Origin of the sequence: Synechococcus sp. 65AY6A5 (assembly GCF_002760415.1) — a bacterium.
Classification (GTDB): Bacteria; Cyanobacteriota; Cyanobacteriia; order Thermostichales; family Thermostichaceae; genus Thermostichus.
In genome coordinates, this window is record NZ_AXUW01000001.1 from 164,185 (window position 1) to 206,705 (window position 42,521).

The 42,521-nt window shown below is 60.8% G+C and carries 36 protein-coding genes (1 of these 36 running past the window's edge); 25 read left to right on the plus strand and 11 right to left on the minus strand.

Annotation, left to right across the window (positions count from 1 at the left end):
- The 3 genes from murI to arsJ all read left to right on the plus strand — a co-directional run.
- A protein-coding gene (gene murI / locus SYN65AY6A5_RS00770) for a glutamate racemase (RefSeq protein ID WP_099883718.1) crosses the window boundary here: on the plus strand, positions 1 to 684 show its 3' portion. It extends 195 nt beyond the left edge of the window; the window shows 684 of its 879 coding nt (coding positions 196-879); its start codon lies beyond the left edge, outside the window; it ends in the stop codon at positions 682 to 684.
- 245 nt (positions 685 to 929) lie between these two features.
- Entirely contained in the window at positions 930 to 1,943 is a 1,014-nt protein-coding gene (locus tag SYN65AY6A5_RS00775) for an ArsJ-associated glyceraldehyde-3-phosphate dehydrogenase (RefSeq protein WP_099883720.1), read from the plus strand.
- 37 nt (positions 1,944 to 1,980) lie between these two features.
- On the plus strand, positions 1,981 to 3,267 hold the full coding sequence (gene arsJ, locus SYN65AY6A5_RS00780; RefSeq protein ID WP_011430992.1) for an organoarsenical effux MFS transporter ArsJ: 1,287 nt from the start codon (positions 1,981 to 1,983) through the stop codon (positions 3,265 to 3,267).
- Between the two features lie 4 nt (positions 3,268 to 3,271).
- On the opposite strand, the gene proB is transcribed toward arsJ, so the two are convergent.
- Entirely contained in the window at positions 3,272 to 4,387 is a 1,116-nt protein-coding gene (gene proB, locus SYN65AY6A5_RS00785; protein WP_099883722.1) for a glutamate 5-kinase, read from the minus strand.
- A gap of 152 nt (positions 4,388 to 4,539) precedes the next feature.
- Here proB and psb29 point away from each other — a divergent pair, with 152 nt between their 5' ends.
- A complete protein-coding gene (gene psb29 / locus SYN65AY6A5_RS00790) occupies positions 4,540 to 5,259 on the plus strand; it encodes a photosystem II biogenesis protein Psp29 (RefSeq protein WP_011430990.1) in 720 nt (239 codons plus the stop codon).
- A gap of 6 nt (positions 5,260 to 5,265) precedes the next feature.
- Here the strand turns inward: psb29 and SYN65AY6A5_RS00795 are convergent, their stop codons facing one another.
- Entirely contained in the window at positions 5,266 to 5,976 is a 711-nt protein-coding gene (locus SYN65AY6A5_RS00795; RefSeq protein WP_011430989.1) for a hypothetical protein, read from the minus strand.
- Positions 5,977 to 5,979: 3 nt separating this feature from the next.
- A complete protein-coding gene (locus SYN65AY6A5_RS00800; protein WP_099812932.1) occupies positions 5,980 to 6,504 on the minus strand; it encodes a GNAT family N-acetyltransferase in 525 nt (174 codons plus the stop codon).
- A 174-nt stretch (positions 6,505 to 6,678) separates the two neighbouring features.
- Here SYN65AY6A5_RS00800 and SYN65AY6A5_RS00805 point away from each other — a divergent pair, with 174 nt between their 5' ends.
- Complete coding sequence (locus SYN65AY6A5_RS00805; protein WP_011430987.1) at positions 6,679 to 7,398, plus strand: DUF554 domain-containing protein; 720 nt, start codon at positions 6,679 to 6,681, stop codon at positions 7,396 to 7,398.
- A 229-nt stretch (positions 7,399 to 7,627) separates the two neighbouring features.
- Here the strand turns inward: SYN65AY6A5_RS00805 and SYN65AY6A5_RS00810 are convergent, their stop codons facing one another.
- From SYN65AY6A5_RS00810 to SYN65AY6A5_RS00820, 3 genes are all read right to left on the minus strand, one after another.
- Entirely contained in the window at positions 7,628 to 8,941 is a 1,314-nt protein-coding gene (locus SYN65AY6A5_RS00810; protein WP_011430986.1) for a pitrilysin family protein, read from the minus strand.
- Entirely contained in the window at positions 8,941 to 10,248 is a 1,308-nt protein-coding gene (locus SYN65AY6A5_RS00815; protein WP_011430985.1) for a pitrilysin family protein, read from the minus strand. Before SYN65AY6A5_RS00815 ends, SYN65AY6A5_RS00810 begins: the two co-directional genes overlap by 1 nt.
- Before the next feature lie 114 nt (positions 10,249 to 10,362).
- The gene (locus SYN65AY6A5_RS00820; RefSeq protein WP_011430984.1) at positions 10,363 to 11,553 is read right to left on the minus strand and encodes a site-2 protease family protein; all 1,191 of its coding nucleotides are present in this window, start codon (positions 11,551 to 11,553) and stop codon (positions 10,363 to 10,365) included.
- Positions 11,554 to 11,933: 380 nt separating this feature from the next.
- Here SYN65AY6A5_RS00820 and nrdJ point away from each other — a divergent pair, with 380 nt between their 5' ends.
- From nrdJ to SYN65AY6A5_RS00885, 13 genes are all read left to right on the plus strand, one after another.
- Positions 11,934 to 15,353 (plus strand): ribonucleoside-triphosphate reductase, adenosylcobalamin-dependent, encoded by a 3,420-nt coding sequence (gene nrdJ / locus SYN65AY6A5_RS00825; protein ID WP_240530956.1) that lies wholly within the window; start codon positions 11,934 to 11,936, stop codon positions 15,351 to 15,353.
- A gap of 156 nt (positions 15,354 to 15,509) precedes the next feature.
- Positions 15,510 to 16,610: an aspartyl protease family protein gene (locus tag SYN65AY6A5_RS00830; RefSeq protein ID WP_099812937.1), complete on the plus strand. Its 1,101-nt coding sequence runs from the start codon at positions 15,510 to 15,512 to the stop codon at positions 16,608 to 16,610.
- A gap of 58 nt (positions 16,611 to 16,668) precedes the next feature.
- On the plus strand, positions 16,669 to 17,145 hold the full coding sequence (locus tag SYN65AY6A5_RS00835) for a hypothetical protein (protein ID WP_099812939.1): 477 nt from the start codon (positions 16,669 to 16,671) through the stop codon (positions 17,143 to 17,145).
- Positions 17,146 to 17,209: 64 nt separating this feature from the next.
- Positions 17,210 to 19,384, plus strand: coding sequence for an argonaute PAZ domain-containing protein (locus SYN65AY6A5_RS00840; RefSeq protein ID WP_099812941.1), 2,175 nt, complete (start codon positions 17,210 to 17,212; stop codon positions 19,382 to 19,384).
- A 70-nt stretch (positions 19,385 to 19,454) separates the two neighbouring features.
- Entirely contained in the window at positions 19,455 to 19,637 is a 183-nt protein-coding gene (locus SYN65AY6A5_RS00845; RefSeq protein ID WP_240527838.1) for a hypothetical protein, read from the plus strand.
- Positions 19,638 to 19,691: 54 nt separating this feature from the next.
- A complete protein-coding gene (locus SYN65AY6A5_RS00850) occupies positions 19,692 to 20,924 on the plus strand; it encodes a hypothetical protein (RefSeq protein ID WP_099883726.1) in 1,233 nt (410 codons plus the stop codon).
- A 6-nt stretch (positions 20,925 to 20,930) separates the two neighbouring features.
- Positions 20,931 to 21,410 carry an NUDIX domain-containing protein gene (locus tag SYN65AY6A5_RS00855; protein ID WP_099812945.1) on the plus strand — a complete coding sequence of 160 codons (480 nt, stop codon included), beginning with the start codon at positions 20,931 to 20,933 and terminating at the stop codon, positions 21,408 to 21,410.
- Between the two features lie 385 nt (positions 21,411 to 21,795).
- Positions 21,796 to 23,040 (plus strand): response regulator, encoded by a 1,245-nt coding sequence (locus SYN65AY6A5_RS00860; RefSeq protein WP_011434290.1) that lies wholly within the window; start codon positions 21,796 to 21,798, stop codon positions 23,038 to 23,040.
- Positions 23,041 to 23,087: 47 nt separating this feature from the next.
- Positions 23,088 to 23,462 carry a response regulator gene (locus tag SYN65AY6A5_RS00865; RefSeq protein WP_011434291.1) on the plus strand — a complete coding sequence of 125 codons (375 nt, stop codon included), beginning with the start codon at positions 23,088 to 23,090 and terminating at the stop codon, positions 23,460 to 23,462.
- Positions 23,463 to 23,569: 107 nt separating this feature from the next.
- On the plus strand, positions 23,570 to 24,118 hold the full coding sequence (locus SYN65AY6A5_RS00870; protein ID WP_011430974.1) for a chemotaxis protein CheW: 549 nt from the start codon (positions 23,570 to 23,572) through the stop codon (positions 24,116 to 24,118).
- Positions 24,119 to 24,166: 48 nt separating this feature from the next.
- Positions 24,167 to 26,404: a methyl-accepting chemotaxis protein gene (locus SYN65AY6A5_RS00875; protein ID WP_099883728.1), complete on the plus strand. Its 2,238-nt coding sequence runs from the start codon at positions 24,167 to 24,169 to the stop codon at positions 26,402 to 26,404.
- A gap of 1 nt (position 26,405) precedes the next feature.
- Entirely contained in the window at positions 26,406 to 29,177 is a 2,772-nt protein-coding gene (locus SYN65AY6A5_RS00880) for a hybrid sensor histidine kinase/response regulator (RefSeq protein ID WP_011434294.1), read from the plus strand.
- Between the two features lie 3 nt (positions 29,178 to 29,180).
- Positions 29,181 to 29,663 carry a hypothetical protein gene (locus tag SYN65AY6A5_RS00885; protein ID WP_099835800.1) on the plus strand — a complete coding sequence of 161 codons (483 nt, stop codon included), beginning with the start codon at positions 29,181 to 29,183 and terminating at the stop codon, positions 29,661 to 29,663.
- Here SYN65AY6A5_RS00885 and SYN65AY6A5_RS00890 read toward each other — a convergent pair.
- A complete protein-coding gene (locus SYN65AY6A5_RS00890; protein WP_099883730.1) occupies positions 29,639 to 30,190 on the minus strand; it encodes a hypothetical protein in 552 nt (183 codons plus the stop codon). The genes SYN65AY6A5_RS00885 and SYN65AY6A5_RS00890 overlap by 25 nt on opposite strands.
- 136 nt (positions 30,191 to 30,326) lie before the next feature.
- Here SYN65AY6A5_RS00890 and SYN65AY6A5_RS00895 point away from each other — a divergent pair, with 136 nt between their 5' ends.
- Positions 30,327 to 31,310 (plus strand): acetyl-CoA carboxylase carboxyltransferase subunit alpha, encoded by a 984-nt coding sequence (locus SYN65AY6A5_RS00895; RefSeq protein WP_099812954.1) that lies wholly within the window; start codon positions 30,327 to 30,329, stop codon positions 31,308 to 31,310.
- Positions 31,311 to 31,319: 9 nt separating this feature from the next.
- Here SYN65AY6A5_RS00895 and SYN65AY6A5_RS00900 read toward each other — a convergent pair whose 3' ends face one another.
- Positions 31,320 to 33,083, minus strand: coding sequence for a phospholipase D-like domain-containing protein (locus SYN65AY6A5_RS00900; RefSeq protein WP_099835804.1), 1,764 nt, complete (start codon positions 33,081 to 33,083; stop codon positions 31,320 to 31,322).
- 157 nt (positions 33,084 to 33,240) lie between these two features.
- Between SYN65AY6A5_RS00900 and SYN65AY6A5_RS00905 the strand changes: the two genes are divergently transcribed.
- The 3 genes from SYN65AY6A5_RS00905 (at position 33,241) to SYN65AY6A5_RS00915 (ending at position 35,815) form a co-directional block, all read left to right on the plus strand.
- The gene (locus SYN65AY6A5_RS00905) at positions 33,241 to 33,792 is read left to right on the plus strand and encodes a fasciclin domain-containing protein (protein ID WP_099812957.1); all 552 of its coding nucleotides are present in this window, start codon (positions 33,241 to 33,243) and stop codon (positions 33,790 to 33,792) included.
- 57 nt (positions 33,793 to 33,849) lie between these two features.
- Positions 33,850 to 34,026 carry a hypothetical protein gene (locus SYN65AY6A5_RS00910; RefSeq protein WP_099812959.1) on the plus strand — a complete coding sequence of 59 codons (177 nt, stop codon included), beginning with the start codon at positions 33,850 to 33,852 and terminating at the stop codon, positions 34,024 to 34,026.
- Positions 34,027 to 34,255: 229 nt separating this feature from the next.
- Positions 34,256 to 35,815 carry a GTP-binding protein gene (locus tag SYN65AY6A5_RS00915; RefSeq protein ID WP_240527342.1) on the plus strand — a complete coding sequence of 520 codons (1,560 nt, stop codon included), beginning with the start codon at positions 34,256 to 34,258 and terminating at the stop codon, positions 35,813 to 35,815.
- Between the two features lie 51 nt (positions 35,816 to 35,866).
- Here the strand turns inward: SYN65AY6A5_RS00915 and SYN65AY6A5_RS00920 are convergent, their stop codons facing one another.
- The 3 genes from SYN65AY6A5_RS00920 to infC all read right to left on the minus strand — a co-directional run bounded on the left by SYN65AY6A5_RS00920 (position 35,867) and on the right by infC (position 38,962).
- Positions 35,867 to 37,798, minus strand: a complete 1,932-nt coding sequence (locus tag SYN65AY6A5_RS00920; RefSeq protein ID WP_011430960.1) for a serine/threonine-protein kinase — start codon at positions 37,796 to 37,798, stop codon at positions 35,867 to 35,869.
- Positions 37,799 to 37,924: 126 nt separating this feature from the next.
- Positions 37,925 to 38,389 carry a thioredoxin-dependent thiol peroxidase gene (gene bcp / locus SYN65AY6A5_RS00925; RefSeq protein ID WP_011430959.1) on the minus strand — a complete coding sequence of 155 codons (465 nt, stop codon included), beginning with the start codon at positions 38,387 to 38,389 and terminating at the stop codon, positions 37,925 to 37,927.
- A gap of 15 nt (positions 38,390 to 38,404) precedes the next feature.
- Positions 38,405 to 38,962, minus strand: a complete 558-nt coding sequence (gene infC / locus SYN65AY6A5_RS00930) for a translation initiation factor IF-3 (RefSeq protein WP_011430958.1) — start codon at positions 38,960 to 38,962, stop codon at positions 38,405 to 38,407.
- 296 nt (positions 38,963 to 39,258) lie between these two features.
- Here infC and SYN65AY6A5_RS00935 point away from each other — a divergent pair, with 296 nt between their 5' ends.
- From SYN65AY6A5_RS00935 to SYN65AY6A5_RS00945, 3 genes are all read left to right on the plus strand, one after another.
- Positions 39,259 to 39,525, plus strand: coding sequence for a hypothetical protein (locus SYN65AY6A5_RS00935; protein WP_011430957.1), 267 nt, complete (start codon positions 39,259 to 39,261; stop codon positions 39,523 to 39,525).
- Positions 39,526 to 39,534: 9 nt separating this feature from the next.
- Positions 39,535 to 40,947: an aspartate ammonia-lyase gene (locus tag SYN65AY6A5_RS00940; protein WP_041438484.1), complete on the plus strand. Its 1,413-nt coding sequence runs from the start codon at positions 39,535 to 39,537 to the stop codon at positions 40,945 to 40,947.
- A gap of 83 nt (positions 40,948 to 41,030) precedes the next feature.
- Positions 41,031 to 42,395, plus strand: coding sequence for an MFS transporter (locus SYN65AY6A5_RS00945; protein WP_099812961.1), 1,365 nt, complete (start codon positions 41,031 to 41,033; stop codon positions 42,393 to 42,395).
- The last annotated feature ends 126 nt before the right edge of the window (positions 42,396 to 42,521 follow it).

Sequence of the window (42,521 nt, forward strand, 5' to 3'; positions counted from 1 at the left end):
ATCCTCCGCTGGATGCAGGCGCAGCCGGTGAAGGTGGTGGTGATGGCCTGCAACACCAGCTCGGCGCTGGCCCTGGAGCAGGTGCAGCAGGAGTTTGCCCTGCCCATTCTGGGGCTGATCCTGCTCGGCGCCCAGGCGGCCCTGGCCCAGGGATCCCGCATTGGGGTCATTGCCACGGCAGCCACGGTCAAAAGCCGCGCCTACTCCAAGGCCATTCAAGAGTACAGCGCCCTGGATCCCCGGCGCTTTCCCCAACCTGTCCAGTGCTGGGAGCAGGCCTGCCCGGAGTTCGTCCCCCTCATCGAAGCCGGCCAGTTGGACGGCCCCGAGCTGCGCCAAGCGGCTGAACGCTATTTGCAGCCGCTCCTGCAACAGGGGATCGACACCCTCGTCTACGGCTGCACCCACTACCCGCTGCTGGATCCTCTCCTGAAGTCCTTGCTGCCCTCTTCGGTCAGACGGGTGGATCCCGGCGTGGCGCTGGTGGGATCCCTGGCCCGGGAACTCAGCCTCTGGGGCCTGCGCCGACCCTCAACTGCTAGCCAGGCAGAACCTCACCGCTTCTATGTGAGTGGGGATCCGGAGCGGTTTGCCCAGTTGGCCACTCCTTGGCTGGGCTTTCGACCCCAGGTGGAACGGGTGGAATGGCCGGCCTTGGACGTCAACAACTCCCGCCGGCCCTAGGCGAGAGCAGCAGGCCAGCCCAGGCAAATTGGCCCTACTTGCCCCCCTGTTGCTGCAGCGATCCCACAGGTTCCCTGCCTGCAGCCAGGTCGACACGGAGCAAGGGACAGGGAAAGGCCCTTTGGGTGGCTTTGGAATTGGAAGAGTGCAAGGTTGCCCAGGGCCTGGCCGATTCTCCTTAACTTGATAACCCCGAGTTAGCTCTGGTAGGCTTTAGGCGAGATTCGGCTGGGGGGAGGGGATCTATGGCGGCACGGGTGGGTATCAACGGTTTTGGCCGCATTGGGCGTTTGGTGCTGCGGGCGGCTTGGGGTTGGCCGGAGCTGGAGTTTGCCCACATCAACGAGATCAAAGGTGGGCCTGCTACTGCGGCTCACCTGCTCAAGTTCGACTCAGTGCAGGGCCGCTGGAACACCGACATCGAGGCATCTGAGCAACGGCTGCGCATCCAAGACAAAACCCTTACCTTCAGCGAGTTCAAATCTCCCGGCGAAGTCCCTTGGGCGGATCTGGGGATCGACCTGGTGCTGGAGTGCTCGGGCAAATTCGTCAAGGCGGCAGAGCTGGATGCCTACTTCAAAGCAGGGGTGCGCAAAGTCATTGTGGCTGCCCCCGTCCAGGATGAAGAGGCCCTCAACATCGTCATGGGCGTCAACGACCACCTCTACGACCCCGCTCGCCACCATTTGCTCACAGCCGCCTCCTGCACCACCAACTGCCTGGCCCCCTTGGTAAAGGTCATCCACGAGGGGATCGGCATCCTGCACGGGGTGATCACCACCGTCCACGACGTCACCAATACCCAAAGTATGGTGGATGCCCCCCACAAAGACCTGCGGCGGGCCCGCTCGGCTCTGCTGTCTTTGGTGCCCACCACCACCGGCTCGGCCAAGGCCATCGGCCTCATCTACCCTGAGCTGAAGGGAAAGCTCAACGGCCTTGCCGTGCGCGTGCCCCTGCTCAATGCCTCTTTGACCGACGCGGTGTTCGAGGTAAAGCGGCCCACCACGGTGGAAGAGGTGAATCATCTCTTAAAAACGGCAGCCGAGGGGGAACTCAAGGGCATCCTTGGCTATGAGGAGCTGCCGCTGGTCTCGGTGGATTTCAAGGGGGATCCCCGCTCCAGCATTGTGGATGCCCCTTCCACCATGGTGGTAGATGGCACGCAGGTGAAGATCCTGGCCTGGTACGACAACGAATGGGGCTACGCCAACCGCATGGCGGAATTGGCCCGCAAGGTGGCCCTCAGTTTTTTATAGAAGCGTTTTTTGAAGCATCCCCCTTGGAGGCCTGCCCATGACTGCTGTCTCGAGCGCCCAAGCTGCCGCCGTGCGCAACTATGCCCTGGTAACGGCTGCCTACTGGGGCTTTACCCTCACCGACGGCGCCATCCGCATGTTGGTGCTGCTCCACTTCCACAAGTTGGGCTTCACCCCGATTCAGATTGCCATGCTGTTTCTCTTCTACGAGATCTTTGGGGTGATCACCAACTTTCTGGGCGGCTGGATTGGATCCCTGTTTGGCCTGCGGCTGACGCTGTACGGGGGCATCGCCATCCAGATCTTCGGCTTGGTGATGCTGGGGGTGATCAACCTGCAATGGCCGGTCTGGGGCCAGGTGGCCTATGTGATGACGGCCCAAGCCCTGGCCGGGATCGCCAAAGATCTCACCAAGATGAGCTCCAAAAGCGCCATCCGCCTGGTGGTGCCCAAGGAGGCCGAGTCCCGCCTCTTCCGCTGGGTGGCCATGCTGACGGGATCCAAAAACGCCCTCAAGGGGGTAGGGTTTTTCGTCGGGGCGGCCCTGCTGCAGATCTTCACTGAGATCTACGGGGATCCCATGGGCTTCCGCATGGCCAATTTCGTCCAGGCGGGGGCGCTGGCTTTGATCTTCTGTTCCGGGATCCTGCTGCCGGCGGACATGGGCAAGGTCAAGGCCAAGATCCCCTTCAAGCGGCTGTTTTCCAAAAGCCGCGAGATCAACCTCCTCTCAGCCGCCCGCTTTTTCCTCTTTGGGTCGCGCGATGTGTGGTTTGTGGTGGCCCTGCCGGTGTTCCTCTACGACAGCCTAGGCTGGAGCTTTATGCAGGTGGGCAGCTACATGGCCCTCTGGGTCATTGGCTATGGGATCATCCAGTTCCTAGCGCCCCAGCTCCTGGGAGGAGGTCGCCCGGGTCGCGCCCCCAAGGCCCGCACCATCCAGATCTGGACGTTCACCTTGACGGCGGTGCCGGCACTCATTGCTACCGCTTTTATGGCCGGCCTGCCGCCGCAATGGGTGGTTACCGGCGGCCTCATCCTCTTCGGGATCGTCTTTGCCTTCAACTCGGCGGTGCACTCCTATCTGGTACTGGCCTACACAGAGGATGACGATGTCGCCCTCAACGTGGGCTTTTACTACATGGCCAACTCCGGTGGGCGCCTGCTGGGGACGGTGACTTCGGGGATCCTCTTCCAGCTTTACGGTCTGGAGGGCTGCCTCTGGTTTTCCACCCTGTTGATTTTGATGGCAGGGCTGTTTTCGCTGAAATTGCCCGATCCCAGCAAAACCCCCGTGGAGTGGGTGGTTAAGCCGGGGGATTGAGGTGTTAGTCAAGCAGGGCCAGGTTATCCCGGTGAACCGCTGTATCGACTCCCTCGTAGCCCAAGATGTAGGGGATCTCGGCGGTTTTCTTGCCTTTGATCCGCCGCAGTTCCTCGGCGCTGTAGTTGACCAGGCCCCGCCCTACCTCCCGTCCGCCGGGATCGCACAGGCGCACGGCTGCCCCTGCCTCAAAGTCGCCAGAAACGTCGGTGATCCCTGCCGGCAGCAGCGAGCGCCCCTGCTCACAGACTGCCCTTACAGCTCCCTCATCCAGAGTCAGGGATCCCTCGGGGATGAGGCCGTAGGCAATCCACCGCTTGCGAGCACTAACGGGCTGGGGAGCTGGCTCAAAGCGGGTGCCGATGGGCTCTCCGGCCAAGATGGCCGGGATCTGATCGGGCCGTTTGCCGTTGGTGATCACCACCGTCACGCCGGCAGCGGTGGCGATTTGAGCCGCCGTGAGCTTGGTTGCCATGCCGCCGGTGCCCCATCCACTGTTGCCGTGGGCTTCCGCCTTCACCCGCAAAGGCATGCCGTGCTCCACCCGCTCGATGGGCTCGGCGGAGGGATCGCGGTGGGGATCAGCGGAGTAGAGCCTGTCCACATCGGTGAGGAGGATCAGCCACTTGGCCTGCACCATGCTCGCCACCAGGGCAGAGAGGGAGTCGTTGTCGCCAAACTTCAGCTCCTCCACCGCCACCGTGTCGTTTTCGTTGACGATGGGGATAACCCCCATCTGCAGCAGTTGGGTGAAGGTGCGATTGGCATTGACGTAGCGGCTGCGCTCCACAAAGTCGCCGCGGGTAAGCAGCACCTGAGCAATGGGTTGGTTGAGAGCAGAGAAGAGATCATCGTATAGGCGAATTAGCCGTCCCTGCCCCACTGCTGCCACCGCCTGTTTTTCTGCAATTGCCGTGGGTCGTTGGCGCAGGCCCAGGCGGGCACAGCCTACCCCTACCGCTCCGGAGGAGACAAGGATTACCGCATAGCCCTGGCTGCGCAGCCGAGTCAGCACCTCCACCAGCGGCCCCAGCACGGAAAGGCGCAGCGAGCCCGTCTGCATGTCTGTCAAGCTGGAGGTGCCGATCTTCACCACCACTGTTCCCTCTGTTGCTGCCATCTTCTCATTCAATCCACTTGTTCGATCCAGCCAGGGTTCCCCATCCGTATCCCACCATAGCGGAACCGGGGCCCTTGCTTGCCCTCAGAGTCGCTGCAGGGGACAATAGAGGAAAGCAATAAATCTGCCTCAAGGTCTCTCTTTCTCTGCCTGTGAACCCTGTTCGTACCCTCTCCGCCACCAAAGCGGCCTTTTTCAGCGCCTACCCTCGTCCGATCAACGCCGCCTACCGGCGAGTGGTGGAGGAGTTGCTGGTGGAGCTGCACCTGACCACCGTCAACAGCGCCTTCGTCTACGATCCTTTTTTTGCCCTGGGTCTGGTTACTCTCTACGACAGCCTGATGGAAGCCTACCATCCCCCAGAGCAGCGCGAGGCCATCTTCAACGCCCTCTGCAAGGCGCTGCACCTGAAGCCGGAGGTGTTGCGCAAGAACGCCCGCGACCTGCTGGAGCTGATGCGCAGCGGGGATCCCGTCCAGCGATACAACCTGCTCTGTCTCAAGCCGGAGGCAGAAGATGTGGGCGGGCTGAAGGCGATTTTGCAGCGCATGACCCAGCCCCCCTACGCCTACAGCCGAGTTTTGGCGGTTGGCCTCTACACGGCCTACGAAGCGGTGGCCACCTCGCTCTACAAGGAGCCGGAAGAGCGCACCCGCCACTTTCTGGAGGACGTGATCGGCAACCTACCCTTTTCGCCGGAGCGAGTCAAAAAAGATCTGGAGCTTTACCGCAGCAACTTGGATCGCCTGAAGCAGGCGCGGGCCATCGTCGAGGAGATGGTGAAAGCGGCCCGGCGCCAACAGGAGCGCCGCCAATCCACCGCCTCGCTGCCCGAGACTCCCGCCGCCGATCGCAGGGAGTCCAGCGGCTAAAACCCCCTAGACCAAATAGGGGGCCCACCTGTCCACCACCTCAGGCGAGCCGTACCAGCGCCGCCCGCCTCGACCAGAATGGTGACAGTCGGGAAGGGTGAGGTTGATGGCCCCTGGCAGATGGGCGGCCTCAATGGGGGTGATGCCATCTCCCCACAGCTCCCCTTGGCCGGCGGTAAGCCGGTAGCTGTTGTAGGCCAGCCAAGCCAGATAATGCTCCTGCCGCCATAGCGATCCCAGGCCCACGCGCCGCCCTTGGATGGCCTTGCCCGCCACACAGACGTATTTGACCTGTGGCCAGAAGGCTCCCGGGTAGTGGGTGTTAACGAAGTCCAGGTTGCGCCTTGTCCAGCGCTCCCGGCTGGTGTGCGGGGATCCCAGGCTAATTAGGGTGGAAACGTGCTCCCGCCCCTGCCAGACCTGCCCCCCGTAGGGCACGGATCCCAGGTAGATGCGGGCAATCCAGCCGCCCGCGGAGTGGGCCACCAGGTTAACCCGGTCCACTTCAAACTCGGCTTGGGTACGCCGAATCGTGGCCTGCAGCGCCTGCAAGATGGGCGTGACGGGCCTTCCTCCCAGGGTAGGCAGCCAACTGCGCACCTGCAGCGGCACCACCCGAGCCGGGTAACCGCGGGCCTCCAGCTCCCGACGCAAAGGCTCATACTCAGAGGCGCCCGCCAGATAACCGGGCAAGATCACCGTGGGCAGAGCAGCCATGGGCTAGCGGGGGTACCAGAACATGCCCTTGATCCCCTCCGGGTCGGGCGTAAAGCCCAGCCGCTCGTAGAAGCTAACCACATCGCGGTCGGCAAAGAGGGTGATGTTGCTGATGTCTTGGGCGCGCAGCTCGTGGATCACCTTTTCCATCAGCCGCCTGCCCAGCCCCCGGCCCTGAAACTCAGGATGCACCACCACATCCCAGATGGTGGCATTGAAGGCGTGGTCAGAGGTGGCGCGGGCAAAGCCGATGAGGCGACGGTAGCTGCCCCGCTGCTGCCACATCGACACCACCAGAAAACTGTGTTGCAGGGCTTTCCTAACCTTGTGGATGGGGCGACGCGACCACCCTACTGCATCGCAAAGTTCCTCCAGCTCATACAGATCCAAGTTGGGATCCAGGCTAAAGACAATAGTCTCCCCCCCCACCGCCAACGTTTCCTGGCGACGGTCGGCTTTGGCTGTTTGCGCCGGCTCTTTGGTTGTAGCGGCCCCTGCTGCCCCAAACAGGCCTTTCCAAAAGCTCATCTGAATTTTTGCCGAGTAAAAGCCCACCTCTAGCCTGGGCGGGCGTGTCCTCAGTATAGCCAGGATCGGCAGCAGAAATGGTGCATCTGCCCAGGTGTTTCCGCGCAGGCTTGGGACGAACCTTATATCCGAGACTGAGAAATAATCGAGAAAGCTTAGCTCTGGGCACGTTGTATGGCTCCTCCCGGCACCGGCACCCTTGTCAATGCCCTCGCGATCCTAGTGGGCAGCGGCCTCGGTTGGGCGGCGGGCCGTCGCCTGCCCGAACGCATAAGCCAAACCCTGTTGCAAGCCCTGGGATCCCTGGTGTTGGTCTTGGGGATCCAGATGGCTCTCACCCTCAGCAGCGCTGCCCAGGCGGTAACGGTTTTGCTGGCCCTGATCGGGGGGGCTTTGCTGGGGGAAGGGATCGACCTCGAGGCCGCCTTTGAGCGGCTGGGACAGGGCCTGGAAAAGCGGGTGAGCCCCTGGCTGGGCCCCAGCCCTATCGCCCGCGCCTTCGTGACCACCACCATCCTGTTTGTGGTCGGCCCCATGACTCTGCTGGGAGCTATCCAGGATGGCCTGGGGGATCCCTCGCTGCTCTTGGTCAAGGCCGCCTTGGATGGCATTGCCACCCTTGCCTTTACGGCCAGCCTCGGCTGGGGCACGCTGTTTTCCGCCCTGCCGGTGCTCTTGGTTCAGGGAGGCGTGGCCCTGCTGGCGCGGCAACTGCAGCCGCTGTTGCGCCCAGACCTGCTCGCCGCCTTGGAAGCCACTGGCGGGATCCTCATCCTGGGTATTGGCATTAACCTGCTCGGCCTGGCCCGCCTGCGGGTGGCCAACCTGCTGCCCGCTTTGGTGATTGTGGAGCTGCTGGTGGGATTTTTCCCCCTCTGGGATCTCGATTTCTAGGGAACTGGAGGGGGCTCTCGCCCTGGGGGAGAAGGGAACCCAGCACAAGAGCGTCTGGAACCTCCCTCTCTATCCTCTAAGCCCTACCCTGACCGCCGTCCTAGCTGCTGGGGGCCAGCAGCAGTAAGGGTCGCGTCTTGAAAAAGCCTGATCCGGAAACTGACCCGGTGCGCGGCAAGCCCCGTCGTGCCGCTGCGCAGAAGTCGGCAGCCTGCCTCGTGGCACCCACCTACAGTTCAACTTTTGCCAAAGCTTCTTCCGGCCCCACCAGGGCAATGGCCGGGTTGACCAGGTAGGTTGTTGCGGCCTGATGGAGATGGGCAGGGGTGAGCTGCCTTACTCGCTGCAAATACTGCTGGTCGAACTCCAGGCCCAGGCCCAAAATCTCGTACCAACCGGCCAGTTGGGCCACTTGGGCGTTGGTTTGTTTGCTGAGGGCATATTGGCCCAAGAGCTTGCGCTGGGCCATCTCCACTTCCTCGCCGCTCAGGAGGGTGTCGTGGAGGCGACGGATCTCCGCTTGCAGGCGCTCCAGGGCCACCAAAGTGTTCTCCGGTGCCGTGCCCAGGTAGGCCCCAAAAGGGGCGGGATCCCGGCGGGTGGCAAAAAAGGCCGAGACCTCATAGGCCAGGCCGCTGCGCTCGCGCAGCTCCACAAACAGGCGGCTGGACAGGCCGCTGCCCAGGTAGGTGGCCAATAGCTTCAGGGCCGGATAGTCGGCGGAAGCGGCAGGGGAGCCGCGGAAGCCCATCAAGATCGTCGTCTGCTGGGTGGGCTGGGGCAGCTTCAGCAGTTGCGGCCTCTCCAAGGGAGACAGCGGCAGGGCTGGGTCGGGGGCGGGCGGGCCGGCGCTCACCCAATCTCCCAGAGCCGCTTCCACTTGGGCCGCCACTGTCTCGGGCGGCTCTGGGCCGATCACCGCCATCACCATGCCCTCTGGGCGGCAGTAGGTGGCGTGGTAGGCCAGCAAATCCTCGCGGGTCAGGGATCCCACTGTTTCCACTCCTCCCAGCTCTGGCAGGGCGTAGGGGTGATCCCCATAGAGGGCCCGCCGCACCTGATCAAAAGCCAAGCTGAAAGGCCGTTCCTGTCGGGCGCGAATGGCTTGCAGCATCAAGTCCCGCTCCCGCGCCACCTCTGCCTCGGGAAAGCTGGGATCGCGGAGGATCTCCGCCAGCAACTGCAACAGCTCCGGAAAATCCTCCGCTACACAGCGCAGGGCGACCTCGAAATGATCGGCGGCGCTGTCTACCGAAAGGGAAGCTCCCAACGATTCCACCCAAGCGGCAATAGCCTGGGAGTCGCGCTGCCGGGTGCCCTTGGTGAGGACAGCGGCCAGCAACTGGCTCAAGCCCGCCTGCTGCGGTTGCTCTACCCGGCTGCCGCCGCGAAAAAAACAGTGGGCAGCCAGGATCTCCACCGCCGCGTTCTGGCCCACCAGCAGCGTGATGCCGTTGGTCAAGCAGAGGCGCTGCAGATGGCCGCGTTGGGTGGTGGACAGGGTGGGGTGCATTGGGCAAGGGATCCAAGACTGAAAGGCCATCAACGGCAGGCCAGTTGCAGCTCCGAAGCCGCGGCAGCGTCAGAGGCAGCCGGCTTGAGCAGAGCGACCACGTAAGCCTGAGGGGAGAGATACTGCTGCGCCAGCTCGCGGATTTGCGCCGGAGTAAACGCTTGCAACAGCTCCAGGTACTCCTGCAGGCGCTGTACCCCAACCAGGGTCTCGTAGTAGCCGTAGAGGCTGGCCAGTTGACTGGGGGACTCGGCGGAGAAGAGCAGCTCGTGGGTGAGCATGCGCCGGGCGCGATCCAGCTCCGCTTGGCCAATGCCGTCCTGCTGTAACTTCTCGATCTCGTGCAGGATGGTTGACTCCACCTGTGCCAAATCCTCTACCTCCAGTTGAGCGCTGATGCAAAAGAGCCCCCCCTCCTTCAGCACCAGCGAAGAGCAGCCGATAGCCCTCACCCAGCCCCGCTGCTCGCGCAACAGATGCACCAGCCGCGAACTACGGCCCTCCCCCAGCACTACGGCCAACAGCTCTAGGCCGCACACCTGCTCCCAGGCGTCGAGGCTGACAGTGGGCCAGGCTAATTTCAGGCGGGCCTCTTCTGCGCGGGCGTGGGCGCTTTCGCGGCGCAGAACCCCCTGCGGGCGGGGCTGAGGAGAGATCGGAGGGGCAATCCAACCAGGGCCACCGGCGGAGCCGCCAAACTCCTTTTCCACCAAGGCCAGAGCTCGCTCAGGATCAATGCCTCCCGTCACCACCACCGTCATGAATTCGGGTCGGTACCAGCCGCGGTGGTAGGCGCGTAGTAGCTCTGGGGTCAACCCCATCAGGCTTGCCGGCGTGCCCAGCACAGGTCGCCCATAGGGGTGCTCCACCCCAAAGGCAGTTTCCATGAGGAGCTGATAGGCGGTGTAGCCCAGGTTGTCAGCAGCGCGGCGAATCTCCTCCAAAATCACCTGCTGCTCTTGCTCAAACTCCTGATCGGGGATCCCGGCCCGCAACACTGCCTCCGCCAGATAGGGCAAAGTCTCCGGCAGATCGGCGGCAGCTACTGTCATGTAGTAGTGGGTGTAATCCTGGCCAGTAGCAGCGTTGGCAATTCCCCCCCGGCCCTCGATGGCCCGATCCAGCTCGCCGGGGGCCAGTCGCTCGCTGCCCTTGAAGACCATGTGCTCCAGAAAATGGGAGATGCCTAGCCACTCTGGTGGCTCGTTGCGCCCGCCTGTCCGAACCCAGACATCGACAGTTGCAGAATCGGCAATTGGGATAGGGTGAAGAATGACGCCCAGCCCGTTGCTCAGGCAATAGGTATGGGCAGGCAAAAGACGGTGTGTGCGATTCAAAATTCTTAATCGATAGAGATCATCCTTAATCTTATTAAATCTTAACGACGAAAGCCGCTCAAGACAGTATGTGAGGTCACCTTTCATCAAAAACCTGCCACAGCCCCTCTCTCGTCACGCTTGCTGCTGTGGATTAGGGGATCCCTCGCCGGCGAGGTTTTCTTCTACCTGGAAGCCAGGGGGCCATTCTTCGCTGTCGCGCAGCCTCTGCACCACCTCCTGGGGCAGTACCACCCCCAACTCCCGCGCCGCCACCGCTACCACATCGCCGCGGTCGATCAAGCCGGCAATGGCGCCGCTGGGGGTGAAGACCAGAATGCGGCGCGGCTCTGCCTGGCGCATCATCTGAATCACCTGGGGGATGGGGGTTTCCTCTTGCACCCCCTGCAGTTGCTCCATCGGCTTGAGAATGGCTTTGAGGGTGAGGTGATCCCACTGGCTACGCTCGATGTCGTTGAGCAGTTCCGGCCTGACCAGGCCGCGGTAGCGGCCATCTTCTTCGGCAAAATAAACGTCCGCTGGCTGAGCTGGGGCTTCCGGCCTGAGGGAAGAAGGCACCAGGTAGCGATCGACAAACTCCCGCAGGCTCATGCCCGCATCCACCACCCGAAACCGGCGGGTCATCACATCCGCAGCTTTTAGGCGGGCCAGCACCTGCTGCAGTTGCGCATACTGCTCATAGCGGCGGGCGCTGTTGACGATAAATAGGCCAATCAGGCCTATCCACAGGCCGTTGAGGCTCCCTAAGAACACCACCCACAACCCCAGGGCCACCAACCCCCAGCCTACCCCTTGCCCAGCGCGAGCCGCCCACAGCATGCCCTTTTGCCGATCCCCTGTCCAACCCCAGATCGCCGCTTTGAGCATCTGCCCCCCATCCAGGGGCAGTCCCGGCAGCAGATTAAACAGGGCAATCATTAGGTTGATGGCAGCCAGGCTGGCGAGGGTTGAGGTCAGGGGCGACCCCGGCCCAGCCCAAGCTCCGGCCACGCTAAAGAGGACAAACAAGCCCAAACTGAGAAGGGGCCCTGCCAGGGCCACCCAAAAAGCGCCCAGGGGACGGGGGACTTCCCGCTCAATGGCCGCCATGCCGCCAAAGATGAACAGGGTGATGGAACTCACCCGTACCCCATAGGCGCGGGCCACCAGGCTGTGGGCCAGCTCGTGAGCCAGCAAAGAGAGAAACAGCCCCAGGGCCGTCACCACGCCATAGGAGAGCACCAGCAACAGGGCCGCCGGAAACCAGGTGTAGTCAAGGAAGAGGGGGATCCCCCACAGGCTACCGATGCGCAGGCGACTGGTCATGGCGATGCAACTCCTTACAAAGCTCTTACTTGGGAGAAGGCCCAGGAAGGTGCCATTGCAGACTTGACGTGGGATCCCTCTTTTCCACTGTAGCCCTTTTGCCTGGTCTTCCTTCCCCACCCGCCGCCGCCAGCCCAGGGGAACAGCGGGGGGAGGTAACCGAGCTTGCCCTATCCCTAGGGGATCCTGAGGAGTTGCCTAGAGAACACCACCACCTACAACACCAGGCTTCTGAAGATTGTGATAACGTGGTTGGGCATTGGCTCGGCAGGGTTGTAAACCGGCGCTCAAAGGAGCTTTCCCAAAGGCAGCTTTGCAGAAGGGGTGTAACTATGGTTCAGAGCAAGGAAGCACATTCTCCGGCAATCCAGGGACTTGGTATGGGCTCCCTGGGCGAATTTCCAGCCACGGCCCCGGCGGCTGCCCCCGTGTTCTACCGTACCTACAGTCGGCGTCGCCCAGATAGCAGCCGCGAGACCTGGAGCGACGTCTGCGATCGGACCCTGGCCGATATTGCCCGCCTAGGGCGCCTTACTCCCCAAGAGCGGGAGCTGGTGGAACGTCTGCAGCGGCAGTTGAAGGCCTTGATCTCCGGTCGGGCCCTGTGGGTGATGGGCACCGACTGGATCCAGAAGCCGGAAAACTACTCCGGTGCCTACAACTGCACCAGCCTCACCGTGGTGGACTGGCGCTCTTTTGGCCTGATGATGGATTTGGCCATGATGGGCTGCGGCACGGGGGCGGTGCTGGAGCCCCAGTTCATCAACCGCTTGCCCCCCATCCTCAACCGCCTGCAGGTGCAGGTGGTGGGATCCATCGGCGCCACGCCGCGGCATTCTCGGCAGGAGCACACCCCCATCCAGCGGCAGGGATCCCGGGTGCACATCCAGGTGGGCGATAGCCGCCGCGGCTGGGTGGAGTCTTACCAAGCTCTCTTGGAGCTGGCGGCGGATCCCAGTTTTGGGGGTCAGGTGGAGGTGACGGTGGATCTCAGCCATGTGCGCCCCGCTGGGGAGCGGCTAAAAGGGTTTGGGGGCGTGGCCAACCCCATCAAGCTGCCCGGCTTGTACCAGCGCTGTGCCGCCATCCTCAACAAAGCCGTGGGCAGGCAACTGAACTCGGTGGAGTGCTGCCTGCTCATTGATGAGGCGGCCGCAACGGTGGTGGCGGGGAATATCCGCCGTAGTGCAGGTATGCGCCAGTTTGCCGCCGACGACGAGCTGGGATCTAGCGCCAAAGACAATCTCTGGCAGCAGGACGAGCAGGGCAACTGGAGAATTGACCCTGAGCGAGATGCCCTGCGCATGGCCAACCACACCCGGGTATTTCACCGCAAGCCAACGCGGGAAGAGTGCATTGCTGCCGTGCGCAAGCAGTTTTACTCCGGCGAGGGGGCTATCCAGTGGGCTGGGGAAGCCGTAGCGCGGGCCAACGCCGACCTAATCAACACCCCCGAGCTGAAGCGGGAGTTCCTCAACGTCTATGCCTCGGAGGGACCCGAGGGAGCTAGGCGCTGGATAGAGGAGCGGCAGGCAGCTAGTAGCTCTCCGTCTGTCCAACCGCCAACGTGGCATAGGGTGCAACGGTATGGGCTGAACCCCTGCGTTACCGCAGACACTTGGATCCACACGGGCGACGGCCCGCGCCAGGTGAAAGACCTTATTGGCAAGCAGCACAGCACCTACGTCAACGGCGAGCTATTCAGCACGACCCCAGAGGGGTTTTTCTACTCCGGCACCAAGCCCGTGCTCAAGCTGGTGACCCAGGAGGGATTTTCTCTTCGGCTGACGGGCAACCATCGTGTTCTCAAAGTCATTGCCCAGACTTCAAAGGCGCAATACACGGAATGGGTGCCGGCAGAAGGGCTCCGCCCGGGCGACCGCATTCTGCTGCACAACCATCGCGACCTAACCCCCTGGGATGGTGAGGGGACCTGGGAGGAAGGCTGGCTCTTGGGGAATTTGCTGGGCGACGGCAGCCTTGCCACAACCCAGTGGAATGACACGGCTGTACTGCGCTATTGGCAGGATACGCAGCAGGAGATGAGCCTCCATGCGGCTCAGTTGTTGCAGGCTGCGGTAGGGTACGAACCTCGCCGGCCAGAGACCTATTATCACCCCAAGCTGAAGTGCCGGGTTATCCATTCCACCGGCTTGGCGAAACTGGCGGCTAAGTTCGGCATGGCTCCAGGACAGAAGCAAATGACTGCGGCACTGGAAGCCACAAGCTTTGATTTCCACCGCGGCTTTTTGTGCGGCCTGTTTGACGCAGACGGCAGTGTGCAGGGCGGTCAAGAGAAGGGAGTTAGTGTGCGGCTTTCCCAAAGCAACCTGGACACCCTCAAAGCTGTGCAGCGCATGCTGGCGCGTCTAGGGATTGTCTCGGCCATCTACGAGAATCGCCGTCCCGCTGGGTATCGTCTGCTGCCTGATAGCAAGCGCCAGCCAGCCCCCTACGCCTGCCAGGTGCAGCACGAGCTGGTCATTAGCGGGGACAACCTGCACCAGTTTCAGGCAGTGGTGGGCTTTCGAGAACCGCGCAAAGCTCAGAAGCTAGGTGAACTGCTCGGCAGCTACCAGCGCCGGCTCAACCGGGAGTGGTTTACGGTTACAGTTGCAGCCCTGGAGCCTGACGGCGTGGAACCGGTCTATGACTGCACCGTGCCCGGCCCAAGCTGCTTTGATGCCAATGGGTTGGTTGTCCACAACTGCGGTGAGATCATCGGATGCGACTTCCACTGCAATCTGGCCGAGATCCACCTCAACCGGCTAGATCCCCACAACCGCCAGGAGCAAGAGGAGGCCTTTACGGCAGGGGCCCTGTCGGCTGCGGCGCTATTGCACCACCGCTTTGTTGAGCCCCGCTTCCAGCGCTCAAGGGAATGGGATCCCATTGTCGGCGTCTCGTTTACCGGTCTGTTTGACTTTTGCGTCAAAGCCTTTGGGGTGGACTGGCTGCGCTGGTGGCAAGCAGGAAGGCCCGATACGCCCCTGGGGCAGGAGTTCAAGCAGCAGGAGCGGGAATACCTCAGCTTTTGGAAGGAGGTCGTCCACCGCGTGGTCTGGGACTACTGCGACCGCCACGGGTTGCGCCGTCCCAACCGCTGCACCACTGTTCAGCCCGCCGGCACCAAGTCCCTGCTCACCAACGCCTCCCCCGGCTGGCACCCGCCCAAGGCCCAGCGCTACATCCGCCGCATCACCTTTGCCAAAAACGACCCCGTGGCCCTCGCCTGTCTGGACTACGGCTACTCGGTGGTGCCCGCCCAGTCGGACAAGGATGAGCACGGCAACCTGCTCAACGACCCCTTTGATCCCCGCTGCACCGAGTGGCTGGTGGAGCTGCCGGTGGAGGTGGAGTGGGCCAACTTGCCCGGCGCTGAGGAGATTGAGATTGAGCGCTTTTCTGCCCTGGCCCAGTTCGACTTCTACATGCAGGTGCAAAAGTACTACACCACCCACAACACCTCGGCCACCCTCGAGCTGCGGGAGGACGAGATCGAGGCGCTGGGATCCCGCATTTACGAGGCCATCCGCGACGACGAGGGCTACATCAGCGCAGCACTGCTGGCCCGCTTCGACGCTCCCTTCCCCCGCTTGCCCTTCGAGAAAATCGACAAGGCCACCTACGAGCGGCTGATGGCCGAGGTCAAGCAAAGACGAAAGACCGACAACTTTTACGAGGCGCTGGCGCGCTATGACCGCAACCTCGCCCTAACCGCGGAGGGTCCAGCAGGGTGTGATGCCCTCGGCTGTCTGATGCCGGAGGCTAGCCCGCAGGGCGAGAACCCGTCCCGTTAGCAGAAGGGGGGATCCCGCCTCGGGCTCTGGCTACACTGTTCTTGGCCGGGAATCCGAGCACTGCGCGCCTTGGCAGCCCCCTCGGCAAGCTAGGGGCAGGGGGGGTTGGCATAGGCCGGTTTTCCCTGCTCGAGCGTTTGGTGGCTGGAGGATCTGATGCAGACAGGAGCGCAGCTCCCGAGGAAAGCCTGGACGGTGGAAATCTGGCGCAGGCTAAGGGGGCTGGTGCTGGCGCTGGTGGTGCTGCTGGGGATCGCCTGTTCTAGCCTCAAGGGCTCTGGGACCTCCCCTCCTGGATTGATCCCTCCTCCGCCTGAGCCGGGCAGCCGGTCGATTCCTCTAGCGGTGCGCACTCTGGGCACCAGCCGCTTTAAGTTGCTGGGCTTGACAGTGGGTGTGGCTGGAAGCGAGGCTGAAGTGCTTCTGGATACCGGCTCAGCGGGGCTGCGTATTCTGTCGTCGGTGGCAGGGCGCTTTGGCTTAGAGCGGACGGGGATCCCTTCCACGGTAACCTTCGCTGATGGCACGCGATTTATTGGCGTGCTGGCTCGCGCTCCCTTCAGCTTGGGTGGGATCCAGAGCCGAGAGCCGGTCACGATTCAGTTGATTGACCAAATCACCTGTGTGGAGCCGCTGGTGGCCAGCTGTTCCGACAGGCTGTTTGGACCAGGGCGGCCCTTTGCTGGGATCCTGGGCACCTCTTTGGACGAACGCAGCCCTGACCGCGACCTGTTTAGCCCTCTCACTCGCCTGCCGGGCAATTTTCGCTCGGGGTACATCATCCAAACCGGCGGCTTTGAGTCTGCTCAGGGCCTTTTCACCGTCGGCCTGACCGAGGCCAACACCGCTGGCTTCAGTTTTCGGCCACTGCCCCAGGTGGGTAGCTTTCCCGATGGCACGCCCATCTGGCGGGATGAAGCTCTGCAAGTGGCCTACCGCATCAGCAATACTTCTATCCAAAATGTCCTCAGCCCCACCGTATTTGACAGCGGCGCTTCCGACATCTTCCTCAACGTTCGACTGTTGGGATCCGCTCCTTTTCCCACCGCCACCCTACCCCCAGGCTCGGAGTGGCGAGCTGTGCTGGGAGGAGCCTTTGACTACCGCATCCGGGTTGGCTTTCCGGTAACGCCCAGCCGGGATCGGATCTTTGTCAACGGCAACCAGAGCGTGCAACTGTTGGGCATGCCCCTGTTTTTCAACGCCGACGTTGCTTTCGATAGTGAACGTGGTCGGATTGGCTTTCGCCTGCGTTGAGACGAAGTTGTTTTCAACATCCAAAAGCATTGGGATCACTTGCGGAGAAGAACTTGCCATGTTCGGCCGAGCCTTGAAAACCGGGAACAGCACGCTGCACAGATGGCCTTGGGTTTGGGGGCTACTGCTGCTCTGTTGGCTAGGGCTGAGCGGGCCGGCTTGGTCGATCAGCTTAGGGGATCCCTTGCCCGAATGGGCACAGCCCATGCCGGTGGGGCGACAGCGCTTGCGCGGGGTGGAGCAATACCGCGGCCAGGAACAAATCCGCGCCTATGGCAACGAAGCAGGACGGGTGTTTTGGATTCAAATCAACAGCAGCGCTGACTTGCCCCCGGATTACCGAGACTATTTGGGCGAATACCAACAATTTCTGGTAGAAGCTGTAGAAGTGGTGCCGTTGCGAGCCCGACGGCTGCGCTTCCGCCAGGGAAATCGCAGCGCCGAGTGGCAGGTGGTGGGCATGAGCGGTCGGTTTCAGGCGGAGGCGATCAGCAGAGATTTGGCTCCGCCAGGGTTGTTTGGAGATCCCTCGTGAAGAGCAGGAGAATTAGAGCTTATCCTAGAGATCCTAGAGAGAAACTTGAAACTAGAGTCTGCCAATGAATTTACTCCAGAAGAAAGTTGAGGTTACTCTTAATCGCTTCTTCGTTAAGAGGCTAACTCAGGAGGATCTCACCTTCTACGGATACCATTGCAAGCCAAACCCTCTCCCCGCTCCGGGGGAAGAGCACAAAGCCCTCGCAAGGGTTTGTAATCAGCTAGGTGTAGTGGCTGTTCCTCTAGAGGGCTGCATTATAGCCCGGGAAAAGGTTGACCCCGATAAACTTAAGACAAAGGACGGGGAACTAGAGGAAATTGGACAGAGAGTTCTAAACTGCACCAATGTCCAAGAAAAAGATGCCCTCGAAAGCTTTGAGCGTAGGAGGCTACGGCTGTGTCTCAAATCTTTGTACTCTGGGAAAACCGAAGTTGAAACATCAGGAGGCAGCTTACTTTGGTGGAAGAAGGAAGAAGTTGATTGTGGAGAGGGTTGGAAAATCCACGAAGGAAGAAGAATAGATGTTGTTGTCAACCAGGACAGTGAGCTGTACATAGAGATAGATGTTCAGTACCATTTCTACACGCCATGGACCTTGCATGAGTGGCTTGAGAACTATCCAGATGTCCCGATCCAGTGGGTCCAGAATACATACGATAAACGCCAGACTTGGGAATATCTGGGTATCCTTTCCAAACAGTCGCCGTGGGAGATTCAATTGCCAGAGCTGAACATGAGTCTAGCGGAGTATCATTTGCAGAAGCACAGTGCACCTAGAGAGGAAGTGGAAAGCTCCTGGGTAGTCAAAGTATCTTCAGGTCGAGGGTGTTTTCCCCATCTGTCTCGAAGGCTATCGCCTGTCTTAACTTTGGAGATGCTGGCCAGCATAGAAGATGCTAGAAATCCTGGTAAAAAAGTCAGTGCTTCGGTCATCGAGCATTTTAGAAAAAGTTTAGAATATAGACTTCAAGAGTCTAAAAAAGTTGCAGAGACTATCATAAGAAGAATCTACAAATCTCCCATTGCTCAAGAGAGAATTCAGCCTCTGAAAATAGAGGGCTATATCCTGCCAAGGCCAAGACTACTGGGTCGCAACAATCAAGCAATCGAGAACCCAGCCAGAGTTAGGTACAAAGGATGTGCAAGGGTTGGCGAGACAAAGTTTGGACTTCTAAATCTTGACGATAATAAACATGAGTATCCTACTGAGGTTCGCAAGTGCCTACTTGAAGTAGCTAAAAAGAGCGGAGCAAGAGTTGAAATAGACTTTTACGCAACCCGTCAAGATTTACCTGAAGGCGACCTTGCTCAACAGAGGTTTTGGCAAAGCTGGGCCGACAAAGGGATCAAAACTGTTCTGGTTGTCATGCCCTTGTCGCCTGATGAGCACAAGCAAAAGATCCGCTTGCAAGCACTTCGAGCAGGAATAGCAACTCAGTTTATGATTCCTGGAGCTGACCCCTACAAAGCTCTAAATGTCGTACTAGGACTTCTGTGTAAAGCTGCGTGGCAACCCGTGTTGCTTGAACCCCTCGATCATCCTGAGTGCTCCGAGCTTACCATTGGTTTTGATGTGGGGACGAATCGAGAGCTTTACTACGGAACCTCTGCCTTCGCGGTACTGGCCAATGGTCAAAGCTTAGGCTGGGAGTTGCCCGATATACAAAGAGGAGAAACTTTTTCCGGCGAGGCAATTTATCAAACCGTGTCCAAGCTCGTCAATAGATTCTACAACAAATTTCATCGATACCCTAGAAAGGTTCTTTTGATGAGGGATGGCTTAGTTCAAAGAGGCGAATTTGATAAAACAATTGAGGAACTAAGAAAAGAAAAGATTGCTGTGGATATTGTTGGAGTGCGCAAAAGTGGCGCGGGAAGAATGGGGATTCAAGAAGAAGGCAGATATAAAGATGCTGCAATGGGCACTGTCATTTTTGACCATGAACGAAGGTCATTTATGCTCGTAACAAGCCAGCCTATTAAGAAGTCCTCGGTGCCAATTGGCAGCGCAAGACCGCTGCGAGTTGTCCATGAACACGGCAACACTCCTTTGGAAGTTCTGGCTATACAAACTTACCATCTCTCCCAGCTTCATCCTGCTAGTGGGTTTCAGCCTTGCAGGCTCCCTTGGGTGTTGCACTTTGCCGACAAAAGCAGTAAAGAGTTCCAGCGCATTGGCAACAGCATTTTTAGTGTGCTGCAGAACATAAACCGAGAGAAGTTGATTGCCGTCTAGCCAAGGGAGGGGATCCCCACCTGCCGGCCTTGCTAGGATTGGGGGGGTGGTTGGTGTTGCGGCTATGGAGATGAATGAGGTCTGGAAGACCTTTCTGAGCAACCCTGTTGTCTTCTGCGGGGGCTTTCTCAGCGGCCTGCTGCGTTTGGATGTAAGGCAGGATCCGCTGCGCAGTTGGCTAGAGTCGCAGGGCTTGAGGGTGGAGGATCCGCCGGCCTCCACGCAAGGCCCCCAGTCTATTGCCATTGAGTAGGCATGGAGACAGGAGAGAGCCTCCCCATTCAGCAAAGTAGGCCAAGGTGAGCTGATGCCCCCCGGACAATCTGTAAGAAGGTGGCGACGGCAGGGATCCCTCTATGGCTATCTGGGCGGGGTTGTGCTTTTGCTTGCGGGGCTAGTTGGCTTACCCTCAGCAGATTTGGCTTTGGCCCAAGCGGAGCTCATTTCCTCGAGAGGCTCTGACCAGGATCCCCAGCTTTGGCTGGAGCGCTACAACGCTGCTTTGAAGCAACTGCCCCCTTTGCCCAACTTGCAGTACCGCCAGCAGGTGCGGGTGGAGGGATCCCAAACCTTTACAGCCACCTTGGATGTGCTCTATTGCCGCGACGGCAGTTGGCAGGCTTGGGTAGCCGAGGGGGATCGTGTTCGCCTGTTGGATTCGCGGCAACTGGAAGCGGTGAACCAATCGGACTTGCTCAAGCTGTATTCCGTGTACGTGAGCCGGCCCGAAGCGCTCCTGCCCTCGGTGAGCTTTCATCTAGAGGCTGATCCCAGCCGCTACCGCGTCCTCTCCTCAGAACGGGTAACTCTGGCGGGATTCCCTGTCCAGCATCTGCGTTTAGAGCCTCTCCAAGAGGGCCAGGTGCGGGAGCTGTGGCTGGATCCGGAGTCGGGGCTGCCGCGGCAGGTGCTCTTGTTTTTGTCGGGGGTGTGGGGACAGGCCTATGCCCTGATAGGGTTTGCGGCAGTGCCGGATCCCCAGGCAGGGGTTAGCTACTGGCTGCCGGAGAGCACCCGCATCAATTTGGCCTACGGGTTTTGGACGCTGGAGGGCCTGACCCGCCGCCTGTTCAGGGGATCCCTTTCCATCCGGCACGACTACCAGGACTACCGCATCCTGCCGGAGGGGGTGCAGCTGCGCTTTTTGCCCTCGCAGCCGCCGGTGGATGCGCCGCCGGTGGTGGCCGGCCTGCCGGAGAGCACGCCCCCAGTGGAGCTAGGAGATGTGCAGGTTTTGGGGGTGGATGAGCAGGGAAACCAGCAATTTAGCATTGGCCTAGGCCGACGCAGCGAGGCCAAGACCCCCTTGGAAGACCGCATCGCCGCCTTTAACCTCACCCGACCGGCCAGCCGCAACGCCCTTACCCAGATCGATACCCTAGCCTTCTTGCCTTTGGGGAGCAGCCAGTTGCCTATCTACCTCTTTCAATTCGACACGGGTCGCCCTCTCTATCCCCTGCAAGGGGTGGAGCGCCCGCGGGTGGATCCCAACGGGGTTTTCGATCCCAGGCCGCCCGCCATCAAACTCTTTGGAGACTAGCTCCCCATGCTGACCGATGCCGCCTACGGCGTAATCCCGATCCTGCCCCTCCCGCCCGCCCAGGGATCCCATCTCTACCTGCTCATCCAGCATCAGAAGGGGCACTGGGCCTTTCCCAAAGGCCACAAAGATGAGGGGGAAAGCGACTTGGCGGCAGCCCAGCGGGAGTTGCGGGAAGAAACCGGCCTAACCGACTACCAGCTCCTGACCCTGCCCGGCCAGTCTGACCCTTTGACGCTGCAGGAAGCCTACACCTTTACGGATCCAGAGGGGAACCGAGTGGCCAAAACCGTTACCTACTACGTGGCCTTGTTGCCGCCCCAATTTCCTCCTCCGGCCCTGCAGGTGCAACCGGAGGAGGTGGCCGCCTACCGCTGGTGCTCCTACCCCGAGGCGTTGGAGCAGATCAGCTTTGAAGAAAGTCGCCAGCTCCTGCGCCGCTGCCAAGCCCACCTGGAGCAGCTTTGGAAATTGGAGAAGACCTAAATTCCGTATTTTTACGGAAGAGGTTTATCGGGGTTACCTTTATCTTGTCTTGCAGGCTTTCCGTGGGAAGTTCCCGAGTAAGAAAGCCAGCAGACAATCTGAGGGCTAGCCTTCACCTTTAGAGATTGGCTGATGAGCAATAGTCATCGATCTCCCCAGGAGGAGAGTTTTTCTGAATACGAATTGAACGCTGAAACTGCCTTTGAGTTCGTGCAGCCTTGGCCGTCTTGTTGGGCTTGGCTCATCTAAAGATCTCGTCTGGGTCAGGGCTGGGCTTGAACTGTATTCTGGAAAGCATTTTTTCACCGGCTTGTGGGGTAGCTAAGACTTCAGTCGTGTCATCAACCTCAGCGCAGGAAATTGTCCGAGCACGTCCTCTCGACCCATGAACCGTCCCCCCGTCTGTACAGAAGTCTCGGCCCATCTGCTGAACGCAGAGGTCAGCTTCACAGGAGTTGTTCGGTATTTCAGTGCCTTGGACAAAGGGGAGGGGCTGGGCACTTGGTCATTGGTGTTTCACCAAGGTCGCCTGGGGTTTGCTCACCACAGCTTGGAGCCCTTGGAGCGCTTGGATCGCCACCTGCGTCGGCTCAGCCATCAAGTCTTTTCTCTGACTCGCCAAAATTGCCTACGCATCCATCGGCAGGTGGAGGCGCTATTGGCTCAGGAGACTGGGCCTCTACCTGCAGACCTTCTGGGGCTGAGTTGGATGGTAACGGAGCAACTGCTGCCTTGGGAAGCTGCGCGCAGGTTGAATGCTTGGATCGGCGAGGAGGTGCTGCAAAATCTGTTGCTGGTTCCAGGGGGCTTTCAGCAGGAGATCATCCCACTGGACAACGTGCCCACCCTGGGCCAGTGGGATGGGGGATCCCTGCTCGACCTGATCCAAAAGCGGCTACGGGCATGGCAATCTTTGGGGCCTGAGATCACCTCCCCCTACCAACGGCCCTACTTTGCCAGCCGGGCCCAGGCAGAACGCCTTCCCGCCGAGCAACAGGAACGGCTAGGCCGGTTACTGAAGGGGTTTAGCTTCCGCCAGTTGAGCGCCCTTCTCGATCAAGACGACCTCCAGATCGCTCGCCGCCTACATCCTCTGGTCAAAGCCGGTATCCTTGTCCTGCGGGATCCCCAGCCCCCCTTTGATCGGCTGCCCAAAACCTACTCGGCCAAGCTTGAGACAGAATCACAGCCCTCAGAAACTCCCACCGTCCCTCTTCACCTGGCCAACGGGCTTGCAGATCTAGGCCCATCTCCCCAAGCCTCGAAAACCTGGATTGTGGCCTGTATTGACGACAGCGAAGCCATGCTCAGCGAGTTGCAGCGGTTGTTGGAAGGGCACAACCTGGTCATTCACACCATCAGCGACTCTTTGAAAGCCCTGATGAAGCTGACCACCCTCAAGCCAGATTTGATCCTGCTGGACGTGGGTATGCCCAACGTGGATGGCTACCAATTGTGCAGCCTCATCCGCAAATCCTCCGTGTTAAAGGATGTGCCGGTGGTGATGGTCACAGGCCACAAAGGTCTGATCGATCGGGTGAAGGCGCGCCTGGCCGGTGCCACCGATTACCTGACCAAGCCCTTTCGGCAGGAAGAATTGCTGCAGATGGTGTTTCGCTATCTCAGCTAGGGATCCCTCTAAAGGTTCGTCGAAAAAGAGATAAGGAGATGTCGATCATGGTGAAAGTTCTTGTGGTGGAAGATGTGGCCTCGGAGCGACAGCTCATCAGCGATTACCTCCGCTCAGAAGGCTATCAGGTGGTAGCGGTGGCCAACGCCCAAGAGGCATTGCAGCAGATCCGCAACGACAAACCCGATGTGGTGCTGACGGACTTGGTCATGGAAGGCATGAGCGGGCTGGAATTGTGCCGCCAAATCAAGAAAAACCCGGAAACCCAAAAGTTGCCCGTTGTGGCCTGTACTTCTAAAAATCAAGAGCTGGACAAACTCTGGGGCATGAAGCAAGGGATCGATCTTTATCTGACCAAGCCTTTTACCCGCGAAGACATTTTGCGGGCCGTGAAATCAGTAGTGCTCAGCCCGAGCTCATGATTTTTGCCACTCCTGTCCTTGCTGAGCTGCGCCTCCAGTTAGGATCCCTGTGATTATCACGAATTGTTCTTAGGAGATGTCTTAGAATTGGCAGAGCGAGAACGGCAATGGCGGTAGCTTTCTCCCCACACAGCCCTACTTCTACCCGTACCGGCGAGCTGTACTTACATCTACAGTTGGGGGTAGACTGTCGGGCCCTTTTGCCCATGGCATTTGCCCAGGAAGCTCTAATTGTTGGCCCGCACCACTTTACCCTTCTCCCCAACCAGCCCGCATGGGTGCTGGGCTTGTTCAACTATCGCAATCGCATTCTCTGGGGACTGGATCTGCCGCAATTTCTCGGCCTAGAGCCCTTGGACTTTGGGCAGCCCGAACACCACTTGGTGGTGATGCGCCCAGAATTTGGGGGCTCTGCATCGCCAGTGCGAACAGGCTTGGGCCTGGCAACCCAACACGTGAAAGGAGTAGCTCGAGTGCCCGCCGAGGAGATCCAACCCTTAACAAAAGCCCAGGCAGCACAAAACAACTTTCGACTGGAGAACTTCTACGACTCTTGCAAAGGGCTGGTGTTGGAAGGGGATGAGCCTCTCTGGGTGCTCGACCCTCTTGCCATTGTCCAAAAGCTCAACTCAGTTGATTCCTCGGCAAACCCTTGATCTTGGCGACCTTTTCCCCGACTTACCCTCACTTAAAGGCAAAATTCTATGGTTTCCTTCCGTCCCCTCTTTCTCAGGCCTGCTCCATCTTCCCGGCCCCAACGCAAAGTCGCGGGATCCCGCCTGGCCCTGGCAATCAGTTTTCCTCTGGGCATCAGCTCCCTGCTGTTTGCCGTCTCTGCCGGCAGCGTAGCCCGCACCTATTTCGAGTTCGAGCCGGCGATCTCGCGGCAGTTCACCCTGCAAAACCTGAGCGATCAGGTGATCTATTTGGATGAAGTCTTGACCATGTCTGCCCGCATGGCCGCTGCCAGCGGGGATCTGTCCTGGGAAGAGCGCTACAACATCCATGTCCCTCAGTTGGATGAGGTGCTGGCGGAGATTCAGCAATTGGATCCCGCCTCTTACGAAGCCTATGCAGCCAAAACCACAGCAGCCAACATCAAGCTGGTGGAGTGGGAAGTGCAGGCTTTTGATCTGATTCGGGCCGGCGAGCAGGAACGGGCTTTCAACTTGCTGCACAGCCCTGAGTACGAAGAGCAAAAGCGCATCTACGCCGAAGGGATCAACCAAACCCTGGAGGCCATTCGCAGCAACATTCAGGCCAGCGTCCAGCTTTACGAGCAAGAGCTGCTGCAGGCTTTGATCTTTTCCGGCATCAGCTTCCCGATTCTGCTGCTGAGCTGGGGGATCATTTTGATCCTGGTGCGCAACTTTGTGCGGGAACGCAACGCCACCTACGAGCGACAAGTTTCCGACACCCGACTGGCCCAGCGGTTTGCCGATATTGCCCGGATTCGCCAAGAGCAAGAGCTGATCGATCCCCTAACTGACTTGTTGGGCGAGATGCGCCAGCGCTTCGGTGCCGAACGAGTGGCCTTCTATCGCTTGACCGCTCCCGAAGAGGCGCAGGTTATCGCTGAATCTCACGACAGCCGCCTGCCCGACACCTTGGGCACCCTCCTCCGCAGGATCCCGGCTCCGATCCAGCAGGCTCTCCACGGCGGGCAAGTTTACGCTTTTGGCCCGGTGCCTAGGCCAGATCTGGGCGCCGACTACCTGCAGAGGCTGGCCACAGCCCAACTGAAAGCCGAGATGATAGCGCCGGTGGTGCGTGGCGATGAGCTTTACGGTTTTTTGGCAATAGGCCGCGCCCAAAGCCAGAGCTGGTCTGACGAAGAACAGAAAACCTTGGCAGAGCTGGCCAACCGCCTGGGTCAAGCTTTGGGTAACCTGGGGGCGCTGGAGCAAAAAGCCGTGGCCGCCCAGGAACGGGAGCGGTCGGAAGCGCTGCAAAGAGAGCTGCTGCAGCTTATCAGCGAGGTCAAAGAAGCCTCGCGGGGGGATCTCACGGTGCGGGCGCAGCTAACAGCCGGACAAGTTGGCATCATGGCGGACTTTTTCAACGTCATTATCGAGAGCTTGCGCGACATCGTGATTCAAGTGCAGCAGGCCGCCGGTCAAGTCAACCAATCCATTGGTCGTGACGAGGCAGCCATTCGCGAGTTGGCCGAAGCCGCTCTCCGACAGGCCACCCAAATCGAAGAGACCTTGCGCTCTGTCGAGCAAATGACGCTCTCAATCGAGGAGGTAGCCGATAAAGCCCAACAGGCCGCCACCGTTGCCGAATCTGCCGCCGCCACGGCCATCAACAGCAGCTTGACTATGGATCGCACAGTGCAAAACATCCTGCAACTGCGGGAAACGGTGGCCGAAACGGCCAAGAAGGTGAAGCGGCTGGGGGAATCTTCCCAGCAGATTTCCAAGGTGGTGTCCTTGATCAACCAGATTGCGCTGAAAACCAACCTCTTGGCGGTGAACGCCAGTATCGAGGCAGCCCGTGCCGGCGAAGAAGGGCGAGGTTTTGCGGTGGTCGCCGAGGAAGTCGGGGCACTGGCGGCCCAGTCGGCAGAAGCCACCCGCGAGATCGAGCGCATTGTGGAAGGGATCCAACGGGAAACCGGCGAGGTGGTACAGGCGATGGAAACCAGCACCGGCCAGGTGGTGGAGGGAACCCGCTTGGTGGAAGCAGCCAAGCAGAGCCTGGGACAAATTGTGGAAGTCTCGCGGCAGGTGAACCAGCTCTTTCAGGCCATTGCCCGCTCCACCGATGCCCAGGCAGATGCATCTCAAACGGTGCGCCAGTTGATGCAGCAAATCGCCAACATTGCCGCCCAGACGGCGGCAGCCTCGCAGCAGGTGGCCAACTCTCTCCAGGCTACGGTGGCGGTTGCCCGTCAGTTGCAGACTTCTGTGTCCACCTTCAAGGTGGGGGAGGCGGTTTAGCATAGGGCCGAATCCCACTTCCCTCGACCCACGCGAGTGGCAGGTTAGGCTGCAGTTTTTGGACGAAGCCCAGGCTTACCTCGACACCCTGGAGGCAGGGGTGTTGGGCCTGGGATCCCAGAGTTTGGATCGCCCCCGTTTGGATCGCTTGCTGCGGGCTGCTCATTCCATCAAGGGCGGGGCGGCCATGATGGGCTTTCCGGTGCTTAGCGACTTGGCCCATCGCCTGGAAGATGGTTTCAAGATCTTGCAGGTGGATCCCCAAAAAGCCGACCCCGCAGTGGAGCGCAACCTCTTGGCGGCGTTGGATTGCATGCGCCAAATAGCCCAGCAGCACCGCCAGCAGCGGCTTTTGGACGAATCTTGGCTGGCAGAGCGGGTGCAGCCTCTTTTCGATCAATTGCGAGAGCAGTTGGGAGAGTTGCAGCCTGAGGACAACGTCCAAGTCCTGGCAGCAGAGGCCGGGGGCGATATGCGGGTGCTGCTGTTTGCAACCGAGGTGGAGGCCTGTCTGCAGCGGTTGGAAGGTGTGCTGGCCCACCCCGAGCAGCCCTGTTTGCGGGAGGAGTTTCTCATTGCTGCCCAAGAGCTGGGGGCGCTGGGGGAAATGTTGGATCTGCCTGCCTTTGCCACCCTGTGCGGCTCAGTAGTCCAAGCTCTGGAGACGCTGCCGCCAAATGCCAAGGAGCAGGTGTTGCCCGTTGCTCAGGCGGCTTTACAAGCTTGGCGACGCTCGCAGGCCCTGGTGCTAGTCGGTCAGGTCGCTCTTCTCCCCAGCTCCTGGGATCCGGCAGAGCCTCCAGTTTCCCCCCCGCCAGAAGCCCCTCCCCCTGCAATGGCAGGAGCCACCGAGCTGCCGGATTCGATTCCAGCCGGGGCCAAAAGCGCTGCCGAGATGCTACGGGTGCCGGCTCGCCCTCTGGAACAGTTGGGGGAGCTGTTGGGAGAGCTCATAGGGGAGCGCAACCGCTTAAACAGTCGCCTGCAACGGCTGCGGGAGCTGGTCAGCTTGTTCAAACGGCGGGTTCGCACTCTAGAAGAAACCAACAGCCGCCTGCGCAGCAGCTACGACCGCGTCGCTGCCACCGTGCCTGCTTCTGTGCTCTTGAAAAAAGAAGGGGATCCCGGCCTGACCTTGGCCGATACCTTTGACCTCTTGGAGATGGATCGCTATGGAGAGATGCACCTGCTGACCCAAGAGGTGATGGAAACCGTTGTGCAAATTGATGAGGTAACCCACGATATCGACACCACCCTGCAGGAGACCGAAGGCAGCGCCCGCCAGCTCAGCCGCCTCTCCAGGCAAATGCAAACCCGTCTCGACCAGGTGCGCATGCAGCCTCTATCGGATTTGACGGATCGCTTCCCCAGAGCGCTGCGGGAGCTGAGCTTAGCCCATGGCAAGCCCGTGGAGCTGCGGGTCTTGGGGGGATCCACCCTAATCGAGCGCTCGATTTTGGAGGCCTTGGCGGATCCCTTGTTGCACTTGGTGCGCAACGCCTTTGACCACGGCATCGAGGCTCCAGACACCCGCCTGGCCCAGGGCAAGCCGGCCAAGGGCCTCATCGAAATTGCCGCCAGCCAACGGGGCAACCGCACTCTGATCACGGTGCGAGACGATGGGGCAGGGATCTGTCTGGATAAAATCCGGGCCCGCGCCTTGCAGATAGGGTTTTCCGCTGCCGACCTGGCTGAGGCCAGCTCCCAGGAGCTGCTGGAGTTGATCTTCCAGCCGGGCTTCAGCACCGCCGAGCGAGTCAGCGAGCTATCTGGACGGGGAGTGGGTCTAGACGTGGTACGCACCAACCTGCAACGAATTGGCGGCCAGGTGCAGGTGGAATCTTGGCCGGGACGGGGCACGCTGTTTACCCTCACTCTGCCCGTTTCTTTGAGCGTCACCCGCGTGCTGCTGACAGAATGCCAGGGGTTGATGTTGGCTTTTCCGGCCAACGCAGTGGAAGAATTGCTTATCCCCCCGCAGTTGCCTGCCGATTCCTTTCTCTGGGAAGGGGAGCAGATCCCTTTAATTCCTGTGGGCCACTGGTTTCGCTTCGCGCGCTGGCAGCCTCGCCGGGAAATTGACGAGACCCCCCTTCTCGACCGACCTGTGGTGCTGCTGGTGGTAGAAGACAACCGGCCCTATGGCCTGTTGGTGGATCGCTTTTGGCGGGAGCAAGAGGTAACTCTGCGCCCGGTGGAGGGAGGTCTGCCTCTGCCGTCGGGATTCTCCGGCTGTACGGTTTTGGCCGATGGGCGAATCGCTCTTTTCGTGGATCCGCCTGCCCTCTTGAGCTGGCTGCTCGCCCAGCGGGATCAGCCCTGTCAGTCGGCAAGGGATCCCCTTCCCCAGCCCAGGTTTGCCGCCCAGCCCACCCTGCTGGTGGTGGAAGATTCGGTCAACGTGCGCCGCTTCTTGGCCATGACCCTAGAAAGAGCAGGGTTCCGGGTTGAACAGGCTCGCGACGGACAAGAGGCCCTCGAGCACTTGCAGAGAGGAATTCCCATCCGAGCGGTGATTACCGACATTGAAATGCCGCGGCTGGATGGCTTTGGCTTGCTGGCCCAGATTCGTGCCCACCCCCTGTATGACCAGCTTCCCGTGGTCATGCTCACCTCCCGCAGTGGCGAGAAACACCGCCAACTGGCCCAGCGGCTGGGAGCCAGCGCCTACCTCTCCAAGCCCTTCCAGGAACAGGAGCTGATCCAAAAGCTGCGGCAACTGCTGCAACCAGCCTCTTCGGCACCTTCCACCGGCGTTTTGATGGCGAGGTAGTCCATGCCCCTGCTTTCCCCTCTGCGCCTGCGTCGTCTGGCTCGGCAAGAACAACTGAGAAACCGGCAGACCTTGATTACTTTCCAACTGGGCTCCTACTGCTTCGGCCTCCCTGTTGATCGGGCGCGGCGAGTTTTTAGCTGGGCAGAGTTTCAGCTTGCTCAGGAGGGCGGCCCCCAGCTTTTGGATACCGGTCGTTTGTTGCTGGGCCGAGGGATCCCTTTTCAACCGGAAGGGGTTATTCTGTTGCAGCCAGGCAGTTCTGAGGACGGATTGTCCGACCAGATCGACAACCCAGAAACAGGGGCTCTGCCCATTCCCACTCAGCCCCTCCTGCGCCGCCTGACATCCTCCCAGTTGCAGCCTCTCCCCAGCCGCTATGCAGCTCAGGCCCGCCAACGGGGTATTGTGCAGTGGATCCCGCCAGCCGAAGGCCAGCTCCCCCTGTTGGTGTTCGACCCTCATCTCTGGCCTGTCTGTTCTTGAGCGGGGAGAGGGGGCAGTTGCAGTTCTGGATTCTCCACGCGGGTTAGCTCCCAGCGAAAGGGCTCCCCACCCCGTCGCTGCCAATTCAATCGGAAGGGTTGCTCCAAGGCGTTCACCTGATCCCGCGTCAGGTTGGCTAAGGGGCCGCCGGATCCCTCGATCACAAACCAGAGAGTGGCCTGTCCTTGGCGACTGGGATCCCCTGGGCCGAGCTGCACCTGCAGCGCTTGGGGTTGGAAGCGCAAGCGAAAAAATTGCCCGAAGATCTCGCGGCTGTAGGCCAGCGCCCGCTGCTTGTTCAGGCCCCAACCATCGCTATAGGCCTCAGAGACCAGCATCTCCACCTGATCCCAGTTGCGCTGCTCCACCGCCCGCAGCAATTTCTCCGTGTGGACGCGGATTTGTCGCTCAGGCCGCCCGTATTGCCAAAAGGCTCCCACCCCGATAGCCAAGACGACGGATCCCACCACCCCCCAGCGCAGCCAGGGGGGAAGGGGTGAAGGGGGAGAAGAGACAGAAGCAGACAAGGGATCCCTCTTGGGCAGTAGGGGGATTGCTCCCTCTAGCCTACGGGATCTACATGTGAGAAGATCAAAGCCTGACCCCGAAATCTGTGCAGCCTCTGCCGGTCACAGCACGCTCCCGAAATTTAGCCAACCGGTCATGACCAAGTCCAACGACCGCCTACTGCTGGAGTTTGAGCAGCCTGTTGCCGCCCTCGAACAGCGCATCCAGGAAATTCGCGCCTTGGCCGAAGAAAACGACATCGACGCCTCTGAGCAGATTCGCCAACTAGAGGCCAAAGCCGAAGAGCTGCGCCGCGAGATCTTCAGCCAGCTCACCCCCGTAGAACGGCTGCAGGTGGCCCGCCATCCCCGCCGCCCCACCACCTTGGACTACGTCCAGACCATCTGCGACGACTGGTTTGAGCTGCACGGGGATCGCCACGGCCAAGACGATCCGGCCATCGTCGGCGGCCTGGCCAAACTGGGGGATCAGCCGGTGATGATCCTCGGCCACCAAAAAGGCCGCGACACCAAAGACAACATCCACCGCAACTTCGGCATGCCCAACCCCGCCGGCTACCGCAAAGCCCTGCGGCTGATGGAACATGCCCACCGCTTCGGCCTGCCCCTATTGACCTTTATCGACACGCCGGGGGCCTACCCAGGGGTTAAGGCAGAAGCCGAGGGCCAGGGGGAAGCGATCGCCACCAACCTGCAGACCCTGTTTCGGCTGGAGATCCCCATCATCTGCACCGTCATCGGCGAAGGGGGATCCGGGGGGGCTTTGGCCATTGGCATTGGGGATCGCATCTTGATGTTTGAGCACGCCGTCTATTCGGTGATCTCGCCGGAAGGCTGTGCGGCCATCCTTTGGAAAGATGCCAAGAAAGCGCCGCAAGCAGCGGCAGCCCTGCGCATTACCGCCCAAGACCTGCTGCAGCTAGAGGTCATTGACGAGATCTTGCCGGAGCCGGTTGGCGGCGCCCACCGCGCCCCCCTGGAAGCTGCCCAGACGCTGAAAGAAGCTCTCCTGCGGCATCTCAAGGAGCTATCTGCTCTGAGCGGGCGGGAGCTGCGGGAGGAGCGCTACCAGAAGTTTCGCCGCATGGGGGCCTTTCTGGAGCTGGCTCAAGAGAGCTAGACCGGATCCCTACCAGGTGACCCGATCCCGCAGTTGCTCAATCCGGGCCGGCCCGATGCCCTTGACCCGCTGTAGATCTTCCAAGGAGGAAAAGGGACGGGCCTCGATGATGCGCTGCGCCAGGGCCGGGCCAATGCCGGGCAACTGCTGCAGCTCTGCTGCGGTGGCGGTGTTTAAGTTCACGCGGGAAGCTTGCGGGGTAGCCGGCTGGGAAGGGGATCCCCTGTCAGGAACGGAGATCACCTCGACTTCCAGCAGCTCCGGCTCTGCTTCAGATGAGGAGAGGGCGACGGGGACAGGGCTGGGGCAGAGGCGGGCTCTCTCTTCCGCCTGTTGCTGCAGGCGGCGGCTGGGGCCAAAGCGGGCCTCGGCAATGAGCCGCTCGAACTCGCGCACAAAGTGATCCACCACCCGCTCATTACGGATGATCAAAAGGTTTTCGTCGTTGATGTGGTTGGCCGCCATTGACCAGTTGTGGGATCCGGTGATCACCGTGGCCTGAGGAGTGCCGGGATCGACGATGGCGAACTTGTGGTGCAGCTTGTCTCCCGGGGCGAGGTTGGGCACGCCCACGGATGAAGCGGGCACTGTCCAAGGCAGGCGGGCCGCGTCCACCCGGCAGTTTTCGTCCGGGAGCAGCAGCCCCCACATCTCCAGGGTGCGGCTGTAGTCGCGAAAGGCAAAGCCGGGATCGAACACGCCGCGGATCAGCACGTTGCGCTCCTGGCGCAGTTGCCTGAGCTGGTTGGCAATGCCTGAGTCCGTAAAGACCAACAGGGCCAGATCCACCTGCTGCTGCGCTTGGGCCAGGGTGGCCGCGATGATGCCGTTGGAAGTGGCCTCGTAGGGCAGGGAGCGGCTGCTGGGAGAAAAATGTACCCCCACGATGGCATCGCCAAGGTAAACCGTCTCCAGGGGACGCTTGAGCTTTTGCACCCCGAAGCGGCTGTCGGGCAACCCTCCCGGCCCATCTCCCCACATGAGGTTGAACTCCTCGGTGTAGAGGCGAGCCAGCTCGGGGCTATCCAGCAGCAGCAGGTGGTTGGCGTTGCCCACACTGCCGGGGGCATCGAAATCCCCGTGGATATCGGAGAGGGTAAAATTGGCCGATCCGGTCAGCACCCGCTGCCCGTCGATAATCACAAACTTGTGGTGCATCAGGCCGCTGCCCTTGGAGCCGTCGGCGGTGTCGTCCAGCCAGGGCACCTGCCCCCCATCGAGCAGGGCATAGACATCCCGCGTGGCGATCTCTTCTGGGGAGAGGCGCCCATCCCGGTTCACATCCACCAAGTTGCGGTACTCCTCGTACTTGCGGCGGCTGCGCTCGTCCAACGCCCGCACTTGGTCAGGGGTGAGCTGGTGCCAGGCCCGCACATAGGTATTTTCGGTAATCACCCGCACCGGGATCCCGGCCTGGCGCCGCTCGGCCAGGGCCTGGGCAATCAGGGGCAGGTTCAACTCTTGCACCGCCACATCCAGCGACTGCTGGGCGGAGCGGATCTGGGAGAGGATCAGCTCCTCCAGGTTGTAGCCGTAGCGATAGACCTGGCGATAGGGATCCCGATAGGTGCTCTCGCGGCTTTGGTTGAACGCCACCCGGATGCGGGGGTGCTGCGGCAGAGGGGCCAGGGTGGGCAGCTCTGGCTCTTGGGGATAAGGCCGAGGTCGGGGGCCCACCCAGTAGCCAATGGCCACCAGGAGCAGCAGCAGGGCAGCCCAGGGCAGCCAACGACGCAGTTGCCGCCGCCAAGATGGGATCCCGATCCCGTTCATCCCCTTTCTCCCCTCCAGCAACCACACCCAGAATACCGAACTTTACCGTAGCCACTTCTACGCAAAAGTGACCCCTGCTCTGCTCTAGGGCCACCCGTGCGAGAACGGCTTTTGACCCTAAGATGGAGACGAATGTTTTGAGTTATTAACTTTTGTTATGAATCGCAAAACCCTCACCCTTGGACTGACGGCGGCCACCTGCTTGGCCTTGGTCGGTTGTGACAGTTCCAGCAACGATACAGCCATTGCCCTGCCGACGCCCACTCCGACTCTCTCTCCCAGCCCTACGCCGCTGCCCAATATCGTCGCCGTTGCCGCTGCTAACCCTAACTTCAGTACCTTGGTGACGGCCCTGCAGGCAGCGGGCTTGGTGGGGGCTTTGCAGCAAGAAGGCCCCTTCACGGTCTTTGCTCCCACCAATGCTGCCTTTGCCGCTTTGCCCCCTGGCACGGTGGAAGCCTTGCTGCGGCCTGAGAACCGGGCAGAGCTGGTGCGCATTCTCACCTACCACGTGGTTCCCGGCTTGGCCCCCTCCAGCGCCCTCAGATCCGGCCAGCAGGTGACGACTTTGCAGGGATCCCCTGTCACTGTCACCCTTCTTGAGGGCGGACGGATTCGCATCAACAACGCCAACGTGATCACCGCGGATATTCAAGCTGCCAACGGCATCATCCACGTCATCGACACCGTCTTGATCCCACCTCGCTAAGGCTTCAGGCATTATTAAGAAAGAAGATCAAGTCCGGCAGTGATTGGGAGGCCCAGCGTGGAACGGCCCAAGTGGGTAGCCATTATGACGGGAGCTTTGGCCATTGCCCTGGGGGTGGGCTATTTGTTGTTGGTGCAGCTATTGGACTACCGGGGGGGCGAGTTTTTGCCAGCGCCGCTGGAGCCGCCGGCGGTTTTGCCAGGGATCCCTGTCCTTTTTGGCCACTTGGGCTGAGGGCGATCTCGATTGGCGTTTTCTGTCTTCAGCTTCTGGTTTTGCCGGTGGGTAGCTGTTCCTAAACAAAGCTTCTTGCAAAAACTGTATGCCCAGCTACAGCTAGCCCTATGCTAGAGAAGCGGCTGCGGAGCCCGCTTGCGCCGGGGTTGCCAGCGGAGAGGGTTCAGCCGTCCTAAATTCGCGAACGCTTCTCTCGCCTTTGCAGATCTCTATAGATCTTCAGGGTTTGCCTGGGGATCAGGATCTGTTCCCGATTGGGCATTTGGGCAAGCTGTGGGTTGGCATGGTGTTGTCGCGCTCCACTTGGCTGTGGTTGTTGACGGGGCTGGGCTTGGCGGCTCTCAGCCAATACCTGCAATGGGTTGAGGGCATCTACAGCTTTGTGGCTCCCTATTCGGTGCCGCTGGCGGATCTAGCGGTGGCCGGCATCCTGGGCGGAACAGTGGCGGCAGGGCTGGTGGCACGCCATTGGTGGCAACAGGTTCGCCGACCGCAACAGGATCCCACCCCAGCGGCTAAGCCGCGGCGGCGGGTTAAGTTGACGCGGGATCAGGTGCAAGCAGATCTGCAGGATGTCGATCGCCTTATCCAGAAGCTGCAGGACGACATTAGCCGTCGCGCCTTGCAGGCCAAGGCGCGGGAGATCGATCGACGGCTGGCCCAGGAAGAATTGCACCTGGTGGTGTTCGGCACCGCTTCTGCCGGCAAAACCTCTCTCATCAACGCTCTGCTGGGGCAGCCTGTGGGGGAAACCGCTCCCACCCTGGGCACCACCCAGCAGGGATCCATTCACACCTATCAACTGGAGGGCTGGAGTGGCCCCATCTCCCTCACCGATACCCCTGGCCTGCTGACCATCGGCGGCGCCGGCGAGGCGGAGGCCCGCGCCCTGGCCCAGAAGGCGGATCTGTTGATTTTGGTGGTGGCCGGGGATCTGCTGGCCTCAGAATATGCCGAGCTGCTCGAGCTGGCCCGGCTGGGGAAATCCACCATCCTGGCCCTTAACAAGACGGATCAGATGTTGCCGGAGGAGGTGGAGATCATCTTGGCCCACCTGCGCCAGCGCACCGCCGGCGTCATTCCCCCTGAGCAGGTGGTGGCCATTGCCGCCGACCCGGAGCCCTTGAAGGTTCGCTACTGCTTCCCCGATGGCTCCAGACAAGAAACCTGGGAGCCGCAGCCCCCCGATACAGGCGCCCTGGTCCAGCAGATGGCCCGCCTGCTGCAGCAAAAGGGATCCCATCTGCGCCTGGCCAACGCCCTGTTGCAAACCCAAACCTTGAGCGAGGCCGTCCAACAGGCCCTGCGGGAAGAGCGCTACCACCAGGGTCGCCAGATCGTGGAGCGGATGCAGTGGGCCACCGCTGCTGCCCTGGCCGTGACTCCCCTTCCGGCTTTGGATATGCTGGCGGGGGTGGTCATCCAGGCGCGCATGATCGGGGAGCTGCATCAGGTGTTCGATCGCCGCATCACCCTGCAGCAGGCTCAACAAATGGCCCACAGCCTGGCGCAAATGATCGTGCAGCTTGGGGGACTGGAGCTGGCCACCCAGGCCCTGGGCTCTGCCCTCAAAGCCAGTCCCTGGATGCTCATGGGGATCCCGCTGCAGGCGGCCAGCGGAGCCTATCTGACGCGGGTGGCGGGGCTGAGCTACCTGGAGTGGCTGCAATCGGGGGATCCCTGGCAAGAGGAGCTCCTGCAAGAGCGGCTCAAGCAGCAGCTTCACAGCCGTTATCCGCTGGCCTTTCTCAAGCAATTGGCTCGCCAAGCCCACTCCAGCAGCTAGCCGAACAGCCCAAGCTCAGCTAGGGCCATTTCAAAAGCAAAAAACCCGTCGCTAGCCCAAAGCAACCCCCTCGGCGGCATGGCCATTCGCCGGCAACTGGTTGAGATCCAACTGCCAAAGCTGAAATTGCTGCGGCTTCCCGGCCTTGGGCACTTGCAGCCAGACCAGTCCCCTTTGCCCCACCTGCAACACCTCGGATCCGACGGGCACGGCCACCTGGGCCAAGGGATACCCCCCCTCGCTATACAGCCAGAGGGAAGAGAACTCCTCCCCCTCGCGACACAGGAGCAGCACGCCCCAAGGGGCCTTGGCCATTTGCAGGGGCCACCCCTTCAAAAACCAGCGGCGCAGCCGCAGCGGGTTGACCTGCACCGAGCAAAGGTGGGGGCAGCATCCCTGGCCTCCTCCATCCCCGCCGGCAAAAAGCAGCCGCTCCCCCAAGCTGAGCACTCTCCCCCTGGGATCCAGGGGTAGGCGATAGCGCAGCGGCTGGGAGCCCGTCTGCGGAGGCCAGGCCGCCGGATAGGGCAACACAGTCATTTCCACCCACTGCCGCCCCAATCCCGCCAACAGCACCAGATGCTCCGAGAGAGCCAGCAAGCGGAGCAGGGATCCCGTTGGCACCTGCCAAGGCCAGCGAAAGTAGCAGTGGAACTCCGGAAAAGGTTGAGCTACGGTTGGCCCAGCCGGCAGCCATTGCACTGCCCCAATTTCTTTGGCAGTGGCCCAGACCAACTCCTGCCGCTCCGCCAGCCAGGTGGCTCGCCAATCCTCCGCAAAACTCAGCAAGGTACGGACGCGCGCGGGACTCAGGTGCAAAAGGTTGCTTTTGGAAAAAGCCAAAGCCTCCGGGAAGCTCGGCAAGGGCAGCACTTGCTGCAACGGTTCGGCCAAGGAGAAACAGGCCAGAGGCGGCGCTCCTGAGGCAAGGGTCTGCAGATCCAGCCACTCCAGCCGCTGAGGGGTTACCCGCAGCAGCAGCGGGGATCGGGAGCCGCTCGGATCTTCACAGATGCAGAACTTTTGCTCAGGCAGGGACTCCCTCCCGCCCTCGCCAACAAAACCCGGATCCGGCAGATCCCAGACCTGCAGGCCGGGAGGTGACCGCCTGGACAGGCGAGGGCCGACCCAACAACCGGCTGGCTCCTGCCACTCCCGGGCAAAGGTTGCCAGGGCCGAACGCATCTGGGCCGCGGTGCGAAACCGCCGCAGGGGCAACTTGCGCAACGTGATCTCCAGCAGTTCCTGCAGCGGGGCCGGGATCCCTTCCGGACAGACAAACGGCTGGTTGAGGTGGGCGTGCATCAACTGGCTGGGGGAGCCGGAAAAGGGTCGCCGGCCCGTCAACAGCTCCAGGAGGATGATCCCCACCGCGTAGAGGTCAGAAGCGGGGCTGAACTGGCCGTAGAACCGCTCTGGCGCCATGTAGGCGGGGGAGCCGGTGGCAGAGATCTCGCCGGGAGCAGGCTGGGGGTGACGAGCGATGCCAAAGTCCGTCAGCTTCAGTTGCCAACCCTGGGGCGTGGGCTTGAGCAAGATATTCTCTGGCTTGACATCGCAGTGGATTACCCCCTGTCGATGGGCATGATCCAAGCCGGCCAAGATCTGATCCACAAAGCCCAAAACCTGCTTGACCGGCAGCCACAGCCCCCGCTCCACCTGGTCGATCAGCTCCCGCAGCGTGCCCCCTTCGCAGTACTCCAACACCAAATAGCGCCCCTCACGGGCATGTTCGAGGGCGTAGCAGCGGGTGATGTTGGGGTGGTTCAATGTCAGCAGGTAGCGCAGCTCCCGCAGCAGGTTGGGGGTGGGAAAGCGCTCTGCCGGCAGCTCCTTGAGGGCCACCAGATCCCCCCCGTGGCGGGGCCGGGCACAGAACACGCGCCCATACTGCCCTTGGCCGGCCAAACCCAAAATTTGGTAGCTGTCGTGAATCGACTTGGTGGTACGGGTGCGTCGGGACACGGCCCCAGGGGAATCCATACCGGCACCTTGTATCGTTATATCCCCTGCCCGCTCTCTTCTTGTCCTAATCTCGGCACGGGAACGCTGGACACCTAGGCACCTTTGCCGACAGGGCTGCTCCCCCTGCACCCCCCAACAGAGAGCTTAGGAGCCGGTTAACTGCTTGAGCAGCTCCGCCGCGTGAGCCTCCACCTTGACCTTGGTGATGATGGCCTCGATCTTCCCCTCCGGATCGATGACAAAGGTGGTGCGGTGAATGCCGTTATAGACTTTGCCCATGAACTTTTTCGGGCCATAGACGCCGTAGGCGCTGGCCACCTTGGCCCCCTCGTCCACCAGCAGCGGAAAGGGAAGCTGCAGTTTTTGGGCAAACTTTTGGTGGGAACGGGCGTCGTCGGCGCTCACCCCCAAGACGTGGATCCCGTGCGCCTGATACTCGGCGTAGGCATCGCGAAAGCCACAGGCTTCTCGGGTGCAGCCGGGAGTGTTGTCCCGCGGGTAGAAGTAGAGCACCACCCGCCGGCCCCGCAGCTGGCTCAGGCTGACCAAATTGCCCTCGGCATCGGGCAGGGTAAACTCCGGCGCCGGATCCCCAACAGCAAGAGCCATAGACGGGATCCCTCCTCAGGTGGATTTTTTGGGGGAGAGGATCATCGTGATGTTTCGCCCTTCCTTTTGGGGGGGCTGCTGCATTTCCGCCACGCCTTCTAGGTCTTTGAACAAGCGCTGCAGCAACTCTTCCCCCAACTCGGCGTGCTGGGCCTCGCGACCGCGAAACATCACCGTGGCTTTTACCTTGTCTCCATCCCCCAAAAACTGCTGAGCGCTGCGCAGGCGGACGTGGTAGTCGTGCTCGCCGATGTTGTAGCGAAACTTCACTTCCTTGATCTCGGCGGTGTGTTGTTTTTTGCGGGCCTCCCGTTCTTTTTTCTCCTTCTCAAACTTGAACTTGCCGTAGTCCATGATGCGGCAGACGGGAGGATCCGCCTTGTCGCTGACCAAGACCAAGTCCAGATCTTTTTCTTCGGCCAGGCGCAGGGCTTCGCGCGGGCTCATGATCCCCAACTGGGTGCCATCGGTGTCGATGAGGCGAATTTTGGGGAAGCGGATGCGCTCGTTGATGGCCGGCAGCTCTGCGCGCTGCTTGCGGGGCAAGCGGTCAAGTGGACGTTCTACGGACAAGTTTTCCTCTCTGTGAACAACAACCTAGATGGTAGTACTCAGAGAATAGCAGCCTCTTTTGCGCCCTTGCTGGCCGACGGACTTGCACCCCCAAGTGGTCTATCGGCCAGGAGGGCAAGGCATGCTGCACCTATACTAGCCGGCATTTTTTGTTTTCTTCTAGGGGTTCGCCGACCCACTGGAAGGAAGAAGGATGCTGGATTGGGGCAGCAACCGCGGTAGGATAACCAAAGTGGCGCTCCTGCCGGTGAGAGGGCAGGGGGGGGCTTGTTTTCCGGTTAGCAGGGAGGGCAAAAGTGGTGCAGCTCGGTTTAACGGAACGGGAACTGAAAGAGTTGGCCCAAAAGTCGGTGCAACTGATCCTGAGCCCGCGAGAAGGAGATAGCGAGGCGCTGGCTCAGTACAAAGCCTCGGCCGAATTCCGGGCAGGAGTTCATCTGGCCTGCGCGGCCATGGTGCTCGTCTTGGCGGAAAACAACGAGCGGATTAGCCAGCAGTTGGCTGCTCTCCAGGAAAAGGGATCCCTACCTCTACAGGAACCTTCCCAAAAACCTGCCAGCTAGAGCTGTGCCATGGTTCCAGAGACAGACCCACTGCAAGTGCGCAGCGAGCGGGACGCGATGGGGGAGCGGCAACTGCCGCAGTCGGTGTACTACGGCATCCAAACCGCCCGCGCCCTGGAGAATTTTCCCATCAGCGGCCTCAAGCCGCTGCCGGAGTACGTGGAGGCCTGCGTGCTCATCAAAAAAGCGGCGGCGGAGGTCAACGGCGAGCTGGGCTGCATTCCCCCCGACGTGGCCAAGGCCATTGTCCAAGCGGCAGACGAGATCCTCCAGGGATCCCTGCGGGATCAGTTTGTGGTGGATGTGTACCAGGCCGGGGCGGGCACCTCCCACCACATGAACGTCAATGAGGTGTTGGCCAACCGCGCCCTGGAGATCCTGGGAGAGCCCAAGGGGCGCTACGAGCGGGTCAGCCCCAACGACCATGTCAACTACGGCCAATCCACCAACGACGTCATCCCCACCGCCATTCGCCTGGCGGCCCTGCTGCGGGTGCGGCGGGATCTTTTGGGCACGCTGGACAACCTGGTGGCGGCGCTGGAGCAGAAAGCACAGGAGTTCCACGGCATTCTCAAGGCGGGCCGCACCCATTTGCAGGATGCTGTCCCCATAAGGCTGGGAGATAGCTTCGGCGCCTATGCGGCCATCTTTGCCCAGCACCGCCGCTGGATCGAGGAGGCCAGCCAGGCTCTGGGCAGCTTGGGGCTGGGGGGCAGCGCCGTCGGCACCGGCCTCAATACCCATCCCCAGTACCGGCAAAAGGTGGTGCAACGGCTGGCAGAGTACACCCAGTTGCCCCTTACCCCGGCCCCCCATCCCATGGCGGCGATGCAGAGCATGGCCCCCTTTGTGCACCTGTCGGGATCCCTGCGCAACCTGGCCCAAGATGCCATCAAAATGGCCAACGACCTACGCCTGATGGATTCCGGCCCCAAGACTGGCCTCAAAGAGATCCAACTGCCGCCGGTACAGCCCGGCTCCTCCATCATGCCCGGCAAGTACAACCCGGTGATGGCCGAGATGCTGAACATGGTCTGCTTTCAGGTGATCGGCCTGGACACCGCCATTCTCCTCGCCGCCCAGGCAGGCCAATTTGAGCTCAACGCGATGATGCCGCTGATTGCCTATAACCTCCTGCATAGCTTGCAGATCCTCAACAACAGCCTGCGCGTCTTTACCGAGCGCTGCGTCCGCGGCATCACCGCCCAGGCGGATCGCTGCCGCAGCTATGCTGAGGGGACGCTGGCTTTGGTGACTGCCCTCAATCCCTACATTGGCTACCTGCAGGCGGCAGAGGTGGCTAAGATCTCCCTGGAAACCGGCAAGCCCATCCGCCAGATCGTGTTGGAGCGCAACTTGATGAGCCCGGAACAGGTGGCCAAGGCGTTGAATCTGGAGGCGATGAGCCAGATGCGCTCTTAGCCCCTCCGCGAAAAGGGCAATTAGCCCTCTCGCCTGCCCCTTCCCCCTAGACTAAGTAAGACTCTCCTTTGCCAAGGCAGGCCATGACCGGAGAACGACTGAGCTTGCGGACGAAGCTGGCCTATGGGGTGGGGGATCTGGGCACGGGCATGACGGCCAATATCCTCATCTTTTTCCTGCTGCCCTTTCTCACCAATACCGTCGGCATGGCGGCAGGCTTGGCCGGCAGCATCTACGCCATCACCCGCTTTTGGGATGCCGTCAACGATCCCATCATCGGCATCCTCAGCGACCGCACCCGCAGCCGTTGGGGCCGTCGCCGCCCCTGGCTGCTGTTTTCGGCCATCCCCTTTGGCCTGACTTTTGCAGCTCAGTGGTGGATCCCTTTTCCCGGTCAGATGGGCCCCCTTTTCGCCTACTACCTGGCGGTGTCCCTGCTGTTCAACACCTTTTATTCTGCCGCCAACATCCCCTACGCCTCCCTGACGGCGGAGCTAACCCAGGATTACGACGAGCGCACCCGGCTCAACCAATTTCGCTTTGCCTTCTCGGTGGGGGGCAGCATGGTTGCCGTGGTTACCTTTCCGCTGCTGTTTAACCTGCTGCCGGATCGGGCTGCCGGCCATCTGCTGGCGGGGGCTTGTTTTGGGGCCATCTCGGCTGTGCCCCTGCTGCTCTGCTTTTGGGGAGTACGAGAACGTTTTCAATCCCAACGGGATCCGCTGCCTCTGCTGCAGCAACTGCGGGTGGCCTTCAGCAATCGCCCCTACCTGTTTGTCAGCGGCATCTACCTGTGTTCTTGGCTGGCCTTTCAGTTCACAGCCACGATCATCCCCTATTTCATCGTCTTCTGGATGGGCCTGCCCGAGGTGTGGATTTCTCTGGTGGTGTTGGCGGTTCAGAGTGTTGCCGTGCTGACCCTGTTTGCCTGGACATGCCTGAGCGCTCGGCTGGGCAAGCGCGCCATGTACCTGATCGGGGCGGGGTTTTGGCTCATCTCGCAGGCGGGCCTATTTTTCCTGCAGGCCGGCCAGGAGCGGCTCATGATTGCACTAGCCCTGTTGGCAGGGATCGGGGTTTCCGCCACAGTGTATCTTGGCCCTTGGTCAATGCTGCCGGATGTCATCGACCTGGACGAGCTGCACACTGGGGAGCGGCGGGAAGGGATCTTCTATGCCTTCATGGTGTTCTTGCAAAAGGTGGGCCTGGCGCTAGGGCTGTTTTTCGTGGGACAAGCTCTGGATTGGGCCGGCTTTATCCCTTCGGTGGCCGGAGAGGCCCCACCCCTCCAGCCAGAATTGGCCTTGCTGGCCATCCGCCTCGCCATCGGCCCCCTGCCGGCAGTGGCTTTAATCGGTGGGATCCTGCTGGTGTGGCTGTACCCCATCACCCGGCAGCGCCACCGGCAGATCCTAAGGGAATTGGAGGCAAGACGAGCGGGAGCATGACTCTAGTCAATGATACGCTGGACTATACTGAAAATAATGTACAGTATGTTCAGTATGGCTGCTTGGTATGGCTAGATATGTAAAACCGAGAGAAGCGGCGGATTATTTTGGGGTGTGTCTCCACAC

Excerpts from the sequence above, each read along its gene's own strand:
- SYN65AY6A5_RS00855 (WP_099812945.1), top strand. The coding sequence starts at position 20,931 with ATGCTGACCGATGCCGCCTACGGCGTAATCCCGATCCTGCCCCTCCCG.
- nrdJ (WP_240530956.1), top strand. The coding sequence starts at position 11,934 with ATGGGCTCCCTGGGCGAATTTCCAGCCACGGCCCCGGCGGCTGCCCCC.
- SYN65AY6A5_RS00820 (WP_011430984.1), bottom strand. The coding sequence starts at position 11,553 with ATGACCAGTCGCCTGCGCATCGGTAGCCTGTGGGGGATCCCCCTCTTC.
- SYN65AY6A5_RS00900 (WP_099835804.1), bottom strand. The coding sequence starts at position 33,083 with ATGAACGGGATCGGGATCCCATCTTGGCGGCGGCAACTGCGTCGTTGG.
- SYN65AY6A5_RS00940 (WP_041438484.1), top strand. The coding sequence starts at position 39,535 with ATGGTTCCAGAGACAGACCCACTGCAAGTGCGCAGCGAGCGGGACGCG.
- arsJ (WP_011430992.1), top strand. The coding sequence starts at position 1,981 with ATGACTGCTGTCTCGAGCGCCCAAGCTGCCGCCGTGCGCAACTATGCC.
- SYN65AY6A5_RS00795 (WP_011430989.1), bottom strand. The coding sequence starts at position 5,976 with ATGGCTGCTCTGCCCACGGTGATCTTGCCCGGTTATCTGGCGGGCGCC.
- SYN65AY6A5_RS00835 (WP_099812939.1), top strand. The coding sequence starts at position 16,669 with ATGTTCGGCCGAGCCTTGAAAACCGGGAACAGCACGCTGCACAGATGG.
- SYN65AY6A5_RS00850 (WP_099883726.1), top strand. The coding sequence starts at position 19,692 with ATGCCCCCCGGACAATCTGTAAGAAGGTGGCGACGGCAGGGATCCCTC.
- SYN65AY6A5_RS00875 (WP_099883728.1), top strand. The coding sequence starts at position 24,167 with ATGGTTTCCTTCCGTCCCCTCTTTCTCAGGCCTGCTCCATCTTCCCGG.
- SYN65AY6A5_RS00830 (WP_099812937.1), top strand. The coding sequence starts at position 15,510 with ATGCAGACAGGAGCGCAGCTCCCGAGGAAAGCCTGGACGGTGGAAATC.
- SYN65AY6A5_RS00895 (WP_099812954.1), top strand. The coding sequence starts at position 30,327 with ATGACCAAGTCCAACGACCGCCTACTGCTGGAGTTTGAGCAGCCTGTT.
- SYN65AY6A5_RS00810 (WP_011430986.1), bottom strand. The coding sequence starts at position 8,941 with ATGGCCTTTCAGTCTTGGATCCCTTGCCCAATGCACCCCACCCTGTCC.
- SYN65AY6A5_RS00775 (WP_099883720.1), top strand. The coding sequence starts at position 930 with ATGGCGGCACGGGTGGGTATCAACGGTTTTGGCCGCATTGGGCGTTTG.
- SYN65AY6A5_RS00845 (WP_240527838.1), top strand. The coding sequence starts at position 19,455 with ATGAATGAGGTCTGGAAGACCTTTCTGAGCAACCCTGTTGTCTTCTGC.
- SYN65AY6A5_RS00920 (WP_011430960.1), bottom strand. The coding sequence starts at position 37,798 with ATGGATTCCCCTGGGGCCGTGTCCCGACGCACCCGTACCACCAAGTCG.
- SYN65AY6A5_RS00885 (WP_099835800.1), top strand. The coding sequence starts at position 29,181 with ATGCCCCTGCTTTCCCCTCTGCGCCTGCGTCGTCTGGCTCGGCAAGAA.
- SYN65AY6A5_RS00840 (WP_099812941.1), top strand. The coding sequence starts at position 17,210 with ATGAATTTACTCCAGAAGAAAGTTGAGGTTACTCTTAATCGCTTCTTC.
- SYN65AY6A5_RS00805 (WP_011430987.1), top strand. The coding sequence starts at position 6,679 with ATGGCTCCTCCCGGCACCGGCACCCTTGTCAATGCCCTCGCGATCCTA.
- SYN65AY6A5_RS00800 (WP_099812932.1), bottom strand. The coding sequence starts at position 6,504 with ATGAGCTTTTGGAAAGGCCTGTTTGGGGCAGCAGGGGCCGCTACAACC.
- proB (WP_099883722.1), bottom strand. The coding sequence starts at position 4,387 with ATGGCAGCAACAGAGGGAACAGTGGTGGTGAAGATCGGCACCTCCAGC.
- bcp (WP_011430959.1), bottom strand. The coding sequence starts at position 38,389 with ATGGCTCTTGCTGTTGGGGATCCGGCGCCGGAGTTTACCCTGCCCGAT.
- SYN65AY6A5_RS00865 (WP_011434291.1), top strand. The coding sequence starts at position 23,088 with ATGGTGAAAGTTCTTGTGGTGGAAGATGTGGCCTCGGAGCGACAGCTC.
- SYN65AY6A5_RS00945 (WP_099812961.1), top strand. The coding sequence starts at position 41,031 with ATGACCGGAGAACGACTGAGCTTGCGGACGAAGCTGGCCTATGGGGTG.
- SYN65AY6A5_RS00870 (WP_011430974.1), top strand. The coding sequence starts at position 23,570 with ATGGCGGTAGCTTTCTCCCCACACAGCCCTACTTCTACCCGTACCGGC.
- SYN65AY6A5_RS00860 (WP_011434290.1), top strand. The coding sequence starts at position 21,796 with ATGAACCGTCCCCCCGTCTGTACAGAAGTCTCGGCCCATCTGCTGAAC.
- SYN65AY6A5_RS00905 (WP_099812957.1), top strand. The coding sequence starts at position 33,241 with ATGAATCGCAAAACCCTCACCCTTGGACTGACGGCGGCCACCTGCTTG.